Origin of the sequence: Tsukamurella sp. 8F, from assembly GCF_029167375.1 — a bacterium.
Taxonomy (GTDB): domain Bacteria; phylum Actinomycetota; class Actinomycetes; order Mycobacteriales; family Mycobacteriaceae; genus Tsukamurella.
In genome coordinates, this window is sequence record NZ_JARFTP010000002.1 from 1 (window position 1) to 57,232 (window position 57,232).

The window sequence follows — 57,232 nt, forward strand, 5'->3', positions numbered from 1 at the left end:
GGCGCCCCCCCCCCCCCCCGCTCCCGCAGGTGGGAGTGGCGGCCGCAGCTGGCCCCGGGATCGCGTGTCGACGACGCCGTCGATCCCGAGGACCCGGCGGCGGCCCTCGTCCGGCTCCGCTCGCGAGAGCACCGAAACCCGATCGAATACGGTTGCGACGGAGGCTATCTCACGTTCAGCTACGATCACGGTCTCGGCGACGGCCGTCTGCCGATGAACCTGCTCGCGTTGATGTCGCGGGCCGGTGGTAGCGCCGCGCCCGACTTCGGCGTCGAGGTGCGCGGGCCCGTGGTCCGGCGGCTGGCGGGAGTGGCGCGCACCGAGCCCGTCGAGCTCGGGCGCGCGGTCGCGGCGATCGTCCGGCGCGACCGCGACGTGGGCCACCACCCGGTGGCGCGCACCGCGGTCGAGGTCGCGCGAGGCGTCCACATCGGCTCGGTCACGTCCGCCCCCGGGCTGCTGGCGCGTCTCGACGAGACCCGCCGCGCCCGTCGCCTGAGCCGGGTCGCCGTCGTGACGCACTACGTGCAGCGCGGGCTGAGCGAGGCCGGCGTGCCGATGGCGGGCGAGGCCGAAGTCCTGGTCGATCTGCGCCGCGACGCAGGATGGCAGGGGCCGGGGACGCTGGCCAACCTGTTCTCCGTTGTGGCCGTTCCTGTTTCGGGGTCTATTGCCGACCTGGCGGCTGCACTCGCCCACGACACCGAGCCCGTGCGCGCGGTGCCGAGGTCGGCACTGTCGCTCGCTCTGCGCTACCCGCAGGCCCGGCGCATGCGACGAGCCTCCGCCGGCCGTCCGCCCGCCGTGTCGCTCGGTCCCGACGTGCCGGTGCGCCTGACCGTCACGGACCTGAGCGGCGCGATCGCGCCTCGCGACGTCCAGTGGGCCGAGCCCGAGGCGGGCCCGCCTGTGTTCGCGATCTCGATCCCGCCCGCGACGGGCGATCACCTCGCTCTCGGCATCACGGCGACCCGAGGGCACCTCCACTTGACGCTCACCGGCGTCGGCGACCGCTTCGACCGGAGCGGCCTGTGTGACGGCCTGGATCGTGCCCTCGCCGGGATCGCGGAATGGCTGGAGGCGAAGGCCCCGTGACGTCACGCCTGCGCATCCTCCACGTCGTCACGCTGGCGTCACCCGACGGGGCGTTCGGCGGGCCTCTGACGGTCGCGCTCGCACAGGCCAGGGCCTTGGCGGACGCCGGACACGACGTCACGGTGGCCGCCGGGGCCCGGGGTTACACCGAACTGCCCGGCGAGCTGGGTGGTGTGCCGGCGGCGCTCTTCCCGGTCCGCCGCGTCGCCCCGATACCCGGCTTCGCGCCCCTGTGGCCGATCGGGATGCGCCGATGGTTGCGCGCGCGCCTCGCCGACTTCGACATCGTCCACGTCCACCTGGCTCGCGACCTGGTGACCATGCCCGCCGCACTGCTCGCACGGCGGATGGGCGTGCCCTACTGCGTGCAGACGCACGGCATGGTGGTGCCGGGCCGCCGCGCTTACGCGCTGATCGATGCCCCGGTGACGCGGAGCGTGCTGGAGAGCGCGCGGACCGTGCTGGCCCTGTCCGCCGACGAGCGCGAACAGGTCGACGAGATCGCGCGGTCGAATGCGCGCATATCGTTGCTACACAATGGTATACGCGTATCCGAAGTGGCTCGATCACGCAGCGGTCGTCCGATGGCGGCGTTCCTGGCCCGGCTGCACCCGCGCAAGCGACCCGAGGTGTTCGCCGAGATCGCCCGTCAGCTGCTGGGCCAGGGAGTCGACGCCGACTTCGTGCTGTACGGGCCGCCGGAGGGCGCCGAGGGGGCCGTCGACGCCGTGATCGGAGCCGCGGGCGACGACGGTCGTCTGCGCCGCACCGGGGCGGTCGCTCCCGACCGCGTCGCTGAGACCCTCGCGGGTGCCGACGTCCTGATCGTCACCGCGGAACGCGAGCCCTTCGGCATGACCGTGCTCGAGGCCCTCGCCGTGGGAACCCCGGTGATCATGCGGTCCGACGGCGGCCTCGCCGACTTCGTCGAGCGCAGCGGCGCCGGCCTGGTGGTCGACGGCGATGTGGCCTCGTTCGCGGCGGCGACCGCGGCGCTTCTCGCGGACCGCGAGGCGGCCGCGGCCATGGGCGCACGGGGACGCGAGGCCGTCGCGCAGGCGTACGGCATGGACGGCGTCGTGCGGATCCTCTCCCGTGCCTATGGAGGCGCCGGATGAGCCGTCTGATGCGCATCGGAACGCTCGTCGTCGTCGCGGTGGTCGCGGCGGCGGCCTGTGTGTGGGGTTTCACGCGCGGGGAGCCGACTCCGCCGCCGGCGCGGTCCGTCGACCTCGACCTGTCGAAGCTGCCGGACGGCCCCGCGCCTGATCGGTTCGGTCCGGACGAGCCCGCGGCGTACTCGTGGAAGGGCGAGGGCGACGGTCTGCGGCCGCGCGTTCGTGGCGGGCGGCTGGAGACCGCGCCGCAGACGACCGGCGCTGCCGCCACGTACATGACGTCGCGCAGGTTGGGCGCGGGTATCGCCGAGATCGGGGCGCGCTGGGTCTTCGAGGCGCCCGTCCGCCCGAAGGGCGCCGCGGGGCGCGGGGCGATCGCCCTCGTGGTCTCCGACGCGATCGCCGACGGGGCGGCGCAACCGGCACCGCCGTTCGGCCTGCACCTGGTGGTCACGGCCGTCAATTGGAACCTGGCGGTGAAGGGACGCGACGCCGCACAGCCGCTGACCGTGATCGCTGCCGGCTCGTTCGCGTCGCCGTTGGCCGAGGACGGGCGGACGGCGAACGAGATCCGCGTCGGGATCCGAGGTACCACCGCAACGATCGAGCCGCCGGATGGAACCCGACGCGTCGTGACCGACGCGCGCATCGGCGCGTGGCGGGGCGGCCACGCGACGTTCGAGACGTATGCCAACCACGGCGCATCGGATTCGCGCGGGGCCTTCGAGAGGGTGTGGGCACATGGCGAGCGGTAAGGTCCGGGTGCTGGCAGGCACGGTCGACCAGATATTCTCCAGCGCCGGCAACGGTTTCATCCTGTATGCCCTGGCCGTCGTGTCCACGCTGGTCGAGTTCGGCGTCCTGGCGATGCTCTTCACCCTCGTCGCCGGCGCGGTGGGCGTGCTCCGCGGCGCACTGGGCACGCCCACCCTGCTGGCGTCGGACACCGAGCCGGAGCAGTTGCGCAGCGAGGGCCGGCACGCCGTCGCGGCAGCGATGTCCGTGGGGCTGTGCTGCGCCGCGGTCATCGCCGCGGTCTCCTGGTGTCTGGCCACTCCGAGCGGCTACATCCTTGCCGCTGCAACGCCTATCGTCCTCGCGCAGGACATCTTGCGATACGTGGCCATCGCGGTCGACCGCACGCCGGTCGCCACGGTATGGGACGGTATCTGGTGCGCCGGGGCCGTGGCAGTCTTCCTGGGCGGCGGCCTTATGCGCCACGTGTTCACCCCCGCCGTAGTGCTGACGGTATGGGCCGGGTTCGCGGCTGCCGCATTCCTCGGGCTCGCCGTCACGTTGGGAATCAGACCCCGGTTCGAGGGGATCATGCGTTGGGGCCGTACCGGTCTCGGCGACCGGCTGCGGTTCGGTGCTGACGCGGGCCTGGAGCAACTCGGGGTCCTGTTGCTGCTCGTGGCCGTCGCCGGCTTCATCGGCGCCGAGGCGTCAGGTGCGCTGCGCGGCGCGACGGCGGTTCTTGCGCCTGTGGCGATCCTGTCTGCCGCAGTGCCACTCGTGGTCATCCCGCAGGCTCGCCGCGGCGGCATGTCGGGACCGCGGACGTGGTCGCTGCTGGTCAAGACCGGGGCGCTCACATCGTTGCTCGGCTTGGCGGTGGGTGTCGCGGTGTGGGCCGTGCCGGAGCGTGTCGGAGCCCTGGTGCTCGGCGACACCTATCACACCGCCCGGCCGGTGATCCTGGTCATGGCCATCGAATACGCCGCATCGACATGGCTTTTCACGCTCTCCACCTACCTGCGCGCACGAGGGCGGAGCAGCGCGGTGCTGACGCTGAAGTCTGTGCACCTGGGGATCGCGCTGGTCGTGTGCACCGCCATCGCCGCGGCGGCGCGCAGCGCCGTGCCCGTGGCAGTCGGACTCGCGGTTGTGACGGCGGTACTGGCCCTCGCCGCTGCCGCGGTGATCCGCCCGTGGCGCGCGCCGCGCGGATCGAGCGTGGTGTCGGGCGGCCTCGCTGCGCGCAGGCCTCTGCCCGAAGCCGGCCCTGGGTGGCCTCATGTGTGGGCCGCGTGGACCGTCGTCGCACTCGGCGTGGTGGTGCCCGGGCTGTTGATCACCACGACGGCCCGGCCCGACGATCTGGTATGGCTGGGTCCGGCCGCCGTCGCGGCCGTCGCTGCGATCCGGTTCGGTCAGCTGGTCGGGAGAGGCGAGCGGCGGCTGTACGAGATGACCTTCTGGGTGTTCACCTACGCGTTCATGGGGCTCGCGGCCCTGGCGCAGGTGCGCGAGCACTCCTGGCCGCTGACGGTGGCGCGGGCGGACTGGGGAACGGTCGGCCCGGCCACTGCCGTCGTCGGGCTCGGCGTGGCCGCGTTCCTCGCCGGGGCGGCGCTGGACCGGTGGCGCGAACGCAGCGGCCGGCCGAGCCGCACACGTGCGGCCGAGACCGGACCGCACGGCGGTATCGCCGACGATCTGTCGCACCGGCGCGTCATCGCCCTCGCCGTGGTCGCGATCCTGTTCAATCTCCTGTACCTCTCCCGCCTGGGATTCGGCCAGTTCCTGCTGACGCGCGAGCAGGCGTATGCGGGGTTCGTGGCAGTGTGGGGTCCGGGGCCGGTGGGCATCTTCGCGCGGTCGTTCGCCGGCATGGCGCTGCTCGTCTCGGTGGTGGCGCTCATCCGGCTGCGTCGTATCGCACGAGTCGCGCCCACGCCGCCGGGCCGTGGCGCGTCGGCGCTGACGATGACGCTGCTGATCGTGGCGCTCGTGCTGCTCGCGGACACCATGAACCCCGTGTCCAACGCGCGCTATCTTTCGGGGACCGCGATCCTGGGTGTCCTCACCGCGCTCGGGTTCTTCTCCACGCGGCTGCGCTTCCGAGTGCTGGCGCTCAGCTTCGTGGGCGGGCTGGTGGTGTTGTTCCCGCTGGCCGACGCGTTCCGGTACACCCCGGGAGGCTCGGTGAAGGCATCGAATCCGTTGCAGTCGCTGCTGTCGCCCGACTACGACTCGTTCGCCCAGATCGGCAATGCACTGGTCGTCGCGGACCGCGACGGGATCGTCCCCGGTCGGCAGTTCCTGGGTGTCCTCCTCTGGTGGTTCCCCCGCTCGGTCTGGCCGGACAAGCCACTCGACACCGGCATCTACCTCGCACAGGCTCGCGGCTACCCGTTCACCAACCTGTCCGCCCCGTTGTGGTGCGAGGCGTTCCTCAACGGCGGCTGGATCTGCGTGCTGGTGGTCTTCCTCGTCCTCGGGTGGCTCTTCCGCCGGTGGGACCGCCGCATCGAGATGCAGATGCGTCTGGTGGGAATGCCCGGCGTGCTGGGCTGCATCCTGCCGTTCTACACGCTGATCCTCCTGAGAGGTTCTCTGCTGCAGGCGATGTCGTATCTCACGGTGATCATCGGCTGCCACCTGGCAGTCAAGCGGTATCACGGTCCGCCGGCGCGCCTGGTCCGCGGGTTGCCGGAGACTCTGGCGCCCGAGAGCGTGCCGATCGGGGTCCGGTCGTGAGGCGCATGTGGCCGGTGGCGGCCGTCGCGCTACTGCTGGTCGTCGCCGGGATCTCGGCGGCGGTCGGCTGGCACCGGGCGACCGGGACCCCCGGTCGCGTCGCCGCAACCGCCTCCGACCAGGTGCAGCGCGCGAGCTCGGTCCTGATAGTGGGCGACAGCTTCGTCGGCGGCACGGGCGACCCCTCCTTCCCGGTCTACCCCGAGCTGCTCGGAGAGTTGATGGGCTGGAACGTGCGTGTGGACGGTGTCGGTGGCAGCGGATTCATGCCGCAACTCGACGCCGGAGGACGTCGGCCGCCGGGCGGCCGCCGGGCGCCGCTGATCGAGCGCCTGCCCGCAGACCAGCGGCACTACCGCCCCGACGTCGTGTTGGTGGATGCTGGCCGCAACGACCTGGGAAGGGTTCCATCGCAGGTGATTCCGTACATCGACGACTATTTCGAGCGCCTGCGGGCGGCCTTTCCGCAAGCGCGGATCGTCGCCCTGATCCCTACATACGCCACCGACCGGGAGGCTACCAACCTGCCCGCGCTCCGCGCGGCGATCACTGGCGCCGTCCGTGGCTACCAGGGTCTCGTGATCGACCCGGCTGCGCAGCACTGGTACGACCGTGCCGATCTGCGATCGCTGCTGGGGCCGGACGACGTGCACTTCAACGGGGCCGGCAATCGCTACTACGCGCGCCGGATCGCAGATGCGCTGCGCAGCGCCGGATTCGGTGTCGGGACGCAGGGTGGTGCCGCGGCACATGGTGGACCGATAACGACGGGAGACGGAGTGGGAGCGAGTACCGCGGCCGGGACGGGGGCCGGCGGATGAGGCGGGGCCTGGTGACGATCCGGGGACGCGTGGCGAGCGCGGCGGCGGTGGTCGCGGTGTGCGCCGCCGCGGGTGCCGCGGTCGGCGGCGTGGCGACCGCGCTGTGGCCCCCGAGGTACGACGCCACGACGCGTGTGATGCTGGCGACACCGGAGTGGAACGACTCCAGCGCGGTGCCGAGCGCGCAGGCGGCTTCGAGCGCATCCTCGTACGGCGACGAGTTCACGCAGCAACGCATGGCCACATACCTCGAGCTCGCGACCTCGACCACGGTTCTGGGCCCCGCCGCATCCACCGTCGGTCTGTCCGGCGCCCCGGCCCTGTCCGGTGCCGTGACGGTGCGCCTGGTGCCCGATACGGTCATGCTCGACGTGCGCGCGGAGGACGGCGACCCGCAGCGTGCGGCGGACATCGCCAACGCGGTCGCGCGCCGCTTCGCCGCGGTCGTCCGCGACGTCGAGCGGCCCACCGCCGATGCGATCGCCCCGGTTCAGCCGGTCGTGGTCACCCCGGCGACGGCGGCCGCCCGCGCCGTGTCTCCGGATCCGGCGGTGTTGCTCACCACGGGGGCGGCGATCGGCGCGGCCGCCGGCCTAACGATCGCGGTCTCGCGGCGGAGGGGGCTTGCGGCCAGATGGGCAGGCGGCACCCAGGTGGTCGAGACATCCGGCGCCGAGCTGCCCGTGCTCGGGTCGGTGCCCGGCGACACCCCGGTCGTGTTCGACGCCTGTCCGGTGGTACTCGGGGACGCGGCGCAGGCTGTACGTGCCACTCGTGCAAAGGTTCTCACGGCCGCTCGAGAACACGGCGCGCACGTTCTCGCCGTCACGGCACCCACCGCCGACGTGTCCGCATCCGGAGCCGCGGCGCTCCTAGCGGCTGCCGTGTCCGAGACGGCGAGGTCGGCTGCGGTGATCGATGCGTCCGGCCTCGTAGCATCCTGGGGCGGGGAGGAGCTCTCGGCCGCGGGCGGCGCCCACGCCGACCTAGAGCTGGGGTGCTGCGGCCGCGTCGGCGCCTACCGCGTGCCCCCGGCAGACGCGGGTCGGATCGCCGTCGGCGGCGCCGAAGTAGGCGCTGTGATCGAGAGGGCCGCGCGCCGTTTCGATCTGGTGCTCGTCGTGACCGAGCCTTGGGACTCGGGCCCGGGCGCCGTCGACGTCCTGGCGCACGCACAGGCACATGTGCTCGTGGCGGTGGCCGACACCGACCCCCGCGACCTCGACGCTGCCGCAACCGGACTCGCAGCCGATCACGCCACGCTTCTGGGGGTCGTGATCGCGGACCGCCCAGCCGATTCGCCCCATACATCCTTCGTGAGGACGGAGACACCTCGATGAACACGCTCAAGCTCTTCGGCCTGGTATTGCGCCGCCGTGCGTTCCCGGCGTTGCTGGTGGTGCTGCTCGTGGCCGCGGTCGTAGGACTGCTGGCCGGCACCACGCGCCGCGACTACGTCGCGACCGCGACCCTGTTCATGCGGGCCCCGGACGTCAAGAGTTCTGCGAGTGCCTACCAGGGCGACCTGTTCTCGCGGCAACGTGTCGTGACGTATCAGGACCTGGTTACCAGCCCCGACCTCGCCCGGCGCGTCGTGGACAAGCTGTCGCTGCGCGACCAGCCGCAGGACCTCGTCACGAAGGTATCCGCCGACAACCCGAAGAACACGGTGCTGCTGGACATCTCGGTCACCGACCCGGATCGGCGGCACGCGGTGGACCTCGCCAACGGGTACGCGCAGGTTTTCGGCGACTACATCGGCGAGGTCGAGCACGTCGACAAGAATTCGGACCTGCCGCCGCTCGCCACCGTTGTCGCGCCTGCCGATACGGCGCATACGACACGGGCCGGGATGCCGCCGGTACTGGTCGCCGTCGTTGCGGCGGTGGTCGCCGCGCTCGCGGTCGTCGCGGTGGTGGTCGCCCTGGAGTTCGCCGACCGCCGGATCAGGTCGCGGCGCCGGATAGAGGCCATTGCGGGCGTACCGGTACTCGGGGTGCTCGGATCCACCGAGGCCCACTCCGACGGCGACCGCGGTCCGAGCCCCGAGGCCGAGCGCCTAGCGGTCACCGTCGCCCATCGCCTGCGTGGCACGGGTAGCGAGGCGACCGTGCTCGTTGCGGGCGCATCGTCCGCCGACGGCGCGGACGGCGTCGCCGAGCAGTTGCGCGCGACGCTGGCGGACCGGGGCGTTAACGTGGTCGAGGGTGACGGTGATCCGGAGTCCCTCGCCTTCGCGCAGGCCGCGGCCGACGCCGACCGCGCGCTGGCCGTGGTGCGTCCTGGGGTCACGAGCCGCGTCGCGTTCGCGAATCTCATGCACGCCCTGCGGGTCTCGGAGACCGAGGTCGTCGGCGTCGTCGTGGTCGGCGCGCGGACGACTGCGACCGTGGCCGGAATCTACGCCTGAGTTCCGAGTCCGGGTCACTCCGCCACGACGTACGTGAGGTCCTGGTAGCGCGGGGTGGAGATCACCTGCTCGGGTGAACGGGTTCGCACGCCGACGCGCCCGTCACGTTCCAACTCGGCCGAGACCGCGCCGGCGGCGAGCGGGGCGATGCAGTGCCCAGGGCCCGCCGGCACCGAGCAGCGCGTCCGTCGGCCGCCGACCGTGATGACCACGGTGGCCGGCGCGGTCGTCAGTGTGACCGCCTCCGCGACGTCGACGGGGGCCGTGGTGCCTGCTGGTGTGTGGGCCAGCGCCGTCTGGACGATCGAGGGGGCCGGGGTGGCGAACTGCGTGCGGTGTACCAGGAACAGGCGGTCTCGGGTGATCTCCGGCGGACCGGAACGGAAGCCGGCGCGCCTGTATGCGTCGAGGTCCAGCAGGGCGTGCCCGCTCCGCTGCGTCGGCGCGAATGCGGTGCTCTCCGCGTAGTCGTTCCACGTGATCAGCTGCGCCCATTCGGCGTTCGAATCCTCGGCGGCCGCCCACATGTTGTCCAGTGTCTCGGTGCCGCCCGCCTCGTAGTACAGGTCAGCGTCCGGCCGGTAGTCCTGGAACGCTATGGGGGACATCCATATCCGCCCCAGGCGGTGCGCGCGTCGAGCCAGATCGACGGTGGACCCCCGGACCCGCCGATCCGGATCCGTCGTCTGCGGGTCACGGGAGCCGCCCCAGGAACCGAGACCGTACGAGATCGGTGCGAACGCCTCGAGATTGCGGTCGGCGTCGAGTAGGACGGGGACGAATGCGACCGGTCGCGTGAGCCGCGCGGCGAACTCGTCGAGCGTGCTGCGCCACCATGCCGGTGACTGTCGCTCTGCTCGGTAGGCCGACAGCACCGGGCGGCCGTCGGGTAGGTGGTACGCGGACGCTGAGCGCAGCGATCCGGCGAGACGATCCGCGATCGTCGCCGGGCTCTCCCTGCCGAGCGCCCCGTCCATGTCGATCGTGGGCACGATGACGAAGCGCCCCACTCTCGAGGCCGCGGTCTCGAGGTCCGTGAGTACGGCGAGGTCGAGATCCGGGGCGATGACGTCGACGGTGAACCCGTCGATACCGGCGTTCCTCGCAGTCCGTACCTCCGACTCCAGATCCGTCAGGCGCCAGTCTCGGTCGAGTGGTGGCCTGATGCGCGGCCGGTCGCGCAGATAGCCGCCGTGCGCGAGATGCCGGCCCTCCTCGCCTGCCGGGGCGAGGTACTGCGTGGTGTAGTAATCCGTCGCTGCGGGCTGGTCGTCGATCGAGACGGGGAAGTGGGGGAGGTAGTGTGCGAACACCATCCGTTGCGGGTGCGGTGTGGGCCGGCTCGTCGGAGCGGACGCCTCGGTCCCGGAACAGGCTGCGGCGACGACGGCCACGAGGGCGAGGGCCACGGTACGGATCCTCATCGCCGAATCAACGCTCCTCGCCTGTGGTTTCCGGACATTTTACCCGCTACGGTGGTGCGGTGCGCTATGTGGAGTTGCTGTGCTGGCTGTTGCCGGCGTCGCGGGTGAAGAACCTGGTCTTGCGACGGGTGTTCCGCCGCTCGGTCGCGCCCAGCGCCCGGATCGGTCCGACACTGCTGCTCGGTGTCCGCGAGGTGGAGATCGGCGAGGGCGTCACCGTGGAGGCGGGTAACGCGTTCCGCGGCCTGTCCCGGTTGCATCTCGGTGCCGAGGCGAAGGTGGGCTCGTGGAACTGGGTGTCGGCGCACCCGGTCTACCAGGAGATCGATCCAGCGGCCGGCACCCTGTTCGTCGACTATCGGGCGAAGATCGGCAGCAGGTGCTACGTGGACGCCTCGGGCACGGTGACGCTGGGGCGATACGCCGTGCTCGGGGGCAACCGGTGCACCGTACAGACGCACGAGCCGGACTTCGAGGCGGCGGTGCAGACCGTCGGCCGCATCGATCTCGAGGACTACGCGTTCGCGTCGACCGCCTCCGTGCTCCTCAAGGGCGCCCGGCTACCGGAGCGGTCGCTGCTCGCCGCGCACGCGACGCTCGTTGCGCCCCGGAGCGATGACGATCGCCGGCCCGGCGGGCTCTACGTGGGTACGCCCGCTCGGTATCGCAGGCCCGTCGACGGCGAGTACTTCCGCCGCACCGAGAACGTCATGACCGAGCATCGCATCGACTCACCTCAGGGCGCGATCGACTCCCTGCGCGCCGTGGCCGACTCCCCGCGCGCCGTGGCCGACTCCCCGCACGGCGTGGTCGGGTCGCCACGGGAGGGCACGCACTGACGGCGCGGCGTTAACGTGGGGGCATGCCCGAGACCCACGCCCGCCGTCGCGCTGCCGCCCGCGCCGCGCTCGGCGACACCGCTGACGCCCTCCTCGTCACCGATCTGGTGAACATCCGCTACCTCACCGGTTTCACCGGTTCGAATGCGGCGCTGTTGATCGACTCGGAGGCGAGCGGCGACGTGGTGGCCACCGACGGTCGCTACACGACCCAGATCTCCGAACAGGCCCCGGATCTCGAGGCGATCATCGAGCGGGATTGCGCTGCGGTTCTGCTGGGGCGCCTCGCGGCCGGCCGGCGCGTCGCATTCGAGGCCGCGAACGTTTCGGTCGCGGCGCACGGGCGCCTCGCCGGGATCGGGCCGGCGCTCGTGGCGACGCAGGGCCTCGTCGAGGGTCTGCGCGAGGTGAAGGACGCCGACGAGGTCGCGCTGATCGCCCGCGCGTGCGCCATCAGCGACGAGGGGCTCGCGGCTTTGATCCAGGCGGGCGGCATCGTGCCGGGCCGTACCGAGAAGCAGGTGGCTCGTCAACTGGAGAACCTGATGTTGGACTTCGGTGCGGAGGACGTGGCGTTCGAGACCATCGTCGCCGCGGGTGCGCACTCGGCGATCCCACACCACCGCCCGACGCAGTCGGTGCTGCGAGCGGGCGACTTCGTCAAGATCGACTTCGGCGCGAAGTACTCGGGCTACCACGCGGACATCACCCGCACATTCGTCCTCGGCGAACCCGCGGCGTGGCAGCTCGAGGTCTACGACCTCGTGCGTGACTCGCAGCGGGCGGGGCGGCAGGCCCTGGCGCCGGGCGCGGACGCACGGGCGGTCGACGGGGCCGCGCGCGCCGTGATCGCCGACGCGGGCTACGGTGAGCACTTCGTGCACGGCCTCGGCCACGGCGTCGGACTCGAGATCCACGAAGCGCCGTCGGTGGGATCGCTCAGCACCGGTACACTGTCCGACGGTGCTGTGGTCACCGTCGAGCCGGGCGTGTACCTGCCGGGGCGCGGCGGCGTGCGAATCGAGGACACCCTGGTGGTCCGTTCGGGCGGGCCTGAGCTCCTCACCCACACAGCCAAAGACCTGATCACACTGTAGGAGATAGTAATCCGTGGCGACTACCGCTGACTTCAAGAACGGCCTGGTGCTCAACCAGGAAGGCCAGCTCTGGCAGATCATCGAGTTCCAGCACGTGAAGCCGGGCAAGGGCCCCGCGTTCGTGCGCACCAAGCTGAAGAACGTGACGTCGGGCAAGACGGTCGACAAGACCTTCAACGCGGGTGTCAAGGTCGAGACGGCGACGGTCGATCGCCGCGATTTCTCGTACCTGTACCACGACGGCAGCGACTACGTGTTCATGGACGCCGAGACGTACGACCAGATCAACCTCCCGGCGGAGACCGTCGGATCCGGCGCAGACTACCTGCTGGAGAACATGACCGTGCAGATCTCCGTGCACGAGGGTGAGGCGCTCTTCGTCGAGTTGCCCGTCACCGTCGAGCTCGTGGTCCAGCACACCGACCCGGGTCTGCAGGGCGATCGCAGCACCGGTGGCACCAAGCCCGCGACTATGGAGACCGGCGCCGAGATCCAGGTGCCCCTGTTCATCAATACCGGCGACAAGCTGAAGGTCGACTCGCGCGACGGCAGCTACCTCGGTCGCGTCAACTCGTAGGTGACGGGCAACCAGGGGGCCAGGACTCCCCGCAAGAAGCTCGGTGCGCGCCACAAGGCGCGACGCCGGGCCGTCGACCTGCTGTTCGAGGCGGAGGCCCGAGGTGTCACCGACCTGGCCGAGCTCCTGACCGAGCGCGCGGCGATGGCGGAGGACGATCAGGCGATGGCCCCGGTCAGTGATTACACCGCGACGCTCGTCGCGGGCGTCGGGACGGACCGCGGGCAACTGGACGCCGTCATCGAGTCACACCTGCAGCAGTGGACGCTGGCGCGGTTACCGGCGGTCGACCGCGCGATCCTGCGGGTCGCGGTGTGGGAGCTGCTGAACGCCACCGACGTGCCCCCGGCCGTCGCGGTCGACGAGGCCGTAGAGCTCGCCAAGGAGCTGTCTACCGACGATTCGCCGAACTTCGTCAACGGTGTATTGGGCCGCGTCGCGACTGTCGCGCCCCAGGTCCGCGCAGCCGCCGCCGCGGAGCCACAGGAGACTCGGGAGTAGTCCGGAACGGGCAGATCGGCGCCGTCCGAAGGCCAGCGGTCATCCGATCGCACTCGTGGACCGCAGCATGCGATCGGTCACTGTAGCCGGCCGGCCAGCGCCTGCGCGTTGAGGATCGCGAGCGCCGCGATGGACGCCATCGGGTGCACGCCCGCAGCGCTGGGCAGCATCGACGCGTCGGCGATCACGACGTTAGGCACGTCCCAGAGCGCCCCCTCCGGGTCGGCGGCGGAGTGCCGCTCGGCCGAACCCATGCGCGCGGTCCCCATGGCCTCCTGCGACATCAGGGCCAGTTCGCCCGGTCCGTAGCCGGCGTCGTGCTCGCCGCGCAGGAAGGCCTCCCGCGACCGCACGCCGGGGACGTAGTCGCCGCCGCGCTGGTGGCCGGTGAAGATGCGCCGCGCGCCCGCACCCTCCAGGATCCGCACCGCGGTGTCGATGCCGTGCCGCACGTGTCTCCGGTCGGCCTCGGACAGGTTGTACTTCACCGTCGGCTCGCCGGACCGGTCGACGGTGACCTCGCCCGAGCCCCGGTCGCGTGTCACGATGCGCACGTGTGACAGGTGCGGGAGCTGTCGCATGATGTTCAGATGCTCGTTCGCGCCGCGCCACGGGGCGAACGAGGCCGCGAGCGCCGGTGTGGCGGGCGCGGTGTCGTAGAGGACGCCGAAGCCCGCTCCGTCGAGGTCGGCGTGGTCGTCGCAGTAGCGAGCCGTCATCGTCCCGGACCACGGTGCGACCAGGCCGTCGAAGACCCCGAAAGCCGTTGCAGTCGGGTGCAGGTGCAGGTGGCGTCCCACGTGCGGGCCGCCGATGCCGGACCTGCGCAGTAGTGCGGGCGTCTGGATCGCGCCTGCCGCGACGACTACGGCACGGCACTCCACGGTGAGCCAGGATCCGCCCGACGTACGTGCGACGACCCGCCGGGCTCTGCCGTCCCCCACATCGATCGACCGCACGTCCACGCCCGTCACGATGCGCGCGCCGCGTCGTTCCGCGTCTCGCAGCCACGTGGCGGTCGTCGTCCGCTTCCCGCCCAGGCGGCAGTTCAGGCATCGTCCGGACCCGTCGACGTGGTCGCAGTCCTCGACGGCCCGTGGCACGGTACGCACCCCCAGCCCGAGCTCGCGACAGCCCTTCTCCAGCAACTCGTCGCGAGTCGACGGGCTGGATCCGCTCGAGGTCACGTCGAGCCGGCGCCACACCGCTTCGAGCGCGGCGTCGAAGTCCTCGTTCATCGGGAGGCCGCGGGACCCCCAGTCGGCGCGGACCTGTTCGGAGGGCCGGAAGCAGCCGGCGTACCCGACGACGCTGCTGCCGCCCAGGCACTCCCCGGCGAGCAGCGTGGTCTGCGCGTTGTCCGTGAGGAAGGGCGACCCCGCGTACAGGTCGGTGAGTGCGTGGAACTCGGTCGAGAGGTGATCGGGCGGCGCGTGGTAATCGCCCTTCTCCAGCACCATGACGTCGAGCCCCGCCTCGGTGAGCACCGATGCGGCGGCCGATCCGCCCGGGCCCGAACCGATCACGACGACATCGCACTCGGCACTCGCATCGATCTCGTACCGCGTGGGTGAGAGGGGCTTGAGGGCCCGCTGCGCCCGCCCGCGCAGGCGCTTGCGGTGCGGCGCAGGCGGGAACCCGATCGCCTGCCACACGGGGGAGTAGCCGGAGGAGCCGGGCGCGACGTAGTAGGACATCACCGAGAGGCTGCGAATCCGCTTGAACAGGACCCGCTTCTGCTCGAACCGCGACTGCGCGAGGTCGATCAGGATCCGCTCGCGCTCCGCCTGCGACAGGTCCCGGAACAGGCGGCCTCGCGTACCCAGCACCGCTGTCGCGAAGATGCGGTTGTCCCACGTCGAGAGGAACGACCGGAGGCCGCCGTCGTCGTCCCCGTAATGGGGGCTGCGGTCGACGAGGTCGAGCGCGACGCCGACGGTGCCGATCGCGGTCGCCGCGGGGATGGCGACCCCGTCGCCGGGTGCGAAGGTGTCCACGATCGCAGCGAGCGTCGCGCGCTGGTCGGCGGAGAGATCCATAGGCCGAACGTACTGGTAGGCTTCCGGCTGCATCAAGACATCCTTTGGAACCGTCCGGTGAGGCGGAGAGTTGCCGTCCGGTGAGGCGGAGAAGGAGGTCCATATGGCTCGAGAGCTGATGTCCGCGGCCGATGTGTCGCGGACGGTGGCGCGCATAGCGCATCAGGTCATCGAGAAGACGGCCCTGGACACGGCGGACGGCGCACGTGTCGTCGTATTCGGCATCCCCACGCGCGGTGCGGTGCTCGCGAACCGGCTGGCCGCCGACATCAAGGAGTTCACCGGCGTCGATGTGCCGGTCGGCACCCTCGACATCACGCTCTATCGCGACGACCTGCGGCATAAGCCGCACCGTCCGCTCGAACGGACCACCGTCCCGGAGGCGGGGGTCGACGACGCGCTGGTCATCCTCGTCGACGACGTCCTCTACTCGGGACGCACGGTGCGCGCTGCGCTCGACTCGCTGCGCGACATCGGCCGTCCGGCGGTCGTGCAGCTGGCGGTCCTGGTCGACCGGGGCCATCGGCAGCTGCCGATCCGAGCCGACTACGTCGGCAAGAACATCCCCACCTCCCGGCATGAGGACGTTCGGGTGAAGCTGATCGAGAAGGACGGCGAGGACGCTGTGATCATCGAGCCCACCGGGGGTGACCAGTGAAGCACCTGCTTTCGACCGCGGGGCTCGGGGCCGACGACGCCGTCGCCATCCTGGACGAGGCCGACCGGTTGCAGCAGGCGCTTCTCGGCCGTGAGGTCAAGAAGCTGCCGACGCTGCGCGGCCGTACCGTGATGACGGTCTTCTACGAGAACTCGACCCGCACGCGCGTGTCCTTCGAGGTGGCCGGAAAGTGGATGAGCGCCGACGTGATCAATGTTTCGGCGTCGTCCAGCTCGGTCGCCAAGGGGGAGTCTCTGCGGGACACCGCGCTCACCCTCCACGCGGCCGGCGCGGACGCGCTCATCGTGCGACATCCGGCTTCGGGTGCGGCCCAGCAGATCGCGGAGTGGACCAACCCGGCGGGAGGCCCGCCGGGCCCCGCGGTGGTGAACGCCGGCGACGGTATGCACGAGCACCCCACCCAGGCGCTACTCGACGCGCTGACCCTTCGCCAGCGGCTAGGCGGGATCGCCGGTCGTCGCGTGGTACTGGTCGGCGACATCCTGCACAGCCGTGTCGCGCGGTCGAACGCGCATCTACTCGCGACGCTCGGCGCCGAGGTCGTGTTGGTCGCGCCGCGCACACTGCTCCCGGTCGGCGTCGAGACGTGGCCTGTGACGGTGTCGGACTCGCTCGACGCCGAGCTGCCCGGCGCCGACGCGGTGATGATGCTGCGCGTGCAGGCCGAGCGCATGAACGGCGGCTTCTTCCCGAGTGAGCGCGAGTACTCGGTGCGGTTCGGGCTGAACGACAGGCGCGCATCCCTGCTGCCCGAGCACGCGGTGGTGCTGCATCCCGGCCCGATGCTGCGGGGAATGGAGATCGGCTTCTCGGTGCCCGATTCGTCGCAGGCGGCGGTGCTGCAGCAGGTCAACAACGGTGTGCACGTGCGGATGGCCGTGCTGTTCCATCTTCTGGCCAAGGACGGGGAGGCGTAATGCTGCTGCGAGACGTACTGCTGTACGGCGAGGGCGAACCCGTCGACGTGCGTATCGAGGGCGGGATCATCGCGGAGATCGGCGCGGGGCTCGCGGACGCCGGCCACGATGTGATCGACGGCGGCGGGCGGGTGCTGCTGCCCGGCTTCGTCGACCTGCATACGCATCTGCGCGAGCCCGGCCGCGAGGACACCGAGACCATCGAGACCGGATCCGCCGCGGCCGCGGTCGGTGGATACACGGCGGTCTTCGCCATGGCCAACACCCAGCCCGTCGCCGACAGCGCGGTCGTCACCGACCACGTGTACCGGCGGGGCCAGGAGATCGGTCTGGTCGACGTACACCCCGTCGGTGCGGTCACCGTCGGGCTGAAGGGTGAGAAGCTCGCCGAGATGGGGATGATGTCGAGCGGCGAGGGCCGCGTGAAGATCTTCTCCGATGATGGTGTGTGCGTCTCGGATCCGTTGCTCATGCGCCGGGCGCTCGAGTATGCGGCGTCGCTCGGCGTGCTTGTTGCACAGCACGCTGAGGAGCCCAGGCTCACGAAGGGGGCGGTAGCCCACGAGGGCCCGACTGCGGCTCGCCTGGGGCTGAGCGGGTGGCCCCGCGCCGCCGAGGAGGCCATCGTCGCTCGTGACGCGTTGTTGGCCCGCGATGCCGGGGCGCGTGTGCACATCTGTCACGCGTCGACGGCCGGCACCGTTGAGCTTCTGAAATGGGCGCGTGGGCAGGGGATCTCGATCACGGCCGAAGTGACCCCGCACCACCTGCTGCTGGACGACTCGCGCCTCGAGACGTATGACGCGGTGAACAAGGTGAACCCGCCGCTTCGTGAGGCCTCCGATGTCGCGGCCCTGCGCACCGCGCTCGTCGAGGGGGTCATCGACTGTGTCGCAACCGATCACGCGCCACACGCGGCGCAGGACAAATGCTGTGAGTTCGCGGCCGCCCGGCCCGGGATGCTCGGCCTGGAGACCGCGCTCGCGATCGTCGCGCGGATCCTCGTCGAGCCGGGGGACCTGACGTGGCGTGACGTCGCGCGGGTGATGAGTGAGCGGCCCGCCGAGATCGCCGGTCTCGACGACCAGGGGCGGCCGCTGGCCTTGGGGGAGCCCGCCAACCTGGTGCTGGTCGATCCAGACCTGCCCTGGACGGTGCGGGCCGACGATCTGGCCAGCATCTCCCGCAACACCCCGTTCGCCGAGATGGACTTCGGGGCGAAGCCGGTACTGACCGTCCTGCGCGGCCGCGTGACCGCACGGGACGGTGCCGCCCGCAGGGATGAGCTGTGAGCGCCAGCGATATCGCGACTTTCGCGATCGTGTTGCTGGTGCTGTGCGGGCTCTTCGCTCTGATGTGGCGAGGCTGGCACGCGCGCGGGCGGCGGCAGGCCGACGCGATCGGAGACGTCCCGACGGCGCCGGACCCGCTACCGGAGATCGAGGTCGGGCCATGCGGCGGCGTGTACGTGGGCTCCACGATCGCGCCGCACTGGCAGGACCGGGTCGCGGTGGGGGACTGGGGATTCCGGGCGACGGTGAATCTCAGCCGATACACCGGGGGCTTTCTCATGGAGCGCGCCCGCGGTAATCCCATGTGGATCGCGGACGCCGCCCTCGTCGAGATGCGCCGCGCGAGCAAGCTGGCCGGGAAGGTGATGCCCGGCGGAGGACTGCTGGTGTTGCGGTGGGAGCTGCCCACCGGGACCGTCGTCGACACCGGGTTCCGGGCGGACGACAAGGCTGATTACGACAGATTGATGAACGTGAAGGGCAACCGATGAGCGCACCACTGATGAACCCCGGGCAGGGGCCGGACGGCCCCGCCCTCCTGGTCCTGGAGGACGGCACCGTCCACCGGGGCGCCGCATTCGGCGCCGTCGGTCAGACGCTCGGCGAGGCGGTGTTCTGCACCGCTATGACCGGCTACCAGGAGACGCTGACCGACCCGTCGTACGACCGACAGATCGTGGTCGCCACCGCGCCGCAGATCGGCAACACCGGCTGGAACGACGCGGACGACGAGTCCCGCGCCGGGGCGGGCGGCGGCGGACGGATCTGGGTGGCCGGTTACGCAGTCCGCAACCCCACGCGCCGCGTCAGCTCGTGGCGCGCGACGCGATCCCTACAGGACGAGCTGGACGCGCAGGACGTGGTCGGCATCGCCGGGATCGATACCCGCACCGTCGTGCGCCACCTACGCAATCACGGCTCGATGCGTGCCGGGGTGTTCTCGGGCGATGCGCTCGCACCCGACGCCGAGCTGCTCGAACGGGTGCGCTCGCAGCCGGAGATGGCCGGCCGCAACTTGATCGGCGAGGTGTCGACGCCGGACGCCTACACGATCGAGCCCGTCACGCCGAGCGGGACCCAGCCCCGATTCACCGTCGTCGCCGTGGACCTGGGGATCAAGACCAACACGCCGCGTATGTTCGCGCGCCGCGGGATGCGTGTGCACGTCGTGCCCTCGACGGTCGGCATCGACGAGGTGAAGTCGCTGAACCCGGACGGTTTCTTCCTCTCCAACGGTCCGGGCGACCCCGCCACCGCCGACGCGGAGGTTGCGCTCACCCGCGAGGTGCTGGAAGCGGGCCTGCCCCTGTTCGGCATCTGTCTCGGAAACCAGTTGCTGGGCCGGGCACTCGGACTCGGCACCTACAAGATGAAGTTCGGCCACCGCGGCATCAACATCCCGGTCGTCGAGCACAGCACTGGGCGCATCTCGATCACCGCGCAGAACCACGGCTTCGCGCTCGAGGGTGAGCGCGGGCAGGAGTTCGACACGCCGTTCGGGCGCGGCCGCGTCAGCCACGTGTGCGCCAACGACGGCACCGTCGAGGGCGTGGAACTCCTAGACGGCCGTGCGTTCTCGGTGCAGTACCACCCGGAGGCCGCGGCCGGTCCGCACGACGCCGCCTACCTCTTCGACCGCTTCGCAGAAGTCATGGGAGACAAGTAATGCCACGCCGCACAGACATCGAGCACGTCCTGGTGATCGGCTCCGGCCCGATCGTCATCGGCCAGGCGTGCGAGTTCGACTACTCCGGTACCCAGGCGTGCCGCGTGCTGCGTGCCGAGGGATTGCGCGTCTCGCTGGTCAACTCCAACCCGGCCACGATCATGACCGACCCCGAGTTCGCGGACGCGACGTACGTCGAGCCGATCACTCCCGAATTCATCGAGAAGGTGATCGTCGCGGAGCGGGACAAGGGGTTCCCGATCGACGCGGTCCTCGCGACGCTCGGCGGTCAGACGGCGCTCAACGCGGCGGTCGGACTGCACGAGCGGGGAATCCTCGAGAAGTACGGGATCCGCCTCATCGGCGCCGATTTCGATGCAATCCAGCGCGGCGAGGACCGGCAGAAGTTCAAGGACATCGTCGAGAAGATCGGCGGCGAGTCCGCACGATCCAAGGTGTGCTACACGCTCGACGAGTGCAGGGCGACGGTGGCCGAGCTCGGCTACCCGGTCGTGGTGCGGCCGTCGTTCACGATGGGCGGCCTGGGCTCCGGGATGGCGTATGACGAGGCCGATCTCGAGCGCATCGCGGGCGCGGGACTAGCGGCGTCGCCGACGGCGAACGTCCTCATCGAGGAGTCGATCCTCGGGTGGAAGGAGTACGAGCTCGAGCTCATGCGCGACGGTAGCGACAACGTGGTCGTCGTCTGCTCGATCGAGAACGTCGACCCGGTCGGTGTGCACACGGGCGACTCGATCACGGTGGCGCCCGCCATGACCCTCACGGACCGTGAGTACCAGGTGATGCGCGATCAGTCGATCGCGATCCTGCGCGAGGTGGGTGTCGACACGGGCGGCTGCAACATCCAGTTCGCCCTGAATCCCGCCGACGGCCGGCTGGTCACCATCGAGATGAACCCTCGGGTGTCCCGCAGCTCGGCGTTGGCTTCGAAGGCGACCGGTTTCCCGATCGCCAAGATCGCGGCGAAGCTCGCGGTCGGCTACACGCTCGACGAGATCCTCAACGACATCACGGGGGAGACCCCGGCCTGCTTCGAGCCGACCCTCGACTACGTCGTCGTCAAGGCGCCCCGGTTCGCGTTCGAGAAGTTCCCGGGCGCCGACGACACGCTGACCACCACCATGAAGTCGGTCGGTGAGGCGATGTCGCTCGGCCGCAGCTTCGCCGAGGCGCTGGGCAAGGTGTTGCGGTCGCTCGAGACCAAGCGGCACGGCTTCTGGACCGGCCCGCCGGTCGAGGGGACGCTGGAGGAGCTGCTCGAGGCGATCAAGACGCCCAAGGACGGCCGGATCTACCAGATCGAGCGTGCCTTCCAGCTGGGCGCGTCGGTCGCCGACGTCTACGCCGCCACTGCGATCGACCCGTGGTTCCTCGAGGAGATCAAGGCGATCAGCGACCTGGGGCGCACGATCGCCGGGGCCGCGGATCTCGACGCGGACGCGGTCCGTGTGGCGAAGACGATGGGGGTGTCCGACCTGCAGATCGCCTCGCTCCGCGCCGGGAGCGGGACGAACGGCTGGGACGGTGGAGCGCCGAGGCCCTTGTCTACTGAGAGCGCGGTACGAGACTTCCGGCACAGCAACGGGATCCGTCCCGTCTTCAAGACCGTCGACACCTGCGCTGCGGAGTTCGAGGCGAAGACGCCGTACCACTACTCGGCGTACGAGTTGGATCCCACGACGGAGTCCGAGGTGGCGTCACAGCCGGATCGCCCCAAGGTGCTCATCCTCGGCTCGGGACCCAACCGAATCGGCCAGGGCATCGAGTTCGACTACTCGTGCGTGCACGCGGCGCTGTCGCTGTCCGAGGCGGGATACGAGACGGTCATGGTCAACTGCAACCCCGAGACGGTGTCAACGGACTACGACACCGCGGACCGGCTGTACTTCGAGCCGCTGACGTTCGAGGACGTCCTCGAGGTGTACCACTCGGAGGCGCAGTCGGGCACTGTGGCCGGCATCGTCGTGACGCTGGGCGGACAGACGCCGCTGGGTCTCGCGGCGCGGCTGAAGGACGCCGGGCTGCCTATCGTCGGCACCTCGCCCGAGGCGATCGACCTCGCCGAGGACCGCGGCGAGTTCGGTCGCGTGCTCACCGAGGCGGGACTGCCCGCACCGAAGTTCGGCACCGCGACCACCTTCGGCGGCGCGCGCGACGTCGCGGCGTCCATCGGCTATCCCGTGCTGGTGCGGCCGTCGTATGTGCTCGGCGGCCGCGGCATGGAGATCGTGTACGACGAGGCTGCGTTGCGCGACTACATCTCCCGGGCCACCGAACTCACGCCGGAGCATCCCGTTCTGGTCGACAGGTTCCTCGAGGACGCCGTCGAGATCGACGTGGACGCCCTGGTCGACGCCACCGGCGAGGTATACGTCGGCGGCGTCATGGAGCATATCGAGGAGGCCGGCATCCACTCCGGAGACTCGGCATGCTCCCTGCCGCCGATCACGTTGGGGCGTGCGGACATCGACGCCGTACGCCGCTCCACCGCCGCGCTTGCGAAGGGCATCGGCGTGCACGGCCTGCTCAATGTGCAGTACGCGCTCAAGGACGACATCCTCTATGTGCTCGAGGCCAACCCGCGCGCATCGCGCACGGTTCCGTTCGTGTCCAAGGCCACCTCGGTGTCGCTGGCCAAGGCGTGCGCACGGGTCATGCTCGGCGCCACCATCGCCGAGCTCCGCGAGGAGGGCATCCTGCCCGAGGAGGGCGACGGCTCCGACCTGCCGCTGACGGCGCCGGTGTCCGTGAAGGAGGCGGTGCTGCCCTTCAATCGGTTCCGCCGCGTGGACGGCACCGGGGTCGACACCGTACTGTCGCCCGAGATGAAGTCCACCGGCGAGGTGATGGGCGTGGACGCCGACTTCGGCACTGCGTACGCCAAATCGCAGACGGCGGTGAGCGGTTCGTTGCCCTCATCGGGGAACGTGTTCGTGTCCGTGGCGAACAAGGACAAGCGCTCCCTCATATTCCCGGTGAAGCGTCTGGCGGACCTGGGATTCAAGATACTTGCGACCGAGGGGACGGCGGATGTGTTGCGCCGCAACGGGATCGATGCAGAACGGGTGCATAAACACTCAGACGTCATACCGGAGGGCGAGGTCTCCATCGTGCAGCGGATCAAGGACGGCGACGTGGGCCTGATCATCAACACGCCCTACGGCAACGCCGGACCACGCGTGGACGGCTACGAGATCCGCACCGCGGCCGTTCAGGCATCGGTGCCGTGTGTGACGACAGTGCAGGGCGCTTCCGCCGCCGTACAGGGCATCGAGGCGGCTCTGCGCGGCGACGTCGGGGTGCGCAGCCTGCAGGACATGCACGCTGCGCTGCGCGCATGAACGCGGCGGCGGGGGTGGCACCGGACGGCTTCGGGGTGCGGCTGCGCGCAGCGATCGCCGAGCGCGGGCGGCTGTGCATCGGCATCGATCCGCACCCGCCGCTACTCGAGGCGTGGGGTCTGACCGACGATGCCGTGGGCGCGGCGCGGTTCGGTCTGTTGTGTGCCGAGGCGTTCGCTTCGGAGGTCTCGGTGGTCAAGCCCCAGGTCGCCTTCTACGAGCAGTACGGCGCGGCCGGAATCGATGCGCTGGAGGAGGTGATCGCCGCGTGCCGGAGCCGGGGTGCGCTCGTGATCGCGGATGCGAAGCGCGGTGACATCGGCTCGACGATGACCGGCTACGCGCGGGCCTGGTTGGGTGACGGCCCCCTGGGTGCCGACGCCGTGACGCTGTCGCCGTACCTCGGTTACGGGGCGCTCGCCCCGGCGATCGACGCCGCGCGCGCCGCCGGGCGCGGCGTGTTCGTGCTTGCACGCACTTCCAATCCGGAGGGCAAGCAGGTGCAGGAGGGCGGTGTGGCCCAGGCGATCGTCGACGATGCCCGCGCCGACAACGCGGACGGCACCGCGACCGTGGGTCTGGTGGTGGGCGCGACCCGCGGCCACGGACTCGACCTCGGGAGCCTGGGCGGGCCGGTGCTCGCGCCGGGCCTAGGCGCCCAGGGAGCGACGGCGGAGGATCTACCGCGCATCTTCGGCGGAGTGGAGTTGCTTCTGCCCAGTACGTCCCGCGACGTCCTGCGCGAGGGTCCGGCTCTCCCGGCTCTCCGTGCCGCCGCCCGCCGCGAGCGTGACGCGGTCGAGCGCGCGCTGGCCTGACGCCCCGCCCGCCGCTCCGTGGGCGTCCGCGCTGCTGCGGGGGTGCAGGTGGCCGCGCGGCCGCGTGCTGCAGACCCTCACGCGTGGGTCGAGGGTCTGTGACCTGCGGGTATCGACCGCGCGACACGCGGGTGTGCCCGATTTTCTTGCCGATCACTCCCGTTTCTCCCGTCACACCGGAGTGGAAGTCGATCGACTCGCGAAGTACCTTCGAAATACGTTGTCACACTGCGATTTACGCTTTCATGTTGCAGCGTCGGCCGGTACGGGACGCCGACGCCCGGCGAGCGCTACCGCATGTTCCTTCGCAGGTCGCAGCGGGGGTGGGGTTTCGTCCCGGCCGTGGTCGTGGGTACCGTTCTGATTCGCCGCCCAACGCGGCGAACATCTGATGATGATCGATACGGAGGAATCGTGGCCCTTCCCCAGTTGACCGATGAGCAGCGTGCTGCTGCTCTGGAGAAGGCGGCTGCCGCTCGCCGTGCGCGTGCCGAGCTGAAGAACAAGCTCAAGACGGGTGCCACCCACCTGCAGCAGGTGCTCAAGGATGCCGAGACCGATGAGGTCCTCGGCAAGATGAAGGTCTCGGCGCTGCTCGAGGCTCTGCCGAAGGTGGGCAAGGTCAAGGCCCAGGAGATCATGAACGAGCTCGAGATCGCCCCGACCCGTCGGGTCCGCGGTCTCGGCGAGCGCCAGCGTAAGGCGCTGCTCGAGAAGTTCTCCGCCTGACGTACGCGTGGCGCAGCCTATTACCGCCGACGCGGTTACGAGGGGTCGACTGGTAGTCCTGGTCGGCCCCTCGGCCGTCGGTAAGTCCTCCGTCGTCGCGCGCCTGCGCGACGAGGTGCCCGACCTGTTCTTCTCCGTGTCCGCGACTACGCGGGACCCGCGTCCCGGCGAGGTCGACGGACGGGACTACCACTTCGTCGGCGACGCCGGCTTCGACCGCCTGATCGCCGACGGTGACCTGCTCGAGTGGGCTGAGATCCACGGCGGCCTCCAGCGCTCGGGCACGCCCGCAAGGCCTGTCTACGACGCGCTGGCGAACGGGAGGCCGGTCCTCGTCGAGGTCGACCTGGCCGGAGCCGCGAGCGTCAAGAAGGCGCTGCCGGAGGCCGTCACGGTGTTCCTCAGCCCGCCCACCTGGGAGGAGTTGGAACGTAGGCTCCGCGCCCGGGGCACCGAGAGCGAGGATGTGATCGCTCGCCGGCTCGGAACCGCCCGGGCCGAGATGGCCACCAAGGACGAGTACGACGTGGTCGTCGTCAACGACGATTTGGACGCCGCAGTCGCGCGCTTGGTATCCTTGCTGGTCGGCGTAGAATCGCCCAAGATATAAGACCGAAGTACCGGTCCCTGCGTGGGCCCGGGACGATCGACGAACGATGGAGACGCGTGAGCACCCCCACCCCAGCACCGATCGATGCCACCGAGACCGCGGCTCCGCAGTACGACCAGCCGCTGGGCATCACCAACCCGCCGATCGATGAGCTGCTTGCGCGCACGTCGTCGAAGTACGCGCTGGTGATCTACGCGGCCAAGCGTGCGCGGCAGATCAACGACTACTACAACAGCCTCTCCGAGGGCGTGCTCGAGTACGTCGGGCCCTTGGTCGAGCCCGGCCTGCACGAGAAGCCGCTGTCGATCGCGATGCGCGAGATCCACTCCGACCTCTTGGAGCACACCGAGGGCGAGTGACGTCTGCCGTATGAGCGATCCGGACCACAAGAGCGCCTCGAAGAGGGTCGTCGTCGGCGTGGGTGGCGGCATCGCCGCCTACAAGGCCCCCGCCGTCGTCCGCCACTTCACGGAACGCGGGCACTCGGTCCGTGTGATCCCTACGGCCGCGGCCCTCGAGTTCGTCGGCGCGGCCACGTTCGAGGCGCTCTCCGGCAACCCTGTCTCGACGTCCGTCTTCGACGCGATCCCGGAGGTTCCGCACGTCAAGCTGGGGCAGGAGGCGGACCTCGTCGTCGTCGCCCCGGCCACCGCGGACCTCATGGCGCGGGCAGCGCAGGGGAGGGCCGACGACCTGCTGACGGGGACACTCCTCACCGCGCGCTGCCCGGTGCTGTTCGTACCGGCCATGCACACGGAGATGTGGGAGCATCCGGCGACTCGTGCCAACGTCGACACCCTGCGTGCCTATGGAGCGACAGTGCTCGAGCCGGCGCGTGGGCGGCTCACGGGCAAGGACACAGGCGCCGGCCGCCTGGCCGAGCCCGACGAGATCGGCGCGTTCGGTGACCTGCTCCTGGACCGTGCCGAGTCGCTGCCACGAGATCTCGAGGGCCGTCGTGTAGTCGTCTCCGCGGGCGGGACCCGTGAGGCCCTTGACCCGGTGCGCTACCTGACCAATCGCAGCTCCGGTAAGCAGGGCTACGCACTCGCCAGGGTCGCCGCGCAGCGCGGCGCGAACGTAACCCTGGTAGCCGGCAACACCGTCGGGCTGCCGGACCCGGCCGCCGTCGACGTCGTGCGTATCTCGTCGGCCCTCGATCTCCAGGCCGCCATGGCCGAGCACAGCCGCGACGCCGACCTCGTGATCATGGCCGCTGCCGTAGCCGACTACCGTCCCGCGGAGGCTGCCGCCACCAAGCTCAAGAAGGGCGGTGCGAGTGAGGCGCTGGAAACGATCACGATGATCGAGAACCCCGACGTGCTCGCAGGCCTCGTGGCCACGCGCGCCGAGGGCGCCCTGCCCGGGCGCTCCGTCATCGTCGGGTTCGCCGCGGAGACCGGCGACGCGAACGGTACGGTACTCGAGTACGGTCGGGTCAAGTTGAAGCGGAAGGGCTGCGACCTGCTTGTTCTCAACGCCGTCGGGGATGGGCGAGCGTTCGAGGTGGACGACAACGCGGGTTGGCTGCTCGGCACGGACGGCTCGGAGCGCACACTCGCGCTCGGCTCGAAGAACGTGATGGCGAGTCACATACTGGATGCTGCCGTCGCGCAGATGTCCGATCTTAACTAGGGTGGGTGGCGCCCGATCGAGGCGCCGCCGAACGAATGCGAAAGGTTCTACCTGTGGTCGATTCTGCAAAGTCGGGACACCGCCTGTTCACCAGTGAGTCGGTGACGGAGGGGCACCCCGACAAGATCTGTGACGCGATCTCCGATTCGGTTCTCGACGCTCTGCTGTCCCAGGATCCCGGTTCGCGTGTGGCGGTCGAGACGCTGGTGACGACCGGGCAGGTGCACGTCGTCGGTGAGGTGACTACCGAGGCGTACGCCGATATCCCGAAGATCGTGCGGGACAAGGTGCTCGAGATCGGTTACGACAGCTCCGCGAAGGGCTTCGACGGTAACTCGTGCGGTGTGAACGTCGCTATCGGTGCGCAGAGCCCGGAGATCGCGCAGGGCGTCGACCGCGCGTACGAGCACCGTGTCGACGGCGCGGACGACGAGATCGATGCGCAGGGTGCGGGCGATCAGGGCCTGATGTTCGGATATGCGTGCAGTGACACCCCGGAGCTGATGCCGCTGCCGATCTCGCTGGCGCATCGTCTGTCGCGACGTCTGACGGAGGTCCGCAAGAACGGCACGCTGCCGTACCTGCGTCCGGACGGTAAGACGCAGGTGACGATCGAGTACGCGGGTGAGCAGCCGGTCCGGCTGGACACCGTGGTGATCTCGAGCCAGCACGCCGCGGATATCGATATCGACGGCATGTTGGCGCCGGATCTGCGGCGGCACGTGCTGGAGTCGGTGCTCGGCGACCTCGGTGTCGAGTCGCTGGACACCTCCGACGTGCGGCTGCTGGTGAATCCGACGGGCAAGTTCGTGCTGGGCGGTCCGATGGGCGATGCGGGCCTGACGGGTCGCAAGATCATCGTCGACACCTACGGCGGTATGGCCCGTCACGGTGGTGGTGCGTTCTCGGGTAAGGATCCGTCGAAGGTGGACCGCAGCGCGGCGTACGCGATGCGTTGGGTAGCGAAGAACGCTGTCGCCGCGGGCCTTGCGGAGCGGATCGAGGTGCAGGTCGCCTACGCGATCGGCAAGGCGGCGCCGGTGGGCTTGTTCGTGGAGACGTTCGGGACGGAGAACATCGACCCGGCCAAGATCCAGGCGGCTATCGCGTCGACGTTCGACCTGCGGCCCCGCGCGATCATCCGCGACCTGAACCTGCTGCGCCCGATCTATGCGGCCACCGCCGCGTACGGCCACTTCGGCCGCACCGACATCGAGCTGCCCTGGGAGCAGACCGACCGCGTCGACGCCCTGCGCGCGGCCGCGGGTATCTAGTCCCGCCCGTGTCGGAGGCCGAGGGGCCTCCCGAGGTCACCTCCGCGGCACCCGCGCTACCCGTAGCGCGGGTGTTGCCGCTGCTGCAGGTGAGCCATCTGGACCGGGAGTTCGACTACCTGGTCCCGCCCGAGCTCGATGGGGATGCGCAGCCCGGCGTCCGCGTCCGTATCAGGTTCTCGGGGCGGTTGGTGGACGGCTTCGTCCTGGAACGCCTCGCGCGGTCCGAGCACGACGGCAAGCTCGCGCGTCTGGACCGCGTCGTGTCCCCGTTGCGGGTGCTGACCCACGAGACCCTGGAGCTCGTGACCGAGGTGGCGACTCGGTACGCGGGGACCCGGGCCGACGTGCTGCGCCTCGCGATCCCACCCAGGCATGCGCGCGTCGAGAAGGACGCCCTCGCGAAGCTCGCCGGCGGGGTGCCCGCCCTCGCGCCGGTCGAGCAGCCGCCTGGTGTGCTGGAGGACTACGTGTACGGCCCCCAGTTCGCGGCCGCCGTCGCCGACGGGCGTGCGCCCCGCGCTGCATGGCAGGCACTGCCCGGCGAGGACTGGGCGGCCAGGCTCGCGGAGCTCGCTGCCGTCGCGCTCTCGACCGGGCGCCGCGCGCTGCTGGTCGTGCCCGACCAGGCCGACGTGGACCGTCTCGCCGAGGCGTGCCGCGACCTGCCGGAGGTCGTAGTGCTCGCCGCGGGCCTGGGCCCATCGGCGCGGTACCGCCGCTGGGTCGCGGCTCTGACGGGCACGGCGCGCGTCGTCGTCGGAACCCGCAGTGCGGCCTTCGCGCCCCTGCCGGACCTCGGTCTCGTGGCCGTGTGGGACGACGGTGACGATTCCCTCGCCGAGCCTCGTGCGCCCTACCCGCATACGCGGGAGGTGCTGGCGCTGAGGGCATTCCAGTGCAAGTGCGCGTTCGTGATCGGGGGATTCGCGCGTACCCCGGAGTCGCAGGCACTGGTCGCCTCCGGTTGGGCCGGCGACATCGTCGCCGCCCGCGACCGAGTGCGCGCGGTGTCGCCGCGCATCGTCGGGGTGGCCGACTCGGACATCGAGCTCGCCCGGGACCCGCTCGCGCGGAGCGCGCGCCTGCCCGGATCGGCGTTCGCCGCCGCACGGTCCGCCCTCGACGGCGACCGTCCCGTGCTGGTGCAGGTGCCCCGCCGAGGGTATGCGCCGGCCCTGTCCTGCACTCGATGCCGGACGCCTGCGCGCTGCAGGCACTGCAACGGGCCCCTGCAGGCCACATCGGGCACAGCTGCAGCATCGGTCGGGCCCGCTCGCTCCGCTCCCGGCGCCCTGACGTGCAAGTGGTGCGCCCGGGTCGACAACGGGTATCGATGTCCAGCGTGCGGTGGCACCACGGTGCGCGCGGTGATCGTGGGTGCCGCGCGGACTGCGGAGGAGTTGGGGCGTGCGTTTCCCGGCGTGCCCGTGTCGATGTCGGGCGGAGAACACGTCCTGAGCGAGGTCGGTCCGGGGCGCCGGCTGGTCGTGGCGACCCCGGGCGCGGAACCCGTGGCCGAGGGCGCGTACGGGGCGGCGTTGCTGCTCGACGGATGGCTGCTGCTGGGCCGGGCGGACCTGCGCGCTGGTGAGGAGACGGTGCGGCGCTGGCTCGCCGCGGCTGCGCTCGTCGGGCCGGACGGCACCGTGGTCATAGGTGCGGACGCCGGTATACGGGAGGTGCAGGCCGTGATCCGTTGGGACCCGGTCGGTTATGCGGTGGGTGAGCTGGAGGAGCGTGCGGCCGTGGGCTTTCCACCCGCCACGCATCTGGCCGCGCTCGACGGCGACGCGGCGGATATCGCCGCGGTCGCCGAGCTCGCGGATCTCCCCGACGGCGCCGAGGTGCTCGGCCCCGTCGACCTCCCGCCGGGCGTGCGACTCCCGGGAGGCGCTGACGAGGCGTCCCCGCCGCAACGATTGCTCGTACGCGTCGCGCGGCGGGACGGCCGCTCGCTCGCACGTGCCCTGTTCGTCGCGCAGGTGAGCCGCAGCGTTCGGCGAGTGGGGGAGCCCGTGCGGATTCAGATCGATCCGTTGCGGATCGGGTGATGTTGTTCCGTTGCGGATCGGGTGATGTTGTTCCGTTGCGGATCGGGTGATGTTGTTCCGTTGCGGATCGGGTGATGTTGTTCCGTTGCGGATCGGGTAGCTCAGCGCGGCCGCTGTGTGACGCGGCGTTCGTTGCTGGAGTCCAGCAACCGCAGGCCGTCTTCGACCTCCTTCGTGACATCGGTCGGGGCGTCGGACCACCACGTCGCCGAGTGCACCGGGAGCCCGCGCGGCCGATACCGATCCATGATCACGACGTGGTAGGGGAGTGAGACGAAGGCCCCGAGGGCCGCCTCGTCGGTCCAGACCGAGAGTGAGCCGACCTCGATACTGCGACGACCAGGTCGGATGTAGGTTGCGACACCTACCGCGCCATCGAGACGGATCAGCTGATCCGCGAGGCGGATACCCGCGAGCCAGATACCGGGTAGGTCCCGGGTGTGCTTCGGGGTGAAGCGGGTGAGGCTCGTCAGGAACGGCCCCGCATGATCCGATGCGGGACCGGCCCGCCACTGGGAGACGAGAACGAGGTCGTCCGACGGTCGCGTCCCGCGGTGTCTGAGACTTCGGCGGAGGGCTCCCGGCAGGGCGCGGGCCTCGTCGAGGACGAGGGTCGGTGTAGCAGTGGGGGTCTGATGGGTCGTCACGGAGGTCCTCCTTCGGCTGTGCTGCCCACTCTCCGCGTTCGCCCCCGCAAGCCGCAACGAGGAATGTAACCTACCTGGGGTATGTCAGAGATTTCGCGAAGGGACGAGAACGCGGCGGCGACGCGCGCCGCGATCGTGGCCGGTGCTATCAGGCTGTTCTCGGAGGACGGCTATGCGCGGGCGTCTATGGACCGGATTGCAGCATCCGCCCGCGTCACGAAAGGTGCTGCATATCATTACTTCCCGGCCAAGCGGGAGCTGTTCCTCGCGGCGCTCGAGGCGGTTGACGAGCGCACGATGACTGCGATAGCGGAGGCGACCGCTTCCGCACGGAGCCCATGGGATGCAGTGGAGCGGGGGCTCGACGCGTTCCTCGACCGCTGCCTCGACGTCGATTATCAACGAATCTGCTTTCGCGACGGGCCGGGCGCCCTCGGTTTCGTCCCGTGGTGGGAGCATGCCGAGTCCCATGTCCACGGTGTGTTGACGGATGTCATCGGGGCGCTGCGGACCGATGAGTCGATCGCGGTAGCGGACACCACCGCGACCGCCACCGCGTTGTACGGCTCGCTGACCGCGGCCGCCCTGGCTATCACCCGCTCGGCGGACCCGCGACAGACGCGGGATGCGATGGGCCGGACCATCCTGGCGTTGCTGCACGGCCTGCGACCGGCCCATGCGGGCGCGTAGCGTGCGGGTCGTGGCAGAGCAGCGATTCCGGGCCGGCTGGGCGAAGGTCGACATCACGGGCGAGCCGTGGGGCGTCGGCATGATGGGCTACGGTATGCCCGGGCAGCGCAGTACGGGGCTCCTCTCGCGGCAGTATGCCCGCGCCTTCGTGTTCGAGGCCGGCGGCAGGCGCCTCGCTTACGTCGTCGCGGATATCGGCATGTTCTTCCAAGCCACGGTCGACGATGTACGCACCCGCCTCGAGCGTCGCTGCAACGGCCGTTATACGGCCGCGAACACGGTGCTGACGGCGACGCACACCCACTGCGGCCCGGGCGGTTTCGGGGACCACGCGCTCTACAACGTGACCACCGGAGGAAGGCACCCCCGCACACGGTCGCGGCTAGTGAGCGGTGTGGTGCGTGCGATCGTCGAGGCGGACGCCGGGCTGCGGCCCGTCGACTTGTCTCTGGCGCGCGGCGAGCTGCTCGATGCGTCCGTGAACCGGAGTCCGGATGCGTTCGCCGCCAACCCTATCGGCGATCGTGATGCGCTTCCGGACGGCATCGATCCGGCGATGACACTGCTGCGCGTACATGCCGAAGGGGAGCTCGCGGCAGCCCTCGACTGGTTCGCCGTGCACTGTACGTCGATGACCAATACGAACCGGTTGATCAGCTCCGACAACAAGGGCTGGGCGGCGTCGGCGTGGGAACGTGAGCGCGGATCCGGCTTCGTTGCGGCGTTCGCGCAGAGTAATTCGGGTGACATGTCGCCCAATCTGAACGGCAGCGCCGGGCACGGACCATACGACGACGAGCGGGAGAACACCGCCGAGATCGGCAGAAGGCAGCTGGATCTCGCTCTGCGGTTGGCCGCAGAGCCGGGTGAGCCGCTGGCGCCGGCGCTGGATTGGCGTGCCACCGTCGTCGACCTCGCCCGGTCGCGCACGCCCGACGGGCCCACCGGGCGCGCAGTGCTCGGCGCCGCCTTCGCGGCCGGGACATCGGACGGTCTGGGCGCCAGGGTGTTTCGACAGGGCCTGGGAAACCGGATCGGTGCGGCGAGCCGGTGGATGTATCGACGCCGCCCGGAACTTGCTCGGGTGCAGGCCCCGAAGGAGATGTTGCTGCCGGTCGGGCCGATGGGCTGGGTCGCCGAACAGGTCCCGGTGCAGCTGGTGCGGCTGGGAGAGCCGGACGCCGCGCTGCACCTTGTCTGTCTGCCGGTCGAGGTCACCGTCACCGCGGGCCGGCGGCTGCGGGCCGCGGTCGCCGAGACCTTGAGTGTCGACCCGGATTCCGTTCTGGTGCAGGGATATGCGAACGGGTATGCGCACTATCTGACGACGCCGGAGGAGTACGACGTGCAGCGCTACGAGGGAGGTAGCACTCTGTTCGGCCGCAACGAGCTCGCGGCGTTCGTGGATGCGTCGACGGCGCTGGCGCGGGCGATGGCGGACGGTACCCCGGGGCCGGCCCCGGTTCCCGCGCGCCACCCGCGGCCACGGCTGCCGGTATCGCCGCTCGGCTCGCCTCTGCTCGCGGCGCGGGCGACGTCGCGCATCCTGAGGGTCCGCGACCTCGGCGAGAGGGTGGTGGTGGACGTGACGACGGCGCACCCCAATGCATACATTCCGTCCTCGTACGTGCGGATCGAGCGACCGGACGGGCGGGAACTGGGCGACGACGACCCCGGCGTGTCCATCGAATGGCGCAGGCGTGGCACCGGTTTCGTCGCCCGCATCACCTATTCGCCGTCCGACGACGGCCCGTTCCGCATCGGTTTCCGCGGGCGTCGGGCGACGGTCTGGACCCACGAGTTGCGTGGGGCCGTCACTGGGCGGGCTTGACCAGGTCGCTCCAGTAGCGGATCGAGGTCCGCTCGTGCGCTATCGCCGCATCGAGTGCCCTGCGGGGTCCCTCGTGTGCGATTCCGCCCGCCTCGCGCAGGTACTCGTACTCCTTGAGTCGCGCCTGGTGCGCCAGGAGCTGGACGCGGGCTATGTCCTCGGGGGTGGCGCCGAAGAAGATCTTCAGAATGGAGAGGTCGCGTAGCTGGGGCATGTCGCCCGAGGCCTGCGACAGCCAGCTGTCCATCGCCGCGCTGCCTGCATCGGTGATGGAGAAGCGTGTCTTCGCGCGGACCGCGTCGTCGCTCTCGGCCGTGAGCAGTCCGGCTTCCGCCAGACGCAGGGGCTCCCGATAGATCTGTGAGCGCTGGATGGTCCACATGTGCGACACCGTCGCGCCGATCCTGCGCTCCAGTTCGTAAGCGGTCGATCCCGGCTCCCACCGGACGAGTCCGAGAACGATGTAGGAGGTCGGTGTCAGCCGGAGGTCCATTCGTCAGAGTCTATTGCCTCGCGCGGACGTCTATGTAATAGTCCTACATGGACTATTACGGTCGACGGTGGGGAGCGGAGATGAAGCTCACGGGAGCTACGGCGCTGGTGACGGGGGCGTCCCATGGGATCGGCGCCGGCACCGCACGGAGGCTGGCGGCTCGCGGCGCGCGAGTCGTGCTGGTAGCGCGAGGCGAGAGCGCACTCGAAGGGGTCGCGGAGCAGGTACGTGAGCGGGGCGCGCAGGCCTACGTGGCGCCGTGCGATCTCGGTGACGTCGAGCAGGTCCGGTCGATGGAGCGACGCGTGAGCGAGCGGTGGGGGACACCGGACGTGATAGTCAATTGCGCGGGGGCGGGGCGGTTCCTCTTCGTCGATGAGACTTCTATGGAGGAATTCGCGAGCCAGATCGAGGCGCCGTATCTCGCAGCGTGCTTCACCACCCGCGCGTTCGTCGGACGGATGATCTCGCGGGGTACCGGATGGATCGTCAATGTCAACTCGCCGGCGTCCAGGGTCGTCTGGCCTGGAGCCGTCGGATACGCGGGAGCGCGCTGGGCACTGCGGGGCTTCAGCGATGCCCTGCGGGCCGATCTGGCAGGCACCGGTGTCGGCGTCACCGAGGCGGTTATCGGCAAGGTGGCGAGCAACTACTGGAACGCGAACCCCGGTGCGCAGGAGCGTGTCCCGAGCATCGGTGACGTGGCGTCCGCGCTGTCGCCGGACCAGGCGGGGGCCGTCGTGATCCGCGGGGTCGAGCGCGAGACGCCGGTGGTCGCGGCACCGTGGAGCGCGCGGCTGTTGCAGTTGCAGGCGCGTTTCGCGCCGCGGGCCGCGGCGGCCGTGATGGCCCGTACGGGGGCGAAGCGAGCCGCGGCCGCGGAGGAGGGCGGCGCATGTTCGATCTGATCGTCCGCGGCGGACTGTGGTTCGACGGCACCGGTGGTGACCCGCGGATCGCGAACCTGGGAATCGCGGGTGGCCGTGTCGTCGCCGCTTCGGCCGACCCGCTGGATGAGACCGGCTGTCCGGATGTCGTGGACGCGTGCGGTAAGTGGGTGATGCCGGGGTTCATCGACATCCATACGCACTACGACGCCGAGGTCCTGCTGAACCCGGGCCTGGGGGAGTCGGTGCGGCATGGGATCACCACGGTGCTCTTCGGGTGCTGCTCGATGTCCACCGTGTACGTCGAGAACGACGACGCCGCGGACCTTTTCAGTCGGGTCGAGGCCGTGCCCAGGCGGCATGTGATCGGCGCGCTCGACAGATTCCGTGACTGGGACGGCCCCGAGGGGTATATCGAGTGCATCGACGGGCTGCCGCTGGGTCCCAATGTGGCCTCGTTCGTGGGACATTCGGATCTGCGCACCGCCGTCCTGGGGCTCGGGCGGGCGACCGACGGTTCCGTCCGGCCCACCCGGGCCGAGATCGACACGATGGCGCGCATGCTCGATAGGGCGCTGCGCGCCGGGATGCTGGGGATGTCGGGGATGGACACCCAGCTGGACAAGCTCGACGGCGACCGTTACCGATCGCGCGCGCTGCCGTCGACCTATGCGCGGTGGCCCGAGCGATGGCGGCTCGTCGACGTGTTGCGCGAGCGGTGCGGTGTGCTGCAGAGCGCGCCCGACATCGATCGGCCCCTCACCGCCCTGATGTTCTTCCTGGCGTCGGGCACTCGGCTCTTCCGCCGCGAACGTGCCGTCCCCGTAAGTCTTCTCGTCTCCTTCGACACGAAGACCGCGCGCGGTGCCCACATCGCGCTGCGTCGGCTCACGCAATGGGGTAACACGGTGCTGCGGTCCGACGTGCGATTCCAGCATCTGCCTGTTCCGTTCACCCTCTACTCCGACGGCATCGACCTTCCGGTGTTCGAGGAGTTCGGTGCCGGGACCGCAGCGCTGCACTTGCGGGATCAGATCGAGCGCAACGCGCTACTGGCAGACGAGGACTACCGCCGCCGGTTCCGGCGGGAGCTACGGGGCAAGCTGTTCAAGCCCAGCGCCTGGAACAAGGACTTCTATGAAGCGACCGTTGTCGAATGCCCCGACGTTGCGAACGTGGGCAAGAGCTTCGGCCGGATCGCCGACGAGCGCGGTGTCGACCCGGTGGACGCGTTCCTCGATGTGCTGGTCGAGCACGGCGAGCGCAACGTCCGATGGACGACAACCCTGCATAACGACCGCGAGGCGGTGCTGGATCGGATGGCGACCTATCCGACGGTGCACCTGGGCTTCTCGGACGCGGGAGCCCACCTCAGGAACATGGCGTTCTACAACATGCCGCTGCGTTTCCTGCGGCGCATGCGGGATGCGCGTGAGGCCGGCAGCCCGATCATGTCGATCGGGCATGCGGTGCACCGGCTGACCGGCGAGCTCGGTTCGTGGTTCGGTCTGGACGCCGGCTATCTCCGCCTGGGCGATCGCGCCGATCTCGTGGTCATCGATCCCCACGCCCTAGACGCTCGTGTCGACGAGTATCACGAGTCTCCGGTCCCGTTCTACGACGGGCTGTCGCGCATGGTGAACCGTGACGATGCGACGGTGGTGGCCACCGCCGTGGGCGGCACCGTCGTCTACCGGCTGGGTCGCTTCGCGGACGGCTACGGCGAGACCGTGCGAACGGGGAGGTACCTGAGGCACGGTCGATATCCGTACTGACGCCGTGCATGTACTCGCGGGGTAATCGTCATTCGTCGGCCGGTGGCGCACAGTGGGGCATGGCGACGACACGATACGAGCGGGCGGTGCAACTCGCTATGCGCGCAGACAAGGTGGGCTCCGACTGGTTCATCGGCGGCGGATTCTTCGTGGCGCCGGCGCTGATCGCTATCGGGAAGTGGTGGCCTGCCGCGATGCCGGTGGCGATCGGTGTCCTGGTCACCGCGGCGATCCTCCTCGCGGTGCTCGGCGTGGTGATGGCCTGTGGGCTGACGGTACTGGCGCGGCGCGGGGCCTCGTTCGACAAGGACTTCTGGCAGCAGGTGTTCCCGCAGGCCCGGCGCATCGACTGGCCCGAGCGCCGGCCTTCGCAACGCGACTAGCTGTGGGGTCGAAGTGCTGCCCAGGCGCCGAAGAACAATGCCACCAGCACCAGGACCCCGCCGACCCACAGGTTGGACGAGCTGCCGACCGACATGTCGATGGGGTCTGCGGAGTGCTGGTGGTCGCCCGCGCCCGCTCCGGCCAGCCCGGGCGCGAAGCCTGCGATCAGGAGCAGCACGCCGTATAGGCCCAGCAGTGCGGCGATGATCGTCCGGATGTCGAAGAGTCGCGTGAACAGGTTGCCCCTCCTGGTCTCGTCGGTTGCCGAGCCGTTCGGAATATCTTTGTCGCTCATGGTTTCTCGCTTCTTCTCGAATGTCAGTGGAAGACCACGTTGAGGATGACGACCAGGATGATAACGACGCTGCCGAGCGGCACGGGCCGTGCGATCCACGGGGTCTTGGTGTCCTCCTCGCCCGCGAGGGTCTTCTTGTCGGTGAGGGAGTAGACGAAGCCGCGCAAGTCCTCGTCGGGCTTGGGACGTGTCACGAGGGAGATCAGGACCGACAGCGCGATGTCCACGACGAACGCGGCGGATGCGGCGATGAACGGCATGCCCTGGCCGGGGAGATCGATGACGCCGGTCTCTTGAAGCACGAAGACCAGGACGGCCGATGCGGTGCCGGCGACCAGGCCCACCCAGCCCGCGGTCGGCGTCATGCGCTTCCAGAACATGCCGAGGATGAACGTCGCGAACAGAGGCGCGTTGAAGAAGCCGAACAGCGTCTGCAGGTAGTCCATCAGGTTGGAGTAGCCCGCTGCGATGGTCGCGGTGCCGATGGCAAGGAGGACGGCCGCGACCGTCGCGATGCGGCCGACCGTGATGTAGTAGCGGTCCTCGCGGTCCTTCACGACATACTGCTGCCAGATGTCGTACGAGAACACCGTGTTGAATGCCGATACATTGGCGGCCATGCCGGCCATGAACGAGGCGATCAACCCCGCGACGGCGACGCCGAGCAGGCCGTTGGGGAGGATGTCACGCATCATCAGAAGGATCGCGTCGTTGTACGTGAATCCCTGTGCGGTGCCGGTGTTCTTGAGATGGATCATGTCGCCGATCGAGGCCGCGCAGATCATGCCTGGGACGATCACGACGAACGGGATGAACATCTTGGGGATCGCGCCGATGATGGGGGCGCGGCGCGCGGCAGACGTGGAGTCGGAAGCCATGGCGCGCTGGACCTCGACGAAGTTGGTTGTCCAGTAGCCGAACGAGAGCACGAATCCGAGGCCGAACACGATGCCGACCACCGACCACACGGGCGATGAGAATCCGCTCAGCGCCTGGCCCGGCCATGAGTTCAGTTGCTCGTGCACCGTTGCGGTCACGGCGCCCTTGTCAGAATGCGTGTCGATCACGCGCTCCTCGAGGCCACTCCAGCCGCCGACCTTGATGAGGCCGATCACGGTCAGCGGTACCAGCGCCGCGAGGATCACGAAGAACTGAAGAACCTCGTTGTAGATGGCTGCGGAGAGACCGCCGAGGGCCGTGTACGTCAGGACCACGGCGGCCGCGACGATCAGCGAGACCCATTCTGGCCAACCGAGAACCGCTTTGATCACGGTGGCCAGCAGGTACAGGTTGACGCCGGCGATCAGCACCTGCGCGAGCGCGAAGCTGATCGCGTTGACCAGGTGCGCGCCGGTGCCGAAGCGGCGACGCATGAACTCGGGGACGCTGCGCACCTTCGAGCCGTAGTAGAACGGCATCATCACCAGGCCGAGGAACACCATGGCCGGGATGGCACCGATCCAGTAGTAGTGCATGGTCGAGATGCCGATCTGCGCGCCGTTGGCGGACATGCCCATGATCTCGACCGCGCCGAGGTTGGCGGACACGAACGCGATGCCCGTCACCCAGGCCGGCAGGCGACGTCCCGACAGGAAGAAGTCGAGGCTCGAGGATATCTGGTGCCGGGCGAGGTAGCCGATGCCTAGCACGAACACGAAGTAGATGGCGATGAGCACGTAGTCCAGGGCCCCGGTGTTGAGCCTCAGGACCGCGTCGGAAGCCACGTTCACGGGCAACTCCCTTGTTGCTTCGGATGACAGGTGTAACGGAATCTAACATTGTCGAACAGAAATGCACCAGCAAATCGCATGATTGTCCGTCCAACGTGTTCGAGTTTGGTAGATTTCGTGGCGTGCTTGCAGCCGAGCGACGTGGACGCGTGCTAGCGGCGGTGGTGACCCGGGGTGCTGTGCGGGTGACCGATCTCGCCGCCGAGCTCGATGTCTCCGAGATGACGATCCGCCGCGACCTGGACCAGCTCGAGGCCGACGGCGAGGTGACCAAGGTGCATGGCGGCGCGGTGCGCGCCGGCGGTGAGCCGGGGGTCCGCGGGGCGGAGCCCTACTCCGCACATAAGGCCGGGAGGGAGACACATGAGAAGCGGGCCATCGCCGACGCTGCCCTCGGACTGGTATCCGACGGCATGACGCTGGCCATCGGCGCGGGTACGACGACGCTCGAGCTCGCTCGCCGCCTGCGCGGGCGCGATGTCTCCGTCGTCACGAACTCGGTGTCGATCTTCCATGCGCTCACCGACCGCGACGATGGGCTGCCAGACCTCCGCGGAGGCGCGGGCGCGGTGCAGCTGACCGGCGGTCAGCGGACACCGTCGGATGCACTCGTCGGGCCGGTCGCCAACGCGGCCCTCGAGCGCTTCCGCACGGACCTGGCGTTCCTCGGCACCCACGGCATAGACCCCTATGCGGGCTTCACGACGCCGAATATCGGTGAGGCCGAGACGAATCGGCGGATCATCGGCACATCCCGTGCCACGGTGCTGCTGGCCGATCACACCAAGTACGGGGAGATCGGCGCGCACCTGTTCGCCGAGTTCGGGCGCGTCGACAAGCTGGTCACGGACGCCGGTCTCACCCCCGCGCGGCGCACGGAGCTCGCGCGCCGTATCGAACTGACGGTCGCCGACACCGGCCGCGAGGAGGAATGACGTGAGCAGGGCTCTGCCACAGCCGATTCGAGCCACCCTCGCAGACGGCCGCGAGATGATGTTCTTCGACGGTCCGGGGGACGCGCCGACCCGGCCCGGGGTCGACCATCGCGATCTGCCGCACCGGCCCTCCGAGAGTCCTACCGGCGTCCGCTACGACATGCAGACCGACGACTGGGTGATGACGGCGCCTGCGCGCCAGCAGCGGACGTACAAGCCCCCACGCCGGATGTGCCCCCTGTGCCCGGACCCGGCCGGTCTCTCCAGTGAGGTACCTGCCGAGGACTACCACGTCGCGGTGTTCGAGAATCGCTTTCCGTCACTGTCCACCGCGCGTGCCGGATCGGGTTTCACGCTTCCGGGCGACCGCGCATCCGGCAGCGAGGCCCCGGGGTACGGCCGCTGCGAGGTCGTGTGCTTCACCAGTGACCACGATGGCGCCTTCTCGTCCCTCTCGCCCGAACGTGCCCGACTCGTGGTCGATGTGTGGGCTCAGCGCACGGCCGATCTGCTCGCCCGGGACGGCGTCGAGGAGGTGTACTGCTTCGAGAATCGCGGCGAGGAGATCGGTGTCACCCTCACACATCCGCACGGGCAGATCTATGCGTATCCGTACCGAACGCATCGCACTCAGACGATGCTGCGTGCGGCGGCCCAGCATCGCGCCGCGACCGGCACCGACCTGTGGGAGTCGATCCTGCAGTACGAGACCGATCCGGGCACAAGGGTCCTCGTGCGAACCGAACACACCACGGCGTTCGTGCCGTTCGCCGCCCGATGGCCGGCTGAGGTGCACGTCTACCCGAATCGTCACTGCCGCAACCTGACCGAACTCAGCGACGCCGAGGCGGATGATCTGGCGCGTGTGTACCTGACCGTGCTCCGCGGATACGACGGCCTGTACGGCGACCCGCTGCCGTACATCGCGTCGTGGCACCAGTACCGAGCGAGCGCGGACGAGGGCTACCTGCACGCCGAGCTGTTCTCGGTGCGTCGCAGCGCCGACAAGCTCAAGTACCTCGCCGGGTCCGAGTCCGGGCGGGACGCATTCGTCACCGACAAGACCCCGGAGCAGGTCGCGGCCGAGCTGCGGGTGGCTATCGAGGCCGTGGTGACGGTATGACCCGTCGCGCCTACGCGCCGGGTCGCGTCAACCTGATCGGCGAGCACACCGACTACAACCTCGGTTACGCCCTGCCTATAGCGCTGCAGGTCGGTACGACCGTCGAATACGACCCGGGGCCGGGCGATCTCGTCGCTTCCTCCGCCGACGAGCCGGACGTTGCAATGATCCCGACGGATACCGTGCCGGGCGGCGTGACAGGCTGGGGCGCATATGTCGCAGGTTGCCTCTGGGTGCTGCGTGACGCCGGGCATCCGGTGGGCGGCGGACGGGTGAGGGTTGCCTCCGATGTACCTGTGGGAGCAGGTCTCTCGTCGTCCGCTGCCCTCGAATGTGCAGCGTTGCTGGCGCTCGTCCCGGATGTGGACGACCGACACGCGGTGGCGAGGCTCGCCCAGCGCGCCGAGAACGAGTACGTCGGCGCGCCCACCGGTCTGCTCGACCAACTCGCCAGCCTCTACGGTGCACCGGACACCGCTCTGCTCATCGACTTCCTGACGCTCGACGTGCGGCCCGTTCCGGTTCCGTCGGGCGACGGTGTGCACGTTCTGATCATCGATTCCCGTGCGCCGCATAGGCATGCGGCGGGGGAGTACAGGCAGCGCCGTGAGGCGTGCGAGGCCGCGGCGGCGGAGCTCGGGGCGGACTCGCTGCGCGCCGTGGGTGACGTCCTGGGCGTGGACTCGTGGCGGCGTCTCAGCGACGACGTCGTGCGGCGGCGAGCCCGGCATATCCTCACGGAGAACGTGCGGGTGCTCGAGGCGGCTGACGCTCTGCGTGGTAGCGACTTCGAGAAGCTGGGCGCGCTGATGAGCGACTCGCACGCGTCGATGCGGGACGACTTCGAGATCACGATTCCGTCGATCGACAGGATCGCCTCCGCGGCAGTGGATCTGGGAGCCTACGGCGCCCGCATGACAGGCGGCGGCTTCGGTGGTTCGGTGGTCGCCTTCGCCCCTGCCGGGGCGACCGAGCGGATCGAGGCGGAGCTGCCCGGCATCATCGAGAGCCTGGGACACCCGCGGCCCACGGTGCGGAGAGTCAGCGCGGGGCGTGGCGCGCAGCGGCTGATCTAGCCGCCCGTGTCAGCCGACCGGCGCGGTGATCGTTCCGCGCGGTCCCGGGGCGGCGAGTACCGGGTTCGCCTCGCGCGTCGGCACCGAGTTCTGCGTGAGGTGCTCACGGGGCTTCGTCGCGGTGGTGCTGCCCGGTGTGCTCGTGCTGGGCGCGGAACGGAAGTCGTCGACGTAGTCGAGGATCGCGTTCTGTACCTGCGGCCAGTACGGGTTGCTCGGCGAGTACACGTTGTGACCGGCGCCGGGAAGCAGGACCGCGCGGCCGACGCCGCCGTCGGACTTCAGGGCGGAGATGAAACGCGTGCACTCGTGCGCGCGTACCACGCTGTCCCGGGTCCCGTTGAAGCATGTCACGGGCACCGCGGGGTTGATGTTCTGAATCGGGTTCGCGACGGCGTAGTTCTGCGGATTCTTCTCGGGGTCGCCGAGGAACTCGCGAGTGTGCCTGTTGCCGTCGGCCACGGCGACCCGCATGTCGAGGACGCCTGCGGTCGCAACGATCGCCGCGGGACGTACGGCGGGGACCGAGCCCATAGCGCCGGGTGTGAGCATCTCGCGGGCCGCGGCCCACACGGCGAGCTGGCCACCCGCGGAGTGCCCGGAGATCACGACGTCGTCGAGGTCGATCGCGGGGGCGATCTGTGCCTTGATGGTCTGTAGATAGTCGATCGCCGCGGCGGTGTCGGTGAGCGTGGTGGGGTAGCCGCCGCCCGCGCCGATGCGCCGGTATTCGACGTTCCACACAGCGACGCCGTGCGACACCAGGGACCGGGCCATGCTGGACATGGCCTTGTAGCTCGCGGGGACGCGCCAGCCGCCGCCGTGCAGCAGCACCACCACGGGGACCGGGCCGCCGACACCCGAGGGTAGGTAGAGATCGCCGATGTTCTGGTTCGGATCGCCGACGCCGCCGGGAACGGGGTACTGCAGACGAATGGGCTGTGGGATCGGGACCGAGCCGGTCACCGTGGGTGGCACCGACGGGTTGCCCTCGACCTCGTCGTCCTCGGTCGCGCGCGGAGCCGCCGTGTGCGTCGTCGAACTCGTGCGGTGATCATCGGTGACCGGGCCGCATGCGGTGAGCGTGATCGCTGTCGCCAGGCCTAGCGTCATCAGCACGCGGAGTCGCGCTCGCTGCACCGGGCCTCGCTCTCGGGTCGTGTGGGAATCGCGCCACCCGGCGCGAGAACGCCCCACAACATACACGCCGGAACGGTCGCCTGAGCTCAGGCGCGTGCGCAGTGTGACGAGCCTCTAGGATAATGGCCTGATGACCGTTCTACCCATCCGCATGTACCCGGATCCCGTCCTGCGCACCCCTGCGGACGAGGTGACCAGCTTCGACGGTGACCTCGCCCGTCTGGTCGACGACATGATGGAGACGATGCGCGCGAACCACGGTGCCGGTCTCGCCGCGCCGCAGGTCGGCGTGTCGCGTCGTGTGTTCGTCTACGAGTGCGGCGGGCGCTCGGGCCACATCGTCAACCCGGTGTGGCGCGCGGTCGGGGACGAGATGCAGACAGGGCCGGAGGGTTGCCTGTCGATTCCGGATATCCGGGAGGACTGCACGCGGCACATGGATGTGGTCGCCGACGGGTTCGACGTGACGGGCGAGCCCATCACCGTCGAAGGGACCGAGATCCTCGCCAGGTGCATCCAGCACGAGACGGATCACCTGGACGGTGTGCTGTTCCTGTCCCGCCTGGATCCGGAGGTGCGGAAGGCCGCGATGCGAACTATCCGCAGTTCGCCGTGGTTCACGGGCGGCCAGGCGGTCGGGGCCTGATGCGGCTGCTCTTCGCAGGGACTCCGGAACCCGCCGTCCCGGCGCTGCGCGCGCTGCTCGAATCGGACCACGATGTCGTCGCCGTGCTCACCCGGCCGGACGCGCGTTCGGGCCGTGGACGCGGCACGAGCCGGTCTGCCGTCGCGGCGGTCGCCGACGAGCACGGCATCGAGGTACTCACTCCACGCTCGCTGCGCGATGAGGAGGCGATCTCGCGCATATCGGAACTCGCCCCGGACTGTGCGCCGGTCGTCGCGTACGGCGCCATTGTTCCTAAGGCTCTACTAGACGTTCCTCCCCATGGCTGGGTCAACCTGCACTTCTCGCTCCTGCCCGCGTGGCGCGGCGCCGCGCCCGTCCAGGCCGCGATCGAGGCGGGTGACGAGATCACCGGTGCGTCCACGTTCCGGATCGAGGAGGGACTCGACACCGGTCCGGTACTCGGCGTCATGACCGAGACGGTGCGTCCTGACGACACCGCGACGGTTCTGCTCGCCCGCCTGGCGGACGCGGGGGCGGAGTTGCTCGTGCGCACCGTCGACGGCCTCGAGGCCGGCGCGCTCGCGGCGGTCCGGCAGCCCGAGGACGGCGTGTCCTACGCACCCAAGATCACGGTCGACGGTGCGCGTGCGGACTTCACCCGGCCGGCTGCAGCCGTCGACCGCCACATCAGGGCGATGACGGACGCGCCCGGTGCATGGGCGGTGGTCGGCGGGGTCCGGGTCAAGCTCGGCCCGGTCGCGCGGGTGCCGAGGTCCGGTGAGCCGCTGGCCCCGGGCGAGTTACGCGTGACGAAGCGAGAGGTGCTCGTCGGGACGGCGAGCGACCCCGTACGTCTAGGCACTGTCCAGCCACCGGGGAAGAAGGCGATGGCCGCGGCCGACTGGGCTCGCGGAGCGCGCCTGGAGTCCGGAATCCGAGTGGAGGTGGGGGAGTGATCGACGCTCCGCGGGCCGCCGCGCTCGAGACCCTCGGCGCTGTGCGGGAGAAGGGTGCCTACGCGAACCTGGTGCTGCCGGGCCTGCTGCGTGAGCGCCGGATCAGCGGCCGCGACGCCGCTTTCGCCACTGAGCTGGCCTACGGCACCTGCCGGGCGCAGGGCCTACTGGACGAAGTCATCGCCTCTGCCTCTGGACGCGCCGTCGACGCGATCGACCCGCCCGTGCTGGACGCCCTGCGACTGGGCACCTATCAGCTGTTGCGCACGCGGGTCGGCGATCATGCCGCCGTCTCCACCACTGTCGACGCCGTCAAGAGCGGACCCTCCAAGGGGGCAGCGGGTTTCGCGAACGCCGTGCTGCGGCGGATCGCTCGTGACGACGCCGATACCTGGGTCGCGCGCGTCGCCCCTGCGGCGTCGGACGACCTCATCGGCCATCTGGCGATGCAGTATGCGCATCCCCGATGGATCGCCGAGGCGTTCTGGGATTCTTTGCAACGCAACGGTATACGATCGATGGGCCAGCTTCAGCGCCTGCTCGCCGAGGACGATGCCCGGCCCGACGTGCACCTCGTAGCCCGCCCCGGTGCCATCACAGCAGAGGAACTCGCGCTCGTGACGGGCGGCGAGGAGGGCCGGTTCTCGCCGTATGCCGTCTACCTGCCCGGCGGAGATCCGGGTGCGCTCGATGTCGTGCGCGACGGGCTCGCGGGGGTGCAGGACGAGGGCTCGCAGCTCGTCGCCCGCGCGCTGGCGGTCGCGCCGCTCGAATCCGACGGTGGTCGATGGCTCGACCTGTGCGCCGGACCGGGAGGCAAGGCCGCTCTACTGGGCGCGCTTGCCGCCGTCGACGGTGCCGCCGTCGACGCCGTCGAGCCCTCCGTGCACCGTGCAGAACTCGTCCGGAAGGCTGTATCCGGGCAGCCTGTGACAGTGCATGCCGTCGACGGCAGGGCGTCCGGTCTGGAGCCCGGGTATGACCGCGTACTCGTCGACGCGCCGTGTTCCGGCATCGGCGCCCTACGCAGGCGGCCTGAGGCGCGCTGGCGCAAGAAGCCTGCCGATATCGCCGATCTGGTGCTGTTACAGCACGAACTGATCTCGGCCGCAGCCGATCTCGCGCGCCCCGGTGGGGTGGTGCTGTACTCGACCTGCTCGCCACACGTCGCCGAGACCGTGGACGTCGTCGATGCCGTTGCGGCCGACGGGCGGCTCGAGCCCGTCGACACCCGGCCGCTCGTCCCATCCACGGTGCTCAGCCCGTTGCCCGAGAACGGGACTCACGTGCAGCTATGGCCCCACCTGCACGGCACGGACGCGATGTTCCTGCAGGCGTTCCGGCGCGTGTGAACCAGGCCGCATCTGTGCCACACTCGGGGTGTGGTGCACGATGCGATAGACGTGGCCGGGAAGCTGGCGGCGTTCACGGAGCGATGGTCACCCAAGGTTGTGGCCAGGCTGAACGACTACGAGATCAAGGTCGTGAAGCTCGAAGGCGAGTTCGTATGGCACAAGCACGACGACACCGACGAGCTCTTCCTCGTCGTGGCGGGTGACCTGACCATCCGGATGCGCGACGGTGACGTCCGCCTGGGGCCCGGCCAATTGTTCGTGGTGCCCAAAGGGGTCGAGCACTGCCCGGTGGCGGGGAGCGGCGAGGTGCACGCGCTGCTCGTCGAGCCCGTGGGTGTGGTCAACACCGGCGACGCCGGCGGCCCCATGACGGCAGGCTACGACGACTCCCTGTCCTGAGGCATCGCCTTCGTATGGGGCTCAGTCGTCCTGCGCCGCATCAGGATCGGGGCGAGGCCGAGGGCGACGAGAACGATCATGAGTACGGCCGTCGCGACGTTGTTGGGCATGCCGAGCGTCTCCGGACGCTGTAATGGATGGCTGTATACGGGGTCGTCGACGAAGAAGTACGACGTCCCCGGCCAACATCCTGCCGCGAGCACCGAGATCCAGAACGCCCCCGCGAGATAGCCGCCGACCGTCATGGCGAAACGGTCGGTCACCGGGCGTGCCACGAGGCATATGAGCGCGCCGATTCCTAGCGCGGCGCCCGCGAAGAAGGCCATCGCGGTGTGCAGCTTGGCGTGCGGCAGCCACGCGGGGTTGTCCATATGCGCGCCGCGCAGGATCACTCCGTCGAGCAGGACCGGCAGCACGACGGTCGCGATCGCGACGACGACGAGCAGTGCTCGCCCCGCTCGCGCCGGCGCAGGGGTGGCGATGGATTCGCGCATGGTCATCTCCGTATCAATATGTATTGAGTGAGAATATCTCAAACGAGACTATATCGAAAGAGGTAATCTCCCGCCATGGCTACCAGCGACGACGCCCCGAACTACATCATCGGGCCGCTCCTGCAGCGGGCACACCGTCATGCGGCCGACGCCTTCAACAGGGCGTTGGTGTCACTCGAGATCCAGGGGCGGCATTTCGCCGTACTGATGGCGCTGGACCGACTGGGGTCGACCAGTCAGGCTCGGCTGGTCGAGCACCTGGGCGCGGAGAAATCGGCGATGGTCCGCATGATCGACGACCTGGAGTCCCGCGGGCTGGTCGAGCGGGGTGCCGATCCCGCCGACCGCCGGGCGCTTCCGGTCACGCTCACGGCGTCGGGGGCGGAGACCTTCGCGGCCGCCTCGGCGATCGCCGCCCGCGTCGCCGATGACCTGCTCGACGGGTTCGACGCGGGCGAGCGCGTGCAACTCAGGGCGCTGCTGACGAGGTTCGTCGGGGCATCGCCGGGGGTGTCGCCGTGAATGGTTGTTGCGGGCGTCCCCGACGCCGTGTTCGGGTCCGCCTCGCCCTCGGCGTCCGGTTCGGGGCGGTGGCCGGTCAGGCCGGCACGTGCGGCGGTGCCGTCTCGGCGACCCAGATCTGCATCACGTCGGATTCGCTCGGTGCCGAGGGTTGCCGCGACTCCAGGCGGTCCAGGCGGTAGCCGAGTCGCCGCGCGACGGCAGCGCTCGCCATGTTGCTTGCATCGCAATGGATCTCGACTCTACCGATGGCCGGAAGCCGCAGGCACTCGGCGGTCACCGCACCGGCTGCGCGGGTCACGATGCCACGGCCTCCCGCGCCTGTACGACGCCAGTATCCGATCTCCAGGGCGCCCGGACCGACACGGTCCTCGATGCCGACCACGCCCGACACCTTTCCGGCTGAGAAGATCCCGTATGCGAACGAGCCTCCGGGAGAGGGCCATTGCGACATTCGATCGATGAACTCGCGCTGGTCCTCGAGATTCGGGGGTGCGGAAGCCCACGGCATCCAGGGGTGTAATTCGTCATACGATGCGGCGACCGCATCGCGGAGCTCTTCGGCGTCTTCGGTGCGGAATCGGCGCAGGATCACATCGCCGAGATCGAGGCGGGGCGGTAGCGGGTGCGGTGCTGCCATCGTCGGACGGTAGCCGAGACGCGAAGCGGCCCGCACGCGGATTTCCCGGTGCGGGCCGTTCATCGGGTCGTTCTCAGCCCTTGATGGTGACGGTGCCCTTGTCGAACTGCTGCTCGAGGCCTCCGGCGATCTTCTTCTGGTCGGACACCGGGTAGCCCAGGCCGTTGGCACCGCCCTTGGCGACGAACTGGTCGCGTACCTTCCCGGTGACGACGTGCGCGCCGTGCTGCGGCGACCAGTAGATCGAGCCGTGCTGGAAGTCGTTGTATGCGCCGACGACCGGGTTGCCGATCTGCATCTCGCTCATGACCGGGTAGCCCAGAGGGCCCTTGGCGCCGCCCGCCTTCTGCCAGGCCTTGGCGATATCGCCGCCAACGCCGGCCGCCTTGCCTCCGTTCACCTTCGCGTTCCAGAAGATCGTGCCGTCCGTGAACTCCTGCTGCTTCCAACCGCCTGCGAGCGACTTCTCGGTGCCGGTCGGCTGGCCGTACCGTGCCAGGCCGCCGTCGGCCTTGAACGCGTCGCCGATCTTTCCGGTGACCGGGAACGCGAGCGGCTCGTCGGAGGTGGCCGCGGGCTGCGACGTCTGCGCCGACGAGCTGAACATCTTGATGAGCGTCGCGACGTCGGTGGTCGGCAGCTTGCCGGACGCGACGATCTTCTGGAACTCGGGGTTCTGGCTCAGCTGGGTCAGCAGGGCGCTCGGGTCCTGGCCTCCGGCGACCTGCGCGATCGCCGGGTTCTGCGACGCCTGCGCTACCGCCTGTGCGACGGCGGGATTCTGGGCGACCTGGGCGAGCGCCGGGTTCTGGGACGCCTGTGACACGGCGGCCGAGACTGCGGGACTCTGGGCAGCCACCGCCTGGGTGGCCGCAGGCGCCGCCTGCGCTGCTGCGGCAGGAGCGGGTGCCGCCGGTGCGGCCGGGGCGACCGGAACGACAGGGTCCGCGTGCGCCGGAGCGACCGCGATGGCCGCCGCCGCGGCGACGGCGGCGAAGGTGGCGATGGGGCGTGCGATCCGCATGACGACCTCTCAGGTCTAGCTCAGGTTGGCGTTACTGATGGTGCTGATGTTACAAAAGTCTACTACTGGGATCAACACCATCGCCGCACGCGGGTGAATGAGCTCACGTCGCGTTCGCCTAAACTGCTGCCCATGTCTGCGCCGATGATCGCCCCGTCCATCCTGTCCGCGGATTTCGCGTGTCTCGGCGACGAGGTCGCAGTGGTCGGGGGCGAGGAGGGTGCCGACTGGGTGCACGTCGACGTCATGGACAACCACTTCGTGCCCAATCTGACGCTCGGTCTGCCCGTGGTGCAGAGCCTGCTCGGCCACACCGACATCCCGCTCGACTGTCATCTCATGATCGACGACCCGGCCCGCTGGGCCCCGCCCTACGCGGAGGCCGGCGCCTACAACGTGACCTTCCACGCGGAGGCCACCGACGACCCGCTCGCCGTCGCCAAGGACATCCACGCCGCAGGCGGCAAGGCCGGGCTGGCGATCAAGCCTGGCACGGCGTTCGATCCGTACATCGAGATCCTCAAGTCCTTCGATACGTTGCTGATCATGAGCGTCGAGCCCGGATTCGGCGGGCAGAGCTTCATCGCCGACGTCCTGGAAAAGGCACGTGCCGCGCGCAGGCTGGTCGATTCCGGCGAGCTGCGTCTCGTCATCGAGATCGACGGAGGTATCAACGCCGACACCATCGAGCAGGCCGCGGAGGCGGGGGTGGACTGCTTCGTCGCCGGCTCCGCCGTCTACAACGCCGACGACCCCGCCGACGCGGTGCGCCGCCTGCGCGCACTCGCAGCCGCCCGGCAGTGACCTCCTGGGTCGACGCGCCGGAGGTCACCGCGGCGCTCGAGGAGGCCGTGGCCGCCTCGGTGGCGGCGCGCGGCGTGAGCACGCCCAATCCGCCGGTCGGCGCGGTGATCCTCGCCGCCGACGGCACCGTCGCCGGCGTGGGCTGTACTGCTCCGGCGGGCGGTCCGCATGCCGAGATCGAGGCATTGCGTGCAGCCGGCGACGACGCCCAGGGCGGCACCGCCGTCGTCACGCTCGAACCGTGCAATCACACGGGCCGGACAGGACCGTGCGCCGTCGCGCTGCTCGAGGCCGGAATCGAGAGGGTCGCGTTCGCCGCCGCCGATCCGAACCCCGTCGCGGCGGGCGGGGCGGAGTACCTGCGTACGCACGGGGTGGAGGTCGCGCACCTGGGCTTCGAACCATGGCCGCTTCGCGAGTGGCTGTTCCGTCAGCGCAACGGCCGGCCGATGGTCACGTTGAAGCTTGCTGCCACCGTCGACGGCCGGATCGGGGCCCCGGACGGGACCTCGCAGTGGATCACCGGTGCGGAGGCACGTGAGCGAGCTCACGTCGAACGGGCGCAGCTCGACGCGATCGTCGTAGGGACGGGCACCGTCGCCGCCGACGATCCGGCGCTCACGGCGCGCCGGCCGGACGGGGCCCTGCATCCGCATCAGCCGACGCGGGTGGTGCTGGGCATGCGCGATCTTCCCGCCGGAGCCCGGATCGGCGATGCCGTGCACGTCCGCAGCCACGATCCCCGAGCCGTGCTCGATGCTCTGCCCGACGTACTGAACGTGCAGGTCGAGGGCGGCGCGACGGTGGCCGGGGCGTTCGTGGACGCGGGCCTCGTCGATCGTGTCCAGGCCTATATCGCGCCTGTGCTGCTGGGCGCAGGTCAGTCGGCCGTCGTGTCGGCCACCGTCGGCACGCTCGCCGACGCACTACGGTTGCGGACCGACTCCGTCGAGCGGCTCGGCGACGACGTTCTGCTCACGTTGAGCCGTGGGGAAGACGCTGGTCGCCGAGGGGGCGCCCGGACGCCCTGAACACCCGGGTGGGCCGCGGTCCGTATCGGTGCTAACCTCGGAAGCGGAAGTTCTCAGGGCGGGGTGCAATTCCCCACCGGCGGTGATGGTCCTATGAGGCCGAGCCCGCGAGCGCCCCGGTCAATCGGGGGACAGCAGATTCCGGTGCGATCCCGGAGCCGACGGTCACAGTCCGGATGAAAGAGAACAGCGCGGGCCCATCCCGCGCCGTCGTGCCGCCCTGGGAAGTGGACGGCAGGAGCAGGATTCGATGTTCACCGGGATCGTCGAGGAGCTCGGCGTGATCACCGCCCGGGAGGATCTCCCCGACGCAGCACGATTCACAGTGCGCGGTCCCACGGTCACCGCCGATGCCCGGCACGGAGACTCGATAGCAGTCAACGGCGTATGCCTCACGGTCGTGAGGGTCGACGACGGCGCCTTCACCGCGGACGTCATGGAGGAGTCGCTACGACGCAGCTCGCTCGAGAAGCTCGGCGCGGGCGATCGAGTGAACCTCGAGCGCGCCGCGTCGGTGAACTCCCGCCTCGGTGGGCATATCGTGCAGGGGCACGTCGACGGCACCGGCAGCATCCGGTCCGTGACGCCGTCCGAGCACTGGACCGTCGTCCGCATCGCCCTCCCGGACGCGCTCGCACGCTACGTCGTCGAGAAGGGTTCGATCACCGTAGACGGCGTGTCCCTTACCGTGTCGTCCCTCGGGCGCGACTCCGAGGGGCACTGGTTCGAGATCTCGCTGATCCCGACGACCTTGTCCCTGACGAATCTCGGAGCCGCGGCGGCCGGCACCGTCGTGAATCTCGAGGTCGACATCATTGCGAAATATGTGGAGCGTCTGACCACACTGAAGGAGGGCGGCAACGCATGACCAGGCTGGACACCGTCGAGCGGGCTATCGAGGACATCGCGGCGGGCAAGGCCGTCGTCGTCATCGACGACGAGGACCGCGAGAACGAGGGCGACCTCATCTTCGCCGCCGAGAAGGCGACACCGGAGACCGTGGCGTTCATGGTGCGGTACACGTCCGGCTACCTCTGCGTGGCCCTCGACGGCGACGCCTGCGACCGACTGGGCCTGCCGCCCATGTACTCCACCAACCAGGACAAGCACGGCACCGCGTACACCGTCACGGTCGACGCTGTGGAGGGCGTCGGGACCGGTATCTCCGCCGCGGACCGCGCGACCACCATGCTCAAACTTGCCGACCCCGAGGCGACGGTCACCGACTTCACCCGCCCCGGACACGTGGTCCCGCTGCGCGCAAAGGAGGGGGGAGTCCTCCGGCGCCCGGGGCACACCGAGGCCGGTGTCGACCTGGCCCGGATGGCCGGCCTCGCGCCCGCGGGCGTGCTGTGCGAGATCGTGTCCGAGAAGGACCCCGGCGGCATGGCTCAGACCGACGAACTACGCGTCTTCGCCGACGACCACGGGCTGGCGATGATCTCCATCGCCGATCTCATCGCGTGGCGGCGCAAGCACGAGAAGCACGTCGTGCAGGTGGCTTCCGCGCGGATCCCGACCCGGCACGGTGACTTCCAGGCGGTCGGCTACACGTCCATTCACGACGACGTCGAGCACGTCGCGCTGGTGAAGGGGGATGTGACCGCGGACGGCGGCGCGGACGTGCTGGTGCGCGTGCACAGCGAGTGCCTGACCGGTGACGTCTTCGGGTCCCTGCGTTGCGACTGCGGTCCGCAGCTCGACGCCGCGATGGAGATGGTCGCGAAGGAGGGCCGCGGCGTCATCCTCTACATGCGCGGGCACGAGGGTCGCGGCATCGGTCTGATGCACAAGCTGCAGGCGTACCAGTTGCAGGACGCAGGCGCGGACACGGTCGATGCGAACCTGCAACTCGGGCTGCCCGCCGACGCGCGAGACTACGGTCTGGGAGCCCAGATCCTCGTGGACCTGGGAATCACGTCGATGCGGCTCCTCACCAACAACCCGGCCAAGCGTGTGGGGCTTGACGGCTACGGTCTGCAGATCACCGAGCGCGTCCCGATGCCGTTGCGTGCCAACGCCGAGAACATCCACTACCTCAAGACCAAGCGCGACCGCATGGGGCACGACCTGCGCGGCCTCGAGCTGGTGGAGGAGCCGGGGGGCACTGCGTGAGTGGCGAGGGCGTCCCGTCGATCGACCTGTCAGGTGCCGAGGACCTGCGACTCGCGATCCTGTGCTCGCGCTGGCATGACACCGTGTGCTCCGCGCTACTGGCCGGTGCCGAGCGTACTGCGGCCGACGCGGGAGTGCGCGCCGTGACGATCGAGCGGGTCGCGGGTGCGGTCGAATTGCCGGTCGTTGCCCAGGAGCTGGCCCGCAGTCACGACGCGGTCGTCGCTCTGGGGGTTGTGATCCGCGGCGGGACACCACATTTCGAGTACGTCTGCGACGCGCTCACCGCCGGTCTGTTGCGGGTGTCGCTGGACTCCGGCGTTCCCGTCGGCAACGGCGTGCTCACCACCAACACCGAGGCCGAGGCACTCGACCGCGCCGGGCTGCCGGGCTCTACCGAGGACAAGGGGGAGCAGGCGTGCTCCGCCGCCCTCGACACCGCACTGACTCTGCGTCGGCTACGGGCGTAGTCGAACCGGGTCGTCCTCATCCCTACGGGGCACATGGCGGGTACCCGGAGAACGACGGGTGATCACGCGGGGCCCTCTATGACCAGGTCCATGGCGTCGGGGCGAAGCCGGGATCCGTAGAATCGGCGGACGTGATGACCGACGAGGCGCAGACGCACGTGTTCGAGGCCAGGCCGCGCAAGTCGCGGATCGTGGCGTGCATCATCGCCGCCGTGGTGCTGGTCGCGCACGTCGTCGTGGCGCTGCTGCTGCGGGTCGGTGGCAACACGGGCGTGTACTTCCGATGGGAGGACCAGGCCGCGCTCGCCGGGATCGGCGTGGTTCTCGCAGGTCTCGTGCTCCTGTTCACGCGTCCGCGCCTGCGGATAGCCCCCGAGGGCGTGACGGTCCGCAACGTGGCCGGCGACAGATTCTTCCCGTGGGACGTCGTCCGCGGATTCAGCTTTCCTCCCGGCGCCTCGTTCGCGCACCTCGAGCTACCCGACTACGAGTACGCCGCCGTCATGGCAATCCAGGCGAACGACGGCGAGCGCGCGGTCGAGGCCATCGACCGCGCGCGCGAACTCACCGCCGAATACAAGGGCTACTAGGGCCCTATGCGGGCCCCTAGGCCTATTCGGGGTCGATCGTGCCCCCACGGCCGTGCAGCACGGTCATGATCTGCGTCAACTGTGTCTCGGCCGCCTTGGTGCGCGCGAAGGTGGTGAGCGCCAGGAGTGGCTTGATCCGCTGGCGCGTGATGCTCTTCGCATAGCTGAACTCACGGAGGCCGTCCGGGCCGTGGATGCGACCGAAGCCCGAGTCGCCGACGCCGCCGAAGGGCAGTCCCGGCACTCCCGCGAACGTGATGATCCCGTTCACCGACGCCATGCCGCCACGGATGCGGTCGGCGATCTCTACGCCGCGCTTCTTGGAGAAGACGGCGGCCGCGAGGCCGTATCGGGTCGCATTGGCCAGCTCCACCGCCTCGTCCATCGAGTCCACCTTGGCGACCGTCACGGTCGGCCCGAAGGTCTCGTCGGTGACGGCCACGGAGTCCTCGGGGACGTCGACGAGAACAGTCGGCTGCACCCAGCGGTCGCCGACCGCGTCCGCGCCTCCGACCACTGCGCGACCACCACGGGCAAGCGCATCGTCGATGTGGCGCTTGATGATTCCCAGCTGACTGGGCATCGTGATCGGGCCTATCTGGGCGTCGTCGGCGTCGTATGCCGTGAGCTCGCGCGCCTTCGCGGACAGCTTCTGCAGGAACGGTTCGTAGACGTCGCGGTGCACGTAGACGCGCTCGACGCCGACGCAGGTCTGCCCGGCGTTGGCGAAGGCGCCCCAGGCAGCCGCGTCGGCGGCGGCGTCGAGATCGGCATCGGCGTCGACTACGAACGCATCCTTACCGCCGGCTTCGATGACGACGGGAGTGAGCGTCTCGGCACATGCCGCCATGACCTTCTTGCCGGTCGCAGTCGAGCCCGTGAACGCGACCTTGTCCACTCCGGACGTGCACAGCGCTGCCCCCGTCGGGCCCAGCCCGGTGACGACCTGCAGGACGGGCCGGCCGACCGCCTCCTCGAATGTCGAGGCGAGCCACTTGCCGACGCCGGGTGTGTACTCGCTCGGCTTGAAGACCACGGCGTTGCCGGCCGCCAGTGCGTAGGCGATGGAGCCCATGGGCGTGAACACCGGGTAGTTCCACGGGCCTATCACACCCACCACGCCGAGCGGGTGGTAGCGCACCGTCGCCGCCTGGTTCGCCATGACCAGTCCCGGATTGACCCGCTTCGGCCCCAGCACCTTCTTCGCGTGCCCGGCCGCGTAGGCCAGGTGGTCGATGCCGAGCGCGGCCTCGATGAGCGCGTCGCCGTGGGGCTTGCCGGTCTCGTCGTGCACGATCTGCGCGAGTTGGTTGATGCGTCGGGTGATGACGCCCTTCCACCTCGTGAGCTGGCGTCTGCGGCCCTCGAAGCCGATCTCGACCCACCAGTCGGCCGCCTCGCGGGCCCGGGCGACTGCGAAGTGCACGTCGTCCGCGGTGTGCACGGGGTAGGTGGCGACGATGTCCCCGGTGCGGGGGTTCAGGGAGTCGAAGGTCGTCCTGGGCTGGGCTGTGGTCATGCTGCGCTCCTGATCTCGTCGGCCGCCTTCTCGGCGATCATGATGGTGGGGGCATTGGTGTTACCGCGGACGATGGTGGGCATCACGGACGCGTCGACCACGCGTAGGCCCTCCAGCCCGTGCACCCGCAGCCGGGGGTCGACGACGGCGCCGTCGCCCGTCCCCATCGCGCAGGTACCGACGGGGTGGAACAGGGTCTGGGTGTACGCACGGATGTGCGCGAGCAGATCGTCGTCCGACGGTGACTGGGGTAGCCGCCAGAGCGCCCCCATCCGCTTCGAGAGCGGCCCCTGCCGGCAGATCTCGATGGCGTACCGGACGCCGGCGAGTAGGGCCTCGACGTCCTCGGGTCGATCCAGATAATCGGGTTCGATCAGTGGATGCCAGCGCGGGTCTGCGGACCGCAGCGAGATGCGACCGCGGCTCTGCGGCGCGACGAGAGTGGGGCCGCAGACGAAGCCGCGGCTGGTCGGTTCGTGCAGCATGTTGTCGTAGAAGCTCGATGCCATGACGTGAAATTGCAGATCGGGCAGGTCCAGGTCGTCACGGGAGCGCAGGAACCCGCCGCCTTCGCCGGCGTTGGACGCCAGCGGGCCCTTCCCGGTGAGCCGCCACTTGATCAGGTTTCCGACGGTCTGCGCCTCCATCAGGTCCGTGGTGCCGCGTGTATGGAAGATGACCGGGACGATGGGGTGGTCCTGGAGGCCACGTCCGACCCCGTCGAGTGCGGTGTGGACGTCGATGCCCAGCTCGCGCAGGTGCTCCGCCGGGCCGATACCGGACAGCATGAGCAGTTGCGGGCTCCCGACGGCGCCGCCCGAAAGGATGATCTCGCCACGCGCACGTGCCGTGCGCGTCGTTCCCGCCTGCCGGTAGGTGACACCGGTGGCTCTGATGCCGTCGAGTTCGATCCTCATCGCCAGGGCGCCCGTCGCGATGGTGAGGTTGGTGCGCTCGCGGACGGGCGTGAGGTATGCGCTCTCCGTAGACCAACGCCGTCCACCCCTGCACGTGACCTGGTAGAGGCCTGCACCCTCTTGGTGGTCGCCGTTGAAGTCGTCGTTGGGTTTCAGACCCCAGGCGACGGCGCTCTGCACCCAGTCGGCGCACAGTTCGTGGGTGAAGACGCGGTCCTCGACGTGCAGCGGTCCGTCCTGCCCGTGGTACGGCCCGCCGAAGCGGGTGTTGGCCTCGGCCTTGCGGAAGTAGGGCAGCACGTCGTCATGGGACCAGCCGGTC

At 69.7% G+C, this 57,232-nt stretch carries 55 protein-coding genes and 1 riboswitch (1 of these 56 cut by a window edge); of the genes, 43 read left to right on the forward strand and 12 right to left on the reverse strand.

Annotation, left to right across the window (positions count from 1 at the left end; translation table 11 throughout):
• From P0W64_RS01460 to P0W64_RS01490, 7 genes are all read left to right on the forward strand, one after another.
• A partial coding sequence (locus tag P0W64_RS01460; protein ID WP_275478280.1) for a hypothetical protein occupies window positions 1-1,095 on the forward strand: 1,095 nt, incomplete at its 5' end.
• Window positions 1,092-2,213: a glycosyltransferase gene (locus P0W64_RS01465; protein WP_275478281.1), complete on the forward strand. Its 1,122-nt coding sequence runs from the start codon at window positions 1,092-1,094 to the stop codon at window positions 2,211-2,213. The genes P0W64_RS01460 and P0W64_RS01465, both read left to right, overlap by 4 nt.
• Window positions 2,210-2,968 carry a hypothetical protein gene (locus tag P0W64_RS01470; protein WP_275478282.1) on the forward strand — a complete coding sequence of 253 codons (759 nt, stop codon included), beginning with the start codon at window positions 2,210-2,212 and terminating at the stop codon, window positions 2,966-2,968. Before P0W64_RS01465 ends, P0W64_RS01470 begins: the two co-directional genes overlap by 4 nt.
• Complete coding sequence (locus P0W64_RS01475; protein ID WP_275478283.1) at window positions 2,955-5,696, forward strand: hypothetical protein; 2,742 nt, start codon at window positions 2,955-2,957, stop codon at window positions 5,694-5,696. Before P0W64_RS01470 ends, P0W64_RS01475 begins: the two co-directional genes overlap by 14 nt.
• A 5-nt stretch (window positions 5,697-5,701) precedes the next feature.
• Window positions 5,702-6,517: an SGNH/GDSL hydrolase family protein gene (locus P0W64_RS01480; protein ID WP_275478521.1), complete on the forward strand. Its 816-nt coding sequence runs from the start codon at window positions 5,702-5,704 to the stop codon at window positions 6,515-6,517.
• Window positions 6,518-6,528: 11 nt separating this feature from the next.
• Entirely contained in the window at window positions 6,529-7,857 is a 1,329-nt protein-coding gene (locus P0W64_RS01485) for a hypothetical protein (RefSeq protein ID WP_275478284.1), read from the forward strand.
• Entirely contained in the window at window positions 7,854-8,927 is a 1,074-nt protein-coding gene (locus P0W64_RS01490; RefSeq protein ID WP_275478285.1) for a hypothetical protein, read from the forward strand. The genes P0W64_RS01485 and P0W64_RS01490 overlap by 4 nt, the downstream gene beginning before the upstream one ends.
• A 14-nt stretch (window positions 8,928-8,941) precedes the next feature.
• On the opposite strand, the gene P0W64_RS01495 is transcribed toward P0W64_RS01490, so the two are convergent.
• The gene (locus P0W64_RS01495; RefSeq protein ID WP_275478286.1) at window positions 8,942-10,336 is read right to left on the reverse strand and encodes a glycoside hydrolase family 71 protein; all 1,395 of its coding nucleotides are present in this window, start codon (window positions 10,334-10,336) and stop codon (window positions 8,942-8,944) included.
• Window positions 10,337-10,410: 74 nt separating this feature from the next.
• Between P0W64_RS01495 and P0W64_RS01500 the strand changes: the two genes are divergently transcribed.
• Genes P0W64_RS01500 through nusB form a run of 4 tightly spaced genes read left to right on the forward strand, consistent with a single transcriptional unit; the run spans window position 10,411 to window position 13,365 of the window.
• The gene (locus P0W64_RS01500; RefSeq protein WP_275478287.1) at window positions 10,411-11,190 is read left to right on the forward strand and encodes a hypothetical protein; all 780 of its coding nucleotides are present in this window, start codon (window positions 10,411-10,413) and stop codon (window positions 11,188-11,190) included.
• 23 nt (window positions 11,191-11,213) lie between these two features.
• Window positions 11,214-12,287 (forward strand): aminopeptidase P family protein, encoded by a 1,074-nt coding sequence (locus tag P0W64_RS01505; RefSeq protein WP_275478288.1) that lies wholly within the window; start codon window positions 11,214-11,216, stop codon window positions 12,285-12,287.
• A 13-nt stretch (window positions 12,288-12,300) separates the two neighbouring features.
• Complete coding sequence (efp, locus tag P0W64_RS01510; protein WP_275478289.1) at window positions 12,301-12,864, forward strand: elongation factor P; 564 nt, start codon at window positions 12,301-12,303, stop codon at window positions 12,862-12,864.
• Window positions 12,865-13,365: a transcription antitermination factor NusB gene (gene nusB, locus P0W64_RS01515; protein ID WP_275478290.1), complete on the forward strand. Its 501-nt coding sequence runs from the start codon at window positions 12,865-12,867 to the stop codon at window positions 13,363-13,365.
• 77 nt (window positions 13,366-13,442) lie between these two features.
• Here the strand turns inward: nusB and P0W64_RS01520 are convergent, their stop codons facing one another.
• Window positions 13,443-15,404 (reverse strand): FAD-dependent oxidoreductase, encoded by a 1,962-nt coding sequence (locus P0W64_RS01520; protein WP_275478291.1) that lies wholly within the window; start codon window positions 15,402-15,404, stop codon window positions 13,443-13,445.
• A 70-nt stretch (window positions 15,405-15,474) separates the two neighbouring features.
• Here P0W64_RS01520 and pyrR point away from each other — a divergent pair, with 70 nt between their 5' ends.
• The 13 genes from pyrR (at window position 15,475) to P0W64_RS01585 (ending at window position 30,440) form a co-directional block, all read left to right on the forward strand.
• Window positions 15,475-16,062 (forward strand): bifunctional pyr operon transcriptional regulator/uracil phosphoribosyltransferase PyrR, encoded by a 588-nt coding sequence (gene pyrR / locus P0W64_RS01525; protein WP_275478292.1) that lies wholly within the window; start codon window positions 15,475-15,477, stop codon window positions 16,060-16,062.
• Window positions 16,059-17,000, forward strand: coding sequence for an aspartate carbamoyltransferase catalytic subunit (locus P0W64_RS01530; RefSeq protein WP_275478293.1), 942 nt, complete (start codon window positions 16,059-16,061; stop codon window positions 16,998-17,000). Before pyrR ends, P0W64_RS01530 begins: the two co-directional genes overlap by 4 nt.
• Window positions 17,000-18,292 (forward strand): dihydroorotase, encoded by a 1,293-nt coding sequence (locus P0W64_RS01535; protein ID WP_275478294.1) that lies wholly within the window; start codon window positions 17,000-17,002, stop codon window positions 18,290-18,292. The genes P0W64_RS01530 and P0W64_RS01535 overlap by 1 nt, the downstream gene beginning before the upstream one ends.
• Window positions 18,289-18,783: a transporter gene (locus P0W64_RS01540; protein ID WP_275478295.1), complete on the forward strand. Its 495-nt coding sequence runs from the start codon at window positions 18,289-18,291 to the stop codon at window positions 18,781-18,783. Before P0W64_RS01535 ends, P0W64_RS01540 begins: the two co-directional genes overlap by 4 nt.
• Entirely contained in the window at window positions 18,780-19,958 is a 1,179-nt protein-coding gene (gene carA, locus P0W64_RS01545; RefSeq protein ID WP_275478296.1) for a glutamine-hydrolyzing carbamoyl-phosphate synthase small subunit, read from the forward strand. The genes P0W64_RS01540 and carA overlap by 4 nt, the downstream gene beginning before the upstream one ends.
• Window positions 19,958-23,320, forward strand: a complete 3,363-nt coding sequence (carB, locus tag P0W64_RS01550) for a carbamoyl-phosphate synthase large subunit (RefSeq protein ID WP_275478297.1) — start codon at window positions 19,958-19,960, stop codon at window positions 23,318-23,320. Before carA ends, carB begins: the two co-directional genes overlap by 1 nt.
• The gene (pyrF, locus tag P0W64_RS01555; protein ID WP_275478298.1) at window positions 23,317-24,138 is read left to right on the forward strand and encodes an orotidine-5'-phosphate decarboxylase; all 822 of its coding nucleotides are present in this window, start codon (window positions 23,317-23,319) and stop codon (window positions 24,136-24,138) included. The genes carB and pyrF overlap by 4 nt, the downstream gene beginning before the upstream one ends.
• A gap of 414 nt (window positions 24,139-24,552) precedes the next feature.
• Entirely contained in the window at window positions 24,553-24,867 is a 315-nt protein-coding gene (gene mihF, locus P0W64_RS01560; RefSeq protein ID WP_275478299.1) for an integration host factor, actinobacterial type, read from the forward strand.
• A gap of 7 nt (window positions 24,868-24,874) precedes the next feature.
• Window positions 24,875-25,477, forward strand: a complete 603-nt coding sequence (gene gmk / locus P0W64_RS01565; RefSeq protein WP_275478300.1) for a guanylate kinase — start codon at window positions 24,875-24,877, stop codon at window positions 25,475-25,477.
• A gap of 56 nt (window positions 25,478-25,533) precedes the next feature.
• A complete protein-coding gene (gene rpoZ / locus P0W64_RS01570; RefSeq protein ID WP_275478301.1) occupies window positions 25,534-25,836 on the forward strand; it encodes a DNA-directed RNA polymerase subunit omega in 303 nt (100 codons plus the stop codon).
• 10 nt (window positions 25,837-25,846) lie between these two features.
• Window positions 25,847-27,112: a bifunctional phosphopantothenoylcysteine decarboxylase/phosphopantothenate--cysteine ligase CoaBC gene (gene coaBC / locus P0W64_RS01575; protein ID WP_275478302.1), complete on the forward strand. Its 1,266-nt coding sequence runs from the start codon at window positions 25,847-25,849 to the stop codon at window positions 27,110-27,112.
• 53 nt (window positions 27,113-27,165) lie between these two features.
• Window positions 27,166-28,386, forward strand: a complete 1,221-nt coding sequence (gene metK, locus P0W64_RS01580; RefSeq protein WP_275478303.1) for a methionine adenosyltransferase — start codon at window positions 27,166-27,168, stop codon at window positions 28,384-28,386.
• 8 nt (window positions 28,387-28,394) lie between these two features.
• A complete protein-coding gene (locus P0W64_RS01585; RefSeq protein WP_275478304.1) occupies window positions 28,395-30,440 on the forward strand; it encodes a primosomal protein N' in 2,046 nt (681 codons plus the stop codon).
• Window positions 30,441-30,541: 101 nt separating this feature from the next.
• Here the strand turns inward: P0W64_RS01585 and P0W64_RS01590 are convergent, their stop codons facing one another.
• A complete protein-coding gene (locus P0W64_RS01590) occupies window positions 30,542-31,087 on the reverse strand; it encodes a hypothetical protein (protein WP_275478305.1) in 546 nt (181 codons plus the stop codon).
• Window positions 31,088-31,168: 81 nt separating this feature from the next.
• Here P0W64_RS01590 and P0W64_RS01595 point away from each other — a divergent pair, with 81 nt between their 5' ends.
• Together P0W64_RS01595 and P0W64_RS01600 are read left to right on the forward strand one after the other, a co-directional pair.
• Window positions 31,169-31,777: a TetR/AcrR family transcriptional regulator gene (locus tag P0W64_RS01595; RefSeq protein WP_275478306.1), complete on the forward strand. Its 609-nt coding sequence runs from the start codon at window positions 31,169-31,171 to the stop codon at window positions 31,775-31,777.
• Window positions 31,778-31,787: 10 nt separating this feature from the next.
• Window positions 31,788-33,608, forward strand: coding sequence for a neutral/alkaline non-lysosomal ceramidase N-terminal domain-containing protein (locus P0W64_RS01600; RefSeq protein ID WP_275478307.1), 1,821 nt, complete (start codon window positions 31,788-31,790; stop codon window positions 33,606-33,608).
• Here the strand turns inward: P0W64_RS01600 and P0W64_RS01605 are convergent.
• Entirely contained in the window at window positions 33,592-34,101 is a 510-nt protein-coding gene (locus tag P0W64_RS01605) for a PadR family transcriptional regulator (protein ID WP_275478308.1), read from the reverse strand. The two genes, P0W64_RS01600 and P0W64_RS01605, sit on opposite strands and share 17 nt — an antisense overlap.
• An 80-nt stretch (window positions 34,102-34,181) precedes the next feature.
• Between P0W64_RS01605 and P0W64_RS01610 the strand changes: the two genes are divergently transcribed.
• From P0W64_RS01610 to P0W64_RS01620, 3 genes are read left to right on the forward strand one after another with little or no spacing between them, the layout of a single operon-like run.
• Entirely contained in the window at window positions 34,182-35,009 is an 828-nt protein-coding gene (locus P0W64_RS01610) for an SDR family NAD(P)-dependent oxidoreductase (protein WP_275478309.1), read from the forward strand.
• Entirely contained in the window at window positions 34,997-36,763 is a 1,767-nt protein-coding gene (locus P0W64_RS01615) for an amidohydrolase family protein (RefSeq protein ID WP_275478310.1), read from the forward strand. Before P0W64_RS01610 ends, P0W64_RS01615 begins: the two co-directional genes overlap by 13 nt.
• A 59-nt stretch (window positions 36,764-36,822) precedes the next feature.
• A complete protein-coding gene (locus tag P0W64_RS01620) occupies window positions 36,823-37,146 on the forward strand; it encodes a hypothetical protein (RefSeq protein ID WP_275478311.1) in 324 nt (107 codons plus the stop codon).
• Here the strand turns inward: P0W64_RS01620 and P0W64_RS01625 are convergent.
• Complete coding sequence (locus tag P0W64_RS01625; RefSeq protein WP_275478312.1) at window positions 37,143-37,442, reverse strand: hypothetical protein; 300 nt, start codon at window positions 37,440-37,442, stop codon at window positions 37,143-37,145. The two genes, P0W64_RS01620 and P0W64_RS01625, sit on opposite strands and share 4 nt — an antisense overlap.
• 23 nt (window positions 37,443-37,465) lie before the next feature.
• On the reverse strand, window positions 37,466-39,172 hold the full coding sequence (locus P0W64_RS01630) for a sodium:solute symporter family protein (protein WP_275478313.1): 1,707 nt from the start codon (window positions 39,170-39,172) through the stop codon (window positions 37,466-37,468).
• 122 nt (window positions 39,173-39,294) lie between these two features.
• Here P0W64_RS01630 and P0W64_RS01635 point away from each other — a divergent pair, with 122 nt between their 5' ends.
• The 3 genes from P0W64_RS01635 to galK are packed head-to-tail and all read left to right on the forward strand — an operon-like array spanning window position 39,295 to window position 42,306.
• The gene (locus tag P0W64_RS01635) at window positions 39,295-40,107 is read left to right on the forward strand and encodes a DeoR/GlpR family DNA-binding transcription regulator (protein WP_275478314.1); all 813 of its coding nucleotides are present in this window, start codon (window positions 39,295-39,297) and stop codon (window positions 40,105-40,107) included.
• Window positions 40,108-40,162: 55 nt separating this feature from the next.
• Window positions 40,163-41,230, forward strand: a complete 1,068-nt coding sequence (gene galT, locus P0W64_RS01640; RefSeq protein WP_275478522.1) for a galactose-1-phosphate uridylyltransferase — start codon at window positions 40,163-40,165, stop codon at window positions 41,228-41,230.
• A complete protein-coding gene (gene galK, locus P0W64_RS01645; RefSeq protein ID WP_275478315.1) occupies window positions 41,227-42,306 on the forward strand; it encodes a galactokinase in 1,080 nt (359 codons plus the stop codon). Before galT ends, galK begins: the two co-directional genes overlap by 4 nt.
• Before the next feature lie 9 nt (window positions 42,307-42,315).
• Here the strand turns inward: galK and P0W64_RS01650 are convergent, their stop codons facing one another.
• Window positions 42,316-43,446 (reverse strand): alpha/beta fold hydrolase, encoded by a 1,131-nt coding sequence (locus P0W64_RS01650; protein WP_275478316.1) that lies wholly within the window; start codon window positions 43,444-43,446, stop codon window positions 42,316-42,318.
• 130 nt (window positions 43,447-43,576) lie between these two features.
• On the opposite strand from P0W64_RS01650, the gene def reads away from it, so the two are divergent.
• From def to P0W64_RS01670, 4 genes are read left to right on the forward strand one after another with little or no spacing between them, the layout of a single operon-like run.
• Window positions 43,577-44,092: a peptide deformylase gene (gene def / locus P0W64_RS01655; RefSeq protein WP_275478317.1), complete on the forward strand. Its 516-nt coding sequence runs from the start codon at window positions 43,577-43,579 to the stop codon at window positions 44,090-44,092.
• Window positions 44,092-45,030 carry a methionyl-tRNA formyltransferase gene (fmt, locus tag P0W64_RS01660; protein ID WP_275478318.1) on the forward strand — a complete coding sequence of 313 codons (939 nt, stop codon included), beginning with the start codon at window positions 44,092-44,094 and terminating at the stop codon, window positions 45,028-45,030. Before def ends, fmt begins: the two co-directional genes overlap by 1 nt.
• Window positions 45,027-46,382 carry a transcription antitermination factor NusB gene (locus P0W64_RS01665; protein ID WP_275478319.1) on the forward strand — a complete coding sequence of 452 codons (1,356 nt, stop codon included), beginning with the start codon at window positions 45,027-45,029 and terminating at the stop codon, window positions 46,380-46,382. Before fmt ends, P0W64_RS01665 begins: the two co-directional genes overlap by 4 nt.
• 30 nt (window positions 46,383-46,412) lie before the next feature.
• Complete coding sequence (locus P0W64_RS01670; protein ID WP_275478320.1) at window positions 46,413-46,784, forward strand: cupin domain-containing protein; 372 nt, start codon at window positions 46,413-46,415, stop codon at window positions 46,782-46,784.
• On the opposite strand, the gene P0W64_RS01675 is transcribed toward P0W64_RS01670, so the two are convergent.
• Window positions 46,763-47,284, reverse strand: a complete 522-nt coding sequence (locus P0W64_RS01675; RefSeq protein ID WP_275478321.1) for a hypothetical protein — start codon at window positions 47,282-47,284, stop codon at window positions 46,763-46,765. The two genes, P0W64_RS01670 and P0W64_RS01675, sit on opposite strands and share 22 nt — an antisense overlap.
• Window positions 47,285-47,353: 69 nt before the next feature.
• On the opposite strand from P0W64_RS01675, the gene P0W64_RS01680 reads away from it, so the two are divergent.
• Window positions 47,354-47,800: a MarR family transcriptional regulator gene (locus P0W64_RS01680; RefSeq protein ID WP_275478322.1), complete on the forward strand. Its 447-nt coding sequence runs from the start codon at window positions 47,354-47,356 to the stop codon at window positions 47,798-47,800.
• Between the two features lie 76 nt (window positions 47,801-47,876).
• On the opposite strand, the gene P0W64_RS01685 is transcribed toward P0W64_RS01680, so the two are convergent.
• Window positions 47,877-48,440, reverse strand: coding sequence for a GNAT family N-acetyltransferase (locus P0W64_RS01685; RefSeq protein WP_275478323.1), 564 nt, complete (start codon window positions 48,438-48,440; stop codon window positions 47,877-47,879).
• 73 nt (window positions 48,441-48,513) lie between these two features.
• On the reverse strand, window positions 48,514-49,464 hold the full coding sequence (locus P0W64_RS01690; RefSeq protein ID WP_275478324.1) for a hypothetical protein: 951 nt from the start codon (window positions 49,462-49,464) through the stop codon (window positions 48,514-48,516).
• 132 nt (window positions 49,465-49,596) lie between these two features.
• On the opposite strand from P0W64_RS01690, the gene rpe reads away from it, so the two are divergent.
• From rpe to P0W64_RS01720, 6 genes are all read left to right on the forward strand, one after another.
• Window positions 49,597-50,268 (forward strand): ribulose-phosphate 3-epimerase, encoded by a 672-nt coding sequence (gene rpe / locus P0W64_RS01695; protein WP_275478325.1) that lies wholly within the window; start codon window positions 49,597-49,599, stop codon window positions 50,266-50,268.
• The gene (gene ribD, locus P0W64_RS01700) at window positions 50,265-51,299 is read left to right on the forward strand and encodes a bifunctional diaminohydroxyphosphoribosylaminopyrimidine deaminase/5-amino-6-(5-phosphoribosylamino)uracil reductase RibD (RefSeq protein ID WP_275478326.1); all 1,035 of its coding nucleotides are present in this window, start codon (window positions 50,265-50,267) and stop codon (window positions 51,297-51,299) included. The genes rpe and ribD overlap by 4 nt, the downstream gene beginning before the upstream one ends.
• A 45-nt stretch (window positions 51,300-51,344) precedes the next feature.
• Window positions 51,345-51,491: riboswitch (FMN riboswitch) on the forward strand.
• Between the two features lie 58 nt (window positions 51,492-51,549).
• On the forward strand, window positions 51,550-52,167 hold the full coding sequence (locus tag P0W64_RS01705) for a riboflavin synthase (RefSeq protein WP_275478327.1): 618 nt from the start codon (window positions 51,550-51,552) through the stop codon (window positions 52,165-52,167).
• Window positions 52,164-53,414: a bifunctional 3,4-dihydroxy-2-butanone-4-phosphate synthase/GTP cyclohydrolase II gene (locus P0W64_RS01710; protein ID WP_275478328.1), complete on the forward strand. Its 1,251-nt coding sequence runs from the start codon at window positions 52,164-52,166 to the stop codon at window positions 53,412-53,414. Before P0W64_RS01705 ends, P0W64_RS01710 begins: the two co-directional genes overlap by 4 nt.
• On the forward strand, window positions 53,411-53,884 hold the full coding sequence (ribH, locus tag P0W64_RS01715) for a 6,7-dimethyl-8-ribityllumazine synthase (protein WP_275478329.1): 474 nt from the start codon (window positions 53,411-53,413) through the stop codon (window positions 53,882-53,884). Before P0W64_RS01710 ends, ribH begins: the two co-directional genes overlap by 4 nt.
• Before the next feature lie 134 nt (window positions 53,885-54,018).
• A complete protein-coding gene (locus tag P0W64_RS01720) occupies window positions 54,019-54,474 on the forward strand; it encodes a PH domain-containing protein (RefSeq protein WP_275478523.1) in 456 nt (151 codons plus the stop codon).
• Between the two features lie 22 nt (window positions 54,475-54,496).
• Here the strand turns inward: P0W64_RS01720 and P0W64_RS01725 are convergent, their stop codons facing one another.
• A complete protein-coding gene (locus P0W64_RS01725) occupies window positions 54,497-55,993 on the reverse strand; it encodes an aldehyde dehydrogenase family protein (RefSeq protein ID WP_275478330.1) in 1,497 nt (498 codons plus the stop codon).
• Window positions 55,990-57,232: the 3' portion of a GMC family oxidoreductase N-terminal domain-containing protein gene (locus tag P0W64_RS01730; protein ID WP_275478331.1), read on the reverse strand. Its footprint extends 335 nt past the window's final position; only the last 1,243 of its 1,578 coding nucleotides appear in the window; the start codon falls outside the window, past its right edge — the gene reads right to left on this strand; it ends in the stop codon at window positions 55,990-55,992. The genes P0W64_RS01725 and P0W64_RS01730 overlap by 4 nt, the downstream gene beginning before the upstream one ends.

Coding starts and splice junctions, on each gene's coding strand:
- P0W64_RS01470 (WP_275478282.1), top strand. CDS start 2,210: ATGAGCCGTCTGATGCGCATCGGAACGCTCGTCGTCGTCGCGGTGGTC.
- P0W64_RS01475 (WP_275478283.1), top strand. CDS start 2,955: ATGGCGAGCGGTAAGGTCCGGGTGCTGGCAGGCACGGTCGACCAGATA.
- P0W64_RS01480 (WP_275478521.1), top strand. CDS start 5,702: ATGTGGCCGGTGGCGGCCGTCGCGCTACTGCTGGTCGTCGCCGGGATC.
- P0W64_RS01490 (WP_275478285.1), top strand. CDS start 7,854: ATGAACACGCTCAAGCTCTTCGGCCTGGTATTGCGCCGCCGTGCGTTC.
- P0W64_RS01505 (WP_275478288.1), top strand. CDS start 11,214: ATGCCCGAGACCCACGCCCGCCGTCGCGCTGCCGCCCGCGCCGCGCTC.
- P0W64_RS01520 (WP_275478291.1), bottom strand. CDS start 15,404: ATGGATCTCTCCGCCGACCAGCGCGCGACGCTCGCTGCGATCGTGGAC.
- P0W64_RS01535 (WP_275478294.1), top strand. CDS start 17,000: ATGCTGCTGCGAGACGTACTGCTGTACGGCGAGGGCGAACCCGTCGAC.
- carA (WP_275478296.1), top strand. CDS start 18,780: ATGAGCGCACCACTGATGAACCCCGGGCAGGGGCCGGACGGCCCCGCC.
- carB (WP_275478297.1), top strand. CDS start 19,958: ATGCCACGCCGCACAGACATCGAGCACGTCCTGGTGATCGGCTCCGGC.
- pyrF (WP_275478298.1), top strand. CDS start 23,317: ATGAACGCGGCGGCGGGGGTGGCACCGGACGGCTTCGGGGTGCGGCTG.
- coaBC (WP_275478302.1), top strand. CDS start 25,847: ATGAGCGATCCGGACCACAAGAGCGCCTCGAAGAGGGTCGTCGTCGGC.
- P0W64_RS01595 (WP_275478306.1), top strand. CDS start 31,169: ATGTCAGAGATTTCGCGAAGGGACGAGAACGCGGCGGCGACGCGCGCC.
- P0W64_RS01605 (WP_275478308.1), bottom strand. CDS start 34,101: ATGGACCTCCGGCTGACACCGACCTCCTACATCGTTCTCGGACTCGTC.
- P0W64_RS01610 (WP_275478309.1), top strand. CDS start 34,182: ATGAAGCTCACGGGAGCTACGGCGCTGGTGACGGGGGCGTCCCATGGG.
- P0W64_RS01615 (WP_275478310.1), top strand. CDS start 34,997: ATGTTCGATCTGATCGTCCGCGGCGGACTGTGGTTCGACGGCACCGGT.
- P0W64_RS01620 (WP_275478311.1), top strand. CDS start 36,823: ATGGCGACGACACGATACGAGCGGGCGGTGCAACTCGCTATGCGCGCA.
- P0W64_RS01625 (WP_275478312.1), bottom strand. CDS start 37,442: ATGAGCGACAAAGATATTCCGAACGGCTCGGCAACCGACGAGACCAGG.
- galT (WP_275478522.1), top strand. CDS start 40,163: ATGATGTTCTTCGACGGTCCGGGGGACGCGCCGACCCGGCCCGGGGTC.
- galK (WP_275478315.1), top strand. CDS start 41,227: ATGACCCGTCGCGCCTACGCGCCGGGTCGCGTCAACCTGATCGGCGAG.
- def (WP_275478317.1), top strand. CDS start 43,577: ATGACCGTTCTACCCATCCGCATGTACCCGGATCCCGTCCTGCGCACC.
- fmt (WP_275478318.1), top strand. CDS start 44,092: ATGCGGCTGCTCTTCGCAGGGACTCCGGAACCCGCCGTCCCGGCGCTG.
- P0W64_RS01675 (WP_275478321.1), bottom strand. CDS start 47,284: ATGACCATGCGCGAATCCATCGCCACCCCTGCGCCGGCGCGAGCGGGG.
- P0W64_RS01680 (WP_275478322.1), top strand. CDS start 47,354: ATGGCTACCAGCGACGACGCCCCGAACTACATCATCGGGCCGCTCCTG.
- P0W64_RS01685 (WP_275478323.1), bottom strand. CDS start 48,440: ATGGCAGCACCGCACCCGCTACCGCCCCGCCTCGATCTCGGCGATGTG.
- P0W64_RS01690 (WP_275478324.1), bottom strand. CDS start 49,464: ATGCGGATCGCACGCCCCATCGCCACCTTCGCCGCCGTCGCCGCGGCG.
- rpe (WP_275478325.1), top strand. CDS start 49,597: ATGTCTGCGCCGATGATCGCCCCGTCCATCCTGTCCGCGGATTTCGCG.
- P0W64_RS01705 (WP_275478327.1), top strand. CDS start 51,550: ATGTTCACCGGGATCGTCGAGGAGCTCGGCGTGATCACCGCCCGGGAG.
- P0W64_RS01710 (WP_275478328.1), top strand. CDS start 52,164: ATGACCAGGCTGGACACCGTCGAGCGGGCTATCGAGGACATCGCGGCG.
- P0W64_RS01720 (WP_275478523.1), top strand. CDS start 54,019: ATGACCGACGAGGCGCAGACGCACGTGTTCGAGGCCAGGCCGCGCAAG.
- P0W64_RS01725 (WP_275478330.1), bottom strand. CDS start 55,993: ATGACCACAGCCCAGCCCAGGACGACCTTCGACTCCCTGAACCCCCGC.